Below are 55,245 nucleotides of genomic sequence, written 5' to 3'. Positions count from 1 at the left end.
GAAAGGCCAAAGCAGCGAGGAACCGCAACAAACAAAAACGCTGCGCCGAGCAGCCCTCACCCGCGATTGAGCCGCTTGGAAAGATCGGCAACGAGAATCGCCATGCGCGCTGGTTTTTCATAGCACGCCACGTTGTAGTGCCGCACGACCTGGCTGATCTCCGACTCGCTGGCCTTGCCGGTCAGCAACTCGCCGGTCAGCACGAAAATAGGCGCATCAGGGTTCTCGGACCCGCGTATGCTGCGGATCGCCTCAGCGGCGGTCTGGCTGCCGAACAGCCAGTCGATCACCACACCGTCGAACACATTGTTCTCGAGCGCTTCGTTGAATGCCGCGAGGCCATAGAGCGCGAGCGCCGCGTAACCGCTGTGCTCGAGGTAGTCGCGCAGGTTGTCGGCGGACGACTGGTCGTCGTCCACGACGGCGATGAGCGGCTTGTCGGACTCGGCGCGGCGCGGGTAGATCTCGATCTTGTGGACTTCGCGCGCGTTCTGGTAGAGCGCCCCGTCCGGACGCACGACGCGCCACTGCCCCAGCTTTTCGTAGGCGACGAAGTCGGGGCGGCTGCCCGCCTCGACCGGTGCGCCAATCCACGCGGTGCACGGCAGCTCGGCCGCGCTCACGCAGAGCGTCGCCTCCTGAGCGCTCGCGCCGACCATGCCGGGGTCGAGCAACTGCGCGCCGAACAACTGGCCCGCAGGTTCGCCGAACGCTTCAGCCACTTTCTTGATCTGCGCGAGCGTCCACGGGCTGTTCCCGCGCAGCTTGCGGTGCCCTTGCGAAAAGCTCAGGTCAAGAATCCGGCACAGCTCGGTCGTTTGCTGACGCTTGCCAATGCCGTGACGGCTCATCAGCTCGCGTACGCGCTCCGCGACCGACGCCGAGTCGGTTGTGTAGGCAACGTTCGACATACTGCTCAAAAGGGGGGACTCGTAGATTCAGTTTCTGATAGATCATGCCGTGGCGCCGTGAGGCCAGTATGACTGGACCTCGCGCAAACTGCACACGGGAGCACGCTATTCTAATCGCATCAAATACCAAAAGACGGCGCTATTTTAGCTAAATGTAAGTTGGCGCTGAATAACGGGAATGTAAGCGTTTATTCGGCTCCGTTTACGCGGTGCTTACGATATTCGCGACATTGCGGGAAGATGCACGATTTTTAACGCCGCGCGTTCGCGCATGGCCAATCAACCTTACTACATTGAGGGGTATCGTTTGAGCGAGGTGTGCAACGGCAGGACATGGCGCCATGAAGGCGTGCCGTATTACAGCCAGTGGGGCAGCGCCGACTGGGTGGCGCCCATCGTCGAGCGCGGCGCCGACCCGTGCGAGGACCCGCACTGGCGCGCGAGCGGCTTCACGCAGGCCGATGCCTATCGCTTCTGGGCGAAGCGCCTGTGCGGCCTGACCTGCCTCGAATCGGCGCTCGACTATTGGGGCGTTGCGCATGCGCCGCGCGCGCAGCTGCTCGAAGAGGCGTTGCGGCACGGCGTCTATCGCGTGCGTGAAGACGGCGGCGTGGACGGGTTGATCTACCGCCCGTTCGCCGGATGGGTGGAAGCCGCGTTCGGCGTGCGCGTGGAAGTGATGACCGATGAGGGCATCGAGGCGAGCGCCGCGCGCATCGATGCGCAAACGCTCGCCATCGTCTCCGTGAGCCCCGAGATCCGCTACCCCGAGCGGGTCAATCCTGGCCAGGGCGGCCACCTGATCCTGCTGCACGGACGCGGTGAAGGCGGCGTCTGGTTCCACAATCCATCGGGCATCGCGCCGTATCAGGCGGATGCGTGGCTGCCCTACGAGACGGTCGCGCGTTTTCACGCGCGGCGGGGCATGGCGCTCACCCGGCCGCGCTGAACGCGCGCCTGCTTCAGGCCGGGGCCGGCTGCAGGCCGCCCAATAACTGCTGTACGCGCGACAGGTCGCGGTTGATCGCACCCGCGTCCGCAAACAGCTCCGCGAGCCAGTCCACGAACACGCGCACGCGCGGCGACAACTGGCGCGACTTCACGAACGCCACCGAAACCGGTGTGGGCAGCGGCTTCCACTGCGGCAGCACCTCCAGCAGCGCGCCGCTGTCCAGGTATGGCTGCGCCGCGAGCAGCGGCGGCTGGATCAGGCCATAGCCCTGCAGGCCGCAGGTCAGGTAGGCGAACTCGTCGGAAACATGCACGAAGCCGTCCACCTTCACCTTGGTCGGGCTGCCATCCACCTCGAAGTCGAACTCGAACGGGCGGCCCGTGAGCGGCGAGAGGAAGTTCACGACCGGGTGCTGCGCGAGATCGTCGAGCGTTTGCGGCGCGCCGTGCCGCTCGAGGTACGCAGGGCTCGCGCAGGTCACGTGCTCGAGCACGCCGAGGCGCCGCGCCGCGAGCCCCGAGTCGGGCAGCTCGCCCAACTGGATGCTGCAGTCCACGCCTTCGCCGACGAGGTCGACGTTACGCAGGCTCACGCCGATCACGAGGTCGATCTGCGGGTGGCGCGCGTGGAAGTCGTCGAGCGCGGGCAGCACGATCGCGTTGGCGATGAGGCCCGGCATCTCCACGCGCAAGCGGCCGCCGATCGCGCCAGGCGTCTGGCGCACGCTCGCTTCGGCATCGTCGATGTCGGCGAGAATCTGCGCGGCGCGCTCGTAATACGCAGCGCCTTCGGGCGTGAGCGAAAGACGCCGCGTGGTGCGCACGAGCAACTGCGTGCCGAGCAGCGATTCGAGGTTTTGCATCAGCGTGGTGGCGCTGGCGCGCGGCATATCCAGCGACTGCGCGGCTTTGGTGAAGCTATTGGTGTCGACGATGCGCACGAACGTGCGCATCGCCTGGATGCGGTCGATCACGGGCGAGCTCCTAACGATGGGCTTGAGGCTTGAACGAAATCCGCGCTGCTGCAGAAAATGGGTGAGCCGCGTAGCGATGAATGCGCTTCGCGGTGCCGGCGTCTCGCGGAAAGCGACGCTCAGCGGTTAAACAGCGATGACGATTGGATGGCGGCGCACGCGGGCGCCGGCTCGACTACGGGAGGCCGAAAAAGAAGGCCTCGAAGGGGAAGGGCTGGCGGGCCATCCGGAATGGATGGCCCGGCGGGGCAGGGTGTTACGTCCGAATGCGCAGTGCGAGCGGTGCGTGTGGCCCGCGCGATGCTTGCGCGCCAGTTGCGAGTTACTTGCGCAGCGAATCGAGGTCGATCACGAAGCGGTACTTCACATCGCTCTTGAGCATGCGCTCGTAGGCGTTGTTGATGTCCTGCATCTTGATCATTTCGATATCCGACGTAATGCCATGCTTGCCGCAGAAGTCCAGCATTTCCTGGGTCTCTGCAATACCGCCGATCAGCGAGCCAGCCAGACGGCGACGCTTCATGATCAGGTTGAACACTTGCGGCGACGGGTGATCGTGCTCGGGCGCACCCACCAGCGTCATCGTGCCGTCACGGCGCAGCAGCTCGATGAACGGGTTGAGGTCGTGCTGCGCGGCCACCGTGTTCACGATCAGGTCGAAGCTGTTGGCGTGCTTCGCCATTTGCTCCGGGTCTTTCGAAATCACGACTTCGTCGGCGCCCAGGCGCTTGCCGTCTTCGATCTTCGAGGGCGACGTGGTGAACAGCACCACATGCGCGCCCATGGCATGCGCGAGCTTCACGCCCATGTGGCCGAGGCCGCCGAGACCCACGATGCCGACCTTCTTGCCGGGACCCGCGCCCCACGTGCGCAGCGGCGAGTACGTCGTGATACCTGCGCACAAAAGCGGCGCGACGGCGGCCAGTTCGAGGTTTTCGGGCACGCGCAGCACGAACGCTTCGTCCACCACGAGCTGCGTGGAGTAGCCGCCGTAGGTTACGTCGCCGCTCACGCGGTCGGTGCCGTTATAGGTGCCGACAAAGCCGTTCTCGCAATACTGTTCGAGGCCTTCGGCGCAGCTCGGGCAGGTGCGGCACGAGTCGACGAGACAGCCCACGCCAACGAGTTCGCCCACCTTGTACTTCGTGACGCCGTTGCCAACCTCGGCCACGCGGCCGACGATCTCGTGGCCCGGCACGACCGGGTAGATCGTGTTGCGCCATTCGTCGCGCGCCTGGTGCAGGTCGGAGTGGCACACGCCGCAGAACAGCACGTCGATACGAACGTCGAGTTCGCGCAGGTCGCGACGCTGGAATTCGAACGGGGCGAGCGGCGACGCGGCGTCGCGGGCGGCATATCCGTAAGTTGGGTACATGGGTTTGCTCTCCTCTGGTGCGTGGGTGTTGCGGCAGGGTTCCCATCGTAAGGATCGGGGCCCACCCAGGGAATACCTGAAGCTATCGAAGACTTGCCTGATTCTCCTGGCGCGCAGCACATCCACCGGTTCGGTGATAGATTGGCAAGCCTGTTTCTCTGCCTGATTTCATCTTTTGGGGCACAACCGATATGGGCTACGTCAAAACCCTCGCGGCGGCGGCTATCGCGCCGGCGGCCGCCACGCAGGCGCGCACGGTCGACCTGCTCATGCAACTCACGCAGCGCGACGGCGTGCACGACACGCCGGTCGAAGGCGTGCGGCTCTACCGCGGCAGCGAAAGCCACCCGCGCCGGCCGGTCATGTACGAACCGAGCATCTTCATCGTCTGCCAGGGCCGCAAGCGCGGCTTTCTCGGCGACCAGGTCTTCGTCTACGACGCCCAGCAATATCTGGTCCTCTCGGTGCCGATGCCGTTCGAGTGCGAGACCGAGGCGAGCCTCGAGAAGCCGATTCTCGCCATTTCGATCCGCGTCGATCTGACGACCGTCGCCGAACTGCTCATGGCGCTCGACGACCCGCGCCGCGCCGTGTCCGAACCCTCGGGCATCTACGCCACGCCGCTCGACGCCACGCTCTCGAACGCCGTGCTGCGCTTGCTCGAAGCGCTCGCGCAGTCCCACGAGGCGCGCATTCTCGGGCCTTCGATCGTGCGCGAGATCTGCTACCGCGTGCTCATGGGCGAGCAGGGCGACGCGATTCGCGCGGCGCTCACGCACCAGCACCACTTCGGGCGTATTGCGAAGGCGCTGCGGCGCATTCACACGGACTACCGCGGCGACCTCGACGTCGAAACGCTGGCCTCCGAGGCGGGCATGAGCCTTGCCGTCTTTCATGCGCACTTCAAGGCGGTCACCTCGACTTCGCCCATGCAGTACGTGAAGACCACGCGCCTGCATCATGCGCGCCTCCTCATTACGCACGACGGCTTGACCGTGAGCGCGGCGGCCACGCGCGTGGGCTATGAAAGCGCGTCGCAGTTCAGCCGCGAATTCAAGCGCCTGTTCGGCATGAGCCCCGCCGACCAGATGCGCCGCGCGCGCGACGCCGCAGCCGCCGCGGCCGCGCCGCGCGTGGAGGTCTTGCCGCCGCGCTATGTGACGGCCGTGTGATGCCAGCGCTGCGGCATTCGATTCGCATATCGAAACAATAACGAGAAGGGTGACACAACGATGAAGCCACGCCTGCTGGTCCTGATTGTGCTGACCGATGAGGACCTCGCCGCCTTCGGCGAAACATTCGATGTGATCTACGCGCCCGACGCCGATGTGCGCGCCAAAGCGGTCGCGCAGCACGGCAAGGACGTGCGCGTGGTGCTCACGAACGGCACGACGGGCCTCACCGCCGACGAAATCGACCGCATGCCCGCGCTCGAACTCGCGGGCGCGCTTGGCGCGGGCCACGAGAACATCGCGCTCGACCACGCGCGCGAGCGCGGCATCGCGCTGTGCAACGGCGCGGGCGTCAATGCCGACTGCGTGGCCGACCACGCGCTCGCGCTGCTGCTCGCGGCCGTGCGCGCCGTGCCGCAGTTCGACGCTGCTTGCCGCGCCGGTGTCTGGCGCGACGCGCTGCCCATGCGCCCCACGGTCACGGGACGGCGGCTTGGCATTGTCGGCTACGGGCACATCGGCGAGAAGGTCGCGCGGCGCGCGGCGGGCTTTGACATGGAACTCGGCTATCACAACCGCAAGCCGCGTGAGGGCGCTCAGGCGCGTTACTTCGCGAGCGTGATGGCGCTTGCGCAATGGAGCGACTTTCTCGTGATCGCGACGCCGGGCGGCGAGCAAACGAAGCATCTGATCGATCGCACCGTGATCGATGCGCTGGGACCGCAAGGTTTTCTCGTCAACGTTTCGCGCGGCAGCGTGGTCGATACGGCCGCGCTCGCACTCGCGCTGAAAGCGGGCACGCTCGGCGGCGCGGGGCTCGACGTCTATGAGGGCGAGCCGCATCCACCCGCTGCGCTCATCGAATTGGACAACATTGTGCTCACGCCGCATGTGGCCGGCACGTCGCCCGACGTGCGCAACGCCACCGTGCGCCACTTCGCCGAGAACGCGGCGCGGCACTTCGCGGGCGAGGCGCTGCTCACGCCGCTTTGAAGTTTGCGTTGAGCGCTGTTGGCGCACGCATGTGCCTTCTGTATGCCGCCGCGCGCAAGCGCTCGCGGCGCATGACGTATCATTCCTTCTGTGCGAGCCAGAATCGCTGTTCGAGCGGCTGCTAGTGACCACAACGGCCATGAATCTGGCGTGACACCCTGCGCATTTTGCACATCTGGGCCGTGACGCCAGAGCGGTGATATCGAAGGCTCAAAGATGAAAACGCTGATCGGCGCGCTGCAAGAGCACGCGGCCCACGTGGTGAACCGCTTCTACGAGGAACTGGGCCGCCTGCCCAAATCCCGCCGTATTCTCGAAATGCTGTCGGGTGCGGAACTCGCGCACCTGAAGGCACGCCAGGTCCAGAATCTCCTTGCCCTTGCCAACCTCGGCCTCACCGCGCGCGAACACGAAGACATGGCGCAGCGCATTGGCCGTATTCACGCCATTGTCGGGCTCGACAAGGAAGAGCTCGTGCGCAGCCGCGGCATTCTGCAGGAGCTGATTTATGCGGACGTTGGCCGCACGGTGAGCACGCAGCAGCTCTCGCTCTATGCGCGCCGCCTGACTTCCGACCTCGCGTGGCAACTGAAGGCGTATCAGGCCGTGCAGGATTCGCAGCAGGAGGCGCTGATGCGCATCACGCGTCTCGTGTGGGAAGCCGGCAGCTATACGAACTTCATCGATCAGGTGATCGCCGCACTGGCGGCGCACGACGAAGTGACAGCCTGCGCCATCGGCCGTCCCGACGAAGCGGGCATTTTTCACTTCGAGGCCGGCGCGGGCGGCAAGACCGAAGGCGGCATGCTCAATGTGCTCGCCGCGCACGATCAGGAAATCAGCGTGCGCGCCGATCATCCGCAAGGGCAGGGCGCCATTGGGCGCGCGTGGCGCAGCGGCAAGCCCGAGCGCGTGGTCAACTACCAGACCGATCCGCTCGTTGCGCCGTGGCGCGATCTCGCGGCGCGCGAAGGCGTGCGCTCTTCGGTGGCGATTCCGCTGGCCGCGCCCGGGCAGCCGCCGCTCGCCGTGCTGTGTTTGTATAGCGCGTTTCCGGGCGGCTTCGTCGGGCCCGATCAGGTGGCGTTCGTCGATTTGCTGCAAACGTTGCTCGGCGGCGCGGCGATGCGCATACCCGGCAGCGATGGCCTGAGCGCCGCGGTGCCGGTGAGCGTGCGTCAGCAGTGGGCGGCGCTCGTGCGCACCGGCGCGCTGGAAATGCACTACCAGCCGCTGCTCAGCCTTGCAACGGGCAAGGCGACCAAGGTCGAAGCGCTGGCGCGCCTGCGCGACGGCGAGCGTCTGCTCGTGCCGGACGTGTTTCTCTCGGCGCTCTCTTCCGACGATCTGCTCGCGCTTTTCGCGCGCGGCATCGATCAGGCGCTCGCCGACCGTGAACGCTGGTACGCCGAAGGCCGCGACCTCGATGTCTCGATCAACCTGCCGCCTGCGGCGCTCAACGACATCCGCTATTTCGAAGCGACCCGCACGGCGCTCGCCGCACACCGTTGCCCGGCTGCACGCCTCACGCTGGAAGTTCTGGAAAACGAATCACTCTCGTTGAGTCAGGGGCAGCGCGCCATTCTCGCGAAGTTCCGTGAGCTAGGCGTGCTGCTCGCGCAGGACGATCTCGGCGCCGGGCATAGCGGCCTCACGCGCCTGCGCGAATTGCCGTTCGACTGGATCAAGCTCGACCGGGAAATGGTGCAGGTGAAGGGCGACGACGCGCTCGATACGCTGCGCGTGATCTACCAGTTGACGCGTCTCGGGCACTCGCTGGGCAGGCTTGTGCTCGCAGAAGGCATCGACACGCTCGACCTGCTGCATGCGCTCGCGATTCTCGGCGTCGATGGCGCGCAGGGCTATGTCATCGGCAAGCCGATGGAGGGCGCGCGCCTCCTCGAATGGCTCGACACGACGCCGGTCTTTACCGCGGCCTCCGAGGGCGGAGCGGGAACGGAAAGCCTGCTTGCGCGGCTGGCGCGCTTCGTGATCTGGGAAGAGCGCATGCTCATGATTGCGGCCGTGCCCGAAGCGGCGCAAGACCTGCTGCGCGCGTTGACGCGCGCAGCAGGCGAGGACGTCAACGTTCCGCTCGCGCAGTCGCTCGCGGGCTTCGGCGCTATTCTGCCCGCGGGCGAGCAACGCGACGCGTTGCATCGGGAGGTGGTCGGCGCGCTGCTGACTGAAGGCCCGCACAGCGAAGCGTGGCGCGTTGCGCTGAACGGGCTGATCGAGGCCATCATATCGGCCGCGTAGCAGAGATCGTTAATCCTGCAACGCGAGGCCCACATCGCTTTGCGTGGCCGACGACTGCTTACGCTGCAGCACCGCGATACACACGAGCGAAATGGCAGCCAGCGCGCTGTAAAACAGCGCCAGCGGCCACCACTGCCCGGGATAGTCATGCGCGAGCAGCGTGCCGACGAGCGGCGTGAGACCGCCCGCGAGCGCCGCGCAACATTGGTAGGAGATCGAAATAGCCGAGTAGCGCACGCGCACCGGGAACGCGTTCGTCATGAAACCCGCCATCACCGCGTACGAGCTGCTCATGCACATCACCGCAATCGCAATGCCAACCACGATCGCGACCGGCCGACCGGTGGAGACGAGCACGAACATCGGGTAAGGCGAAATCATGGCCAGCGCCGCGGCCAGCACGAGGAAGCGCCCGGCGCCCACGCGCTGCGCAAACCAGCCGGAAAAGAGCTGCGTAAACAGCTGGATGAACGCGACGACGAAGAGGCAGTCGAGAATCAGCGCGCGGTCGAGCCCGAGCGTTTGCGTGGTGTAGTTCAGCATGAAGGTGTTGACGAACCACGCACCCGCCACGCCGATCACGTTCGCGCCGAGGCACAGCAGCACCACGCGCCACGAGTCGCGCAGCACTTCGACGATCGGCATCGCGGCGGTGCGGCGCTGCGTCTTGATCGCCTCGAATTCCGGCGATTCGCCCACGCCCGATCGAATCAGCAGACCCACCACGAGCAGCACCGCGCTCGCGATGAACGGCAAACGCCAGCCCCAGGTAAAGAGCGCGTCACGGTCGAGATGCGCGACGAAGCGAAACGCCAGCAGCGCCAGAATCAGGCCTGCGGGGCTGCCGAGTTGCGCAAACGAGGCGAGAAACGTGCGCTTTTCCCTGGGTGCATGCTCGCCGGCCATGAGCACCGCGCCGCCCCATTCGCCGCCAATCGCAATGCCCTGCGCTACGCGCAGCAGCACGAGCAGCGCCGGGGCGAGTGCGCCGGCGCTCGCATAGGTCGGCAAAAAGCCGATGCCGACGGTGCCGACGCCCATGATCGACAGCGTGGCGACGAGCGCCTTCTTGCGGCCGATGCGGTCGCCCAGATGCCCGAACACGAGCCCGCCGAAGGGGCGCGCGAAAAAGCCAACGGCGAAGGTGCCGAACGAGGCGAGCGTGCTGTAGAACGGCTCGTGGGAAGGGAAGAACAGCTTGCCGAAGATGAGCGCCGAAGCAGTGGCGTAGATATAAAAGTCGTACCACTCGATGGTGGTGCCGACGAAGGCGGCGAGCGAGGCGCGGGCGGGCTGGCGCGCAGAATTTCCGTTGGGGCGGGTCATGCATGTCTCCTTGATCGGGGTGAGCCGGCTTGGGCCGGTCTGTATTCCGTTGGGGTTCGATGAAACGCTAGGCGCTTACGGTTGTTTCGGGCTCCTTGACAATGCCGGCTTCGAAGAGCCGTTGCTGCGTGTCGGCGTCGATGCCTAGCGCGTCCATCACGGCGCGCGTGTCGGCGCCGAGCGCGGGCGGACGCGTGCGATAGGTCGGCGGCGTGCGCGAGAGCTTCACGGGCGCGCCCGTGCCGCGATAGCCTTCCATTTCGACGATCATGCGGCGATGCTGCGTGTGCGGATGCGCGGCCACGACATCGACGGTCTGCACGGGGCCGCACGGCACGCCGGCCTGGATCAGGTCGCGCGCGAGCGGCTCGCAGTCGTGCGCGGCGAGCCGCGCTTCGAGCGCGGCCTTGAGTTCGGGCCGATGCGCGCAGCGGCTGCGGTTGTCGGCGAAGCGCGGGTCGTTTGCGAGTTCGGGCACGCCCAGGTGCGCGCAGAGCTTCGCGAACTGGCGGTCGTTGCCCACCGCGAGGAAGATGGGCGCGTTGCCCGTGGCATAGCTGTCGTAGGGCGCGATGTTCGGGTGCGCGTTGCCGCTGCGCTGCGGCGTGCGGCCATTGCCGAAATAGTTCGGCAAATGCGGATGCAGGAGCGACACGCCGCAGTCGTAAAGCGCGATATCCACCGATTGCCCGAGGCCGCTCTTTTCACGCTCGGCCAGCGCGAGCAGTATGCCCGCGAGCGCGTTCAGGCCGGTGACCATGTCCACGATCGGCAGGCCGATGCGCAGTGCGGGGCCGTCGTGCTCGCCGTTCACGCTCATGAGGCCCGCCATCGCCTGAATCACGGCGTCGTAGCCGGGCAGGCCACCGAGCGGGCCGTCCGGGCCGAAGCCCGAAATCGCGCAATGAATCAGGCGCGGAAAGCGCGGGTGCAGATCGCGCTCGTAGTCCATGCCCCAGCGTGCGAGCGTGCCCGGCTTGAAGTTTTCGACCAGCACGTCTGCGCCTTCGAGCAACTGCCAGAGAATCGCGCGACCTTCTTCGCGCGAAAGATCGACGGCGATGCCCTGCTTGTTGCGGTTCACGCCCACGTAGTACGACGCCGTATCGCCGACGAAGGGCGGGCCCCAGCCGCGCGTTTCGTCGCCGTCGGGCGGTTCGAGCTTGATGACTTCGGCGCCGTGGTCGGCGAGCGCCTGGGTGCAGTACGGACCGCCCAGTACGCGGCTCAGATCGATCACGCGCAGGCCGTGCAGCGCACCGTTCACCGTAGTTGCTTCGGATTCCTTTGTGGTGTTCATCGTGCATCGCCTCAGTGTGCCGGGAGCAGTTGCATGGCCTGTTCGAGCGTCAGCGCCCGTTCGTCCACGAGCGCGCGCAGCGTTTCGGCGCTTGCGTCGCGTTCGTCGAGCGCGAGCGGGTCGCGCGGCAGCAGCTTGTGGCGCACGAGTAGATGGGCGAGCGCGAGGCGCCGGTAATCAGGCGTGTTTTGCGAAACCTGCGCAGCTTCACAGGTCATGAGGGCCGCCGTCGTGGCGTGATAGAGCGCACTCGCGGCCTGGCGCACCGATTCGTCGCGGCCGCATTCGGCCACGCTCACGAGCGCCGCACCGGCACGGTCGAACACGTCGCGCAGGAGCGCTGCGCTGGCTTCAGGCACGCCACTTTCGGCAAGCTCCGCATGCAAGTACTGCGTCAGCGCTTCGAGCGCGCCCTCGCGCTTCGCCGCGCGCGCCACGTCGAGCGCGACGATATTGCTCGTGCCTTCCCAGATCGAGCCGAGATGCGCATCGCGCACGAGACGCGGGTCGCTCCATTCCTCGATATAGCCCACGCCTCCGCGCACTTCCATGGCGTCGCCGGTCACGCGGCGCGCGTCGCGGCAGGCGCGGAACTTGATCAGCGGCGTGAGAATGCGCACGCATTTCGCCGCGAGTTCGTCGCCTTTGTCGGCGCGCGTGAGCAGCGTGGCGATGCGCATGAACATCGAGCGCGCCTGTTCGGCGGGCAGCATCATCTTGAGCAGTTGACGCTGCATTAGCGGCATTTCGATGAGCTTGCGGCCGAACGCCTCGCGGTTGCGCGCCACGTGCAGCGCCTCGGTCACGGCGCGGCGCATGAGGCCCGCGGCGCGCACGCCGTTCGACAGCCGCGACATGTTGATCATGTCCGCCATCTGATGAAAGCCGCGGCCCACCTCGCCGATCAGGTACGCCTGCGCGCCTTCCAGCACGATCTCGCCGCTCGCCATCGAGCGGCTGCCGAGCTTGTCCTTCAGGCGCACGATGCGATAGGCGTTGCGCGTGCCGTCGGGGAGCGTTTTCGGCAGGAGGAACAAGGCGAGGCCCTTGATGCCGGGCGGCGCATCGTCGGGGCGCGCGAGCACCATCGCGAGATCGGCGTCGGCGTTCGAGCAGAACCACTTGTCGCCGTAAAGACGCCATACGTCATCGCCATTTGCACCGCGCTCGTGCGTGGCTCGCGTGGCGATGCGCGCCACGTCCGAGCCTGCTGCCTGCTCGGTCATGAACATCGCGCCCTGGTAGAGCGTGTCGAAGTCCTGCGAGGCGAGCATCGGCAAATAGCGCGCAATGAGTTCGGGCGTGCCGAAACGGCGCAGCGTGCGCGTGAGCGAGTCGGTCATGCTCACGGGACAGCACAGGCCGAACTCGGCCTGCACGAACAAATAGGTGAGCGCGTATTTGACGAGCGGCGCGGGCGCGCTCTCGCGATGGCTCATGGCCGCGAGGCCAAGCTCCGCGTAGGCGACGCGTTCGAGCGCCACGTAGTCGGGATGCTTGTCGATGCGCTGGATCGCTTCACCGCTGCGCGTGCGTTGTTCGAGCGTGGGCGGGTGCTTGTCGGCGACCAGCGCGAGCGCGTCTAGTTCGTCGGAGGCACGCTGGCCGAGCGCGACGAGCTGTGCTTCGATCGCGCTGAATGCTGTGATGCCGAGATAGCCGCGCAAAAGGGGCGCGAAGCCGGGGTCGCTCGTGTAGAAGTTGATGCCACGGCTATCGGGAATGTTGGCCGAGCCGCTGGCCAGGGTGGCCGGGGTGGCGAAAGCGGGGCGATCGCTCATCGTGTGCTGTCTCCGTGCTGTTTTGCTATGTGATTCGGCGTAGCTTAGGCGCGGCTTCGATAACGGTCCAATACAACCGATGTCATGTACGATAAGCGCCATCTATCGATGAAACGCCGAAGGAGCCCGCCATGGAACTCAAGCAACTGCGCTATTTCGTGGCTGTTGCGGAAGAGCTGCACTTCGGGCGCGCGGCGCGCCGGCTCTTCATCTCGCAGCCGGCGCTGAGCTTCGATATCCGCAAGTTCGAGGAACAGCTAGGCGTGCAGTTGCTCGAACGCACCAACAAGGCCGTCGCGCTGACCAACGCGGGCAACGTGCTGCTCGAAGAGGCGCGCCGGCTGCTGGAGCAGGCCGACGAAGTGCGGCGCATCGCGGCGCGCTCCGCGCACGGGCTGGCGGGGCGGCTGCGCGTCGGTTTCGTCAATTCGATGCTGTATCGCGGGTTGCCGGAGGCGGTGCGGCGTTTCGAGGCCGATCATCCTGCCGTGGAAGTGGTGCTGCGCGAGATGAACACGGCCGAGCAGGTGCAGGCGCTGCAGCGCTTGCAGATCGATCTGGGTTTCGCGCATTGGGGGCGCTTTCCTGCCGAGGTGCAGTCGGAGGTGCTGTTTTCCGAGCCGTTTCTTTGCTGCCTGCCGGAAGGGCACGCGCTTGCGCGCAGGCGGCGTATCGAACTCGGCACGCTCGCGCGCGAACCGTTCATTCTGTTTCCGCGCTCGGTGTCGCCGCATTATCACGATCAGATCATCGCGACCTGCGTAGAGGCTGGATTCAGTCCGCAGATTCGCCACGAAGCGCGGCTCTGGCAAACCGTCGTCACGATGGTGGAGTTCGGCATGGGCGTCGCGCTCGTCCCCGCTGCGCTTGGGGCGACGGGCGGCGGGCGTGTGGTGTTCCGGCCGTTGGAAAGCAATCCTTATGAATCGCAGGTGCTACGACTCGTGCGCAGCGGGGAGGCCAATGCGCTGGCGCAGGGGTTTGCGGGGTATCTTGAGGGGAGGAAAGCACACAGGGCGGCCGCCGCGCCGCCCCGGGCTTGAGCGCGAGACCTCAACCGCAAGTCCCAATCTCTCCGCACGCCGTACAGAAGTCGCAGCCATCCTTGCGGATCACCGCATTCGCCCCGCACGAGCCGCACTTGCGGCCGAGCATTGCATGGGCGAACGCGTGCTGCGCATCGGCCGGCAGCGCATTGTCGCCATCGAGCACCTGGTCGCCGGGCTGCTCAGCACCAGCCCGCGCGTTGCCGGTGAATTGCGCGGCCAGCGCGCCGTCGCGCCGCTGCGCGAGCAGCCGTGACGGCACTTGCCGGCCTTCGGCATCGAGAAAGCCGCGCCGGTGCAGGATCTGCTGGATTGCGTAGGCAATGGCCGCGACCTCGGAGTCGTGCCACAGCGGAATGCGCCGCCCGTCGAGGCGCTGCGTTTCGCCATAGCGCACCTGGCCGCGGTCCCACGAGACCTTGCGCAAGTCCTGCAGGTTGCGCGCGACAAAGCCGCCGCGCGCCGCGAGCGAGAGCGAACGCATGGTTGCGGTAATCCATTGCTGCTGCTCGTCGCGCTGGCCCACGGGGATGAAGAATTCGATAGGCCGCTCGATTGTCACCGCTTCGCCGCCCACGTGGCCTGTCACTTCGAGGAACGACACCGCGACGTAGAGCGACACCTTGCCCGTCTGCGTGATGTACTCGATTTTCTCGATCACGGCGGGCAGCTCGCCCTTGGGCCGATGGTCGATCGCAACGCGCAGCGGGTCGAGCAGGGCGTCGCCGAGCGCGTCGTCGGCGGTTGCCGCCGCTTCGGGCGGCAGTGTTTGCAGCACCGCGCCAAGCGTCTCGTTGGGCCGGTAGGTCGCGAGACCCTTGAGGCCGCGCCGCCATGCGTCGAGATAGAGGTTCTCGAAGTCCTCGAACGGATAATCCGCCGGCACGTTGACGGTCTTGGAGATCGACGTGTCGACGTACGGCTGCACGGCCGCCATCATCGCGATGTGTTCCTGCGCGCTCATTTCCAGCGCGCTCACGAAATACGCGGGCAGGGCGTTCACGTCGCCGCCCAGTTCGCGGTACAGGCGCCACGCGTGGTCTTCGACGTTGAACGTTTCGCGGCTGCCGTCGGCCATGCGGCGCGTGCGCTGATAGGTCCACGAGAACGCGGGCTCGATGCCGTTCGAGACATTGTCGGCGAACGCGAGGCTCACCGTGCCCGTGGGCGCGATGGAAAGCAGATGGCTGTTGCGGATGCCGTGCACACGGATCTCGGCCTTGAGGTCGTCGGGCAGGCGCGAGGCGAAAGTGCCTTCGTCGAGGTACGTTTTCGCGTCGAAAAGCGGGAAAGCGCCGCGCTCTTGCGCGAGTTCGACCGACGCGCGATAGGCGGCGTCGCGCATCGTGCGTCCCACGCGCGCACCGAATGCGCAGCCTTCGGGCGAGTTGTAGCGGATGCCGAGCATCACGAGCGTGTCGCCGAGTCCTGTGAAGCCCACGCCAATGCGCCGCTTGGCCGCCGCTTCGGCCTGCTGCTCGTGCAGCGGCCAGAGCGTGGCGTCGAGCACGTCGTCGAGAAAGCGCGCCTGGATGCGCGTGCGTTCGGCGAGCTGATCCCAGTCGAAATCCGCCTTGCCGCCGCGCATTTGCGCGAACGGTTCGGTCACGAAGCGCGTGAGGTCGAGCGGCCCGAGGTTGCAGCAGCCATAGGCGGGCAGCGGCTGCTCGCCGCACGGGTTGGTCGCGCGGATGCTTTCGAGCGCGCGCAGATTGTTGTCCTCGTTCATGCGCGAAATGAACACCACGCCAGGCTCGGCCACGTCGTAGGTCGAGCGCATGATCGCGTCCCACAGCGCGCGGGCGCGCGTTTCGGCGTAGACCCACAGGCCGTCGTCGCGGCGCCGCAGGTCGCCCGAAGCGCGCAGTGCGGGCGAGGGCTCGGCGCGATGCACGAGTTGCCAGGGCGCGTCGTTTTCCACGGCGCGCATGAATTCGTCGGTCACCGCGACCGAGACGTTGAAGTTGTTCCAGCGCCCCTTCGAGTGCTTGGCCTCGATGAATTCGGGCAGGTCGGGGTGATCGCAGTCGAGCACGGCCATCTGCGCGCCGCGCCGCGAGCCCGCGCTTTCCACGGTGCGGCACGAGGCGTCGAACACGTCGATATAGCTGCACGGGCCCGATGCGCTCGACCCCGTCGACTTCACGTGTGCGCCGCGCGGCCGGATCGCCGAAAAGTTGTAGCCCACGCCGCCGCCGCGCCGCATGGTTTCGGCGGCCTGCAGCAGCGCGACATAGATGCCGGGGCGGCCTTCGTCGTCCACGCCCTGGATGCTGTCGCCCACCGGTTGCACGAAGCAGTTGATCAACGTGGCTTCGATGCCGGCGCCCGCCGCGCTCATGATGCGCCCCGCGCCGAGCGCGCCGTGGCGCAGGTTGTCGACGAAACGCGCCTCGATCTCGGCGCGCAGCGTAGGCGGCTCGACCGCCGCGATGCCGCGTGCGACGCGGCGGTAGATATCGTCGGCGGTTTGCTCGTCGCCTTTGGCGTACTTCTCGAGCATCACGTCGAGCGAGAACTGCTGCGGGGGAAACGGAAGCGGGGGCGTGTTTTCTGCCATGGCCTTGGCCTCGCGAAGCGCCGCGCGGGCGGCGCCGGTTGAAGGGCGTTGGGTTTGCGTTCGGATTGCGGCGGCTGTGCCGCGACCGTTCAACCTTACCGCAGCGGCGCGAGGCGTGCACGGCGACGCGAGCGCGCATGCGGCAGCGCCGGAGCATGCCGGCGTCGCGGCGGCGAGCGCGGTCTGCGGTTACACTGCTCCCGCCTGCACGCGGGCACCGCATGTGTAGATGGGAGAGGAGACTGGATGACGAATGAAACGGCGCTCGTGGTCTACCGCGACACGGTGCGCGCGGAGTGGGTCGATTACAACGGCCACCTGCGCGACGCGTTCTACATGCTGATCTACAGCTACGCGACCGACGCGCTGCTCGACGCCATCGGGCTCGATGCGGCTGTGCGGGATGCGCGCGGCCGGTCGATGTACACGCTGGAAGCGCACCTGAACTATTTCCGCGAGATCAAGGAGGGCACACCGGTGCGCGTCGACGTGCGCGTGATCGAGCACGACGCGAAACGCGTGCGGCTGTATCTGGAGATGTTCGCGGGGGAAATCGACGATGCGCAGGCCTCGCCCGTTTCGGCGAGCGAGCAGTTGCTCTTGCACGTGGACCGCTCGGGCCCGCGCGCGGCGGCTTTCGACGCCGATGTGCTCGCGCGGGTGGCGGCATTGTGCGCTGCATCGGCGGGCTTTGCGCCGCGCCACGCCGCTCGGGCGATTTCGCTCGCGCCTCGCGCACCACGTTGAAGGCGCTCAGGCAGCGTCGCCGCGCTTACTTCGGCAGTTCCGCGCCGATGAGGTCGCCGAACACTTCGGCAGCGATCATGACGGAGGCATTGAGCGGGGCGGGGCGTTCGGCCGGCTTGAACACGGCGTCGCCGCGGCGGATCTTGCGGCGCGACACGGCGCAGGTGCCCGAAGAATGCGCCGAGCGGCGGCGCCAGCGCTGTTCGCCATAATGGCAGCGCCCGGGTTCGACCCAGCGGATTACCAACGCCGTATCCGTCTGCTCGAGTATCTCGATACGCTCACCGTTGGCTCCGTCAAGCGAGAGGCACGCTTTTTTCTTCATTGTCGGCTCCGTAAGTGTGGTGCCGCGAATGTATTCCTGCGCGCCGACAAGTGCCATTCTGTCGCCGTTGAAACACCATTCCATTATTAGCAACAATCGGCCTGCGACACGTTGCGATTAACGAAGGAATGGGGGTTTGCGGCGGATTAGGGTCGACATCTCGAATTTGTGCAACGCACTGTTGTACGTAACGCGACATCGAGCGGCCCGAAAACGGGCGCCTGGAGGGCGTTCCAGGTTGGGGACGGAACGGCTGGGGCGGAGATGAATCTGAGGGAAGACCGGCCCGGTTCGATTGACTTGCTGCACCGCGTTGACTTGCAATACCGCGGTTGCGCCGCCATAAAACCCGAGCATCTGTTTTTGAATTTTCACGAGGTTACATGATTCATCGTCCGCCTGCTCCGAACTCCGCAAACGAGCAGAAAATCCAGCGCGCCGCCTCGGCGGTGCTGTACGCCACGCTCGTGCTGCTGGCGCTGTGGATCGTGCGCGAGTTCGTGCCCGCCGTGGCCTGGGCGAGCGTCTTTGCCATCGTTCTGTGGCCCGCCTATCAGGCGATCGAGCGCCGCGCCTGGTTCAAGGGCCGCAAGACGCTGATCGCCACGCTGCTCACGGCCGCGATCGGCCTGCTCGTGGTCCTGCCAATCGCCGTCACGGCCATTCAGGCAGGCGGCGAGGCCCACGAGCTGTACCTCTGGCTGCACGACGCCCAGGAGAACGGCGTGCCGGTGCCCGATTTCGTTGCGCATCTGCCGGTGGGCAGCCGCCAGGTGAGCGACTGGTGGCAGGCCAATCTCACCCAGCCGCTCAAGGCTTCTCCGGCCATGAAGAGCCTGCACGGCGAGACGATTGCCTCGTTCGGCCGTCACTTCGGCGCGCGCGCCGCTCACGCGACGATGACGTTCGGCTTCATGCTCGTCACGCTGTTCGTGATGTTCCGGGCGGGCCCGCGTCTTTCAGCCACGGTGATGCGCGGTGCGCGGCGCGCCTTCGGCAGCGACGGCGCGCAGCTGCTGCAGCGCATGGCCGCCGCCGTGCGTGCCACGGTCACGGGGCTCGTGGTCGTGGGCCTCGGCGAGGGCGTGCTGCTGGCCGCCGCCTATATCGCGACCGGCGTGCCCCATGCGGCGCTGCTCGGCACCGTGACGGCCATCGCGGCCATGCTGCCGTTTTGCGCGCCCATCGTGTTCTGCGGCGCGGCGCTGTGGCTCGTTATTCAGGGTTCGTTGATCGCCGCAGCCGCGCTCGCGGTCTGGGGATTCGTGGTGGTGTTCGTCGCCGAGCATTTCGTGCGGCCCGTGCTGATCGGCAATTCCACGCGCCTGCCGTTTCTGCTCGTGCTGTTCGGCATTCTGGGTGGGGCGACGACCTTTGGCCTGATCGGCATCTTCATCGGCCCGGCGCTCATGACCGTGCTGATGGTGCTTTGGGTGAACTGGGCGGAGTGATCCATGCTCCGTCTACGAGGCGCCCCGCGCGCCTCGCTCAGCGGAAACAGGCGAGCGTGTACTTGAGCGCGGCCGGCAGCAGTTCGCGCCACACCGGCCACACATGGCCGCCGTCGACGATGCGCAGCGCCGCCGTATTGCCCGCCTCGCGCAGCCGCGTGTAGAGCAGCGACGACTCGGCCTGGATCACGAGGTCGTCGTCGCCGGCGGCGATGAAGAACGGCACGCGCCAGGGCCGCGCGAAATACGCCCTCCAGAGCGCCGGATAGTTGAGCGTGCGCCAGATCTGCACGTCGAACTGATGCTCGCCGAACACGCCCACATGACGCGCCGCCGAACTGGGCGGCGGGTCGCTCGCATAGACCGCCGGCGAAAGCAGCAGCGCGCCGCAGAACATGTCGGGGTGCTCGAGCGTGTAGCGCAGTGCGCCGAACCCGCCCATCGACACCCCGCCGATCGCACGCCCCTCGCGCGTATCGTCCACGGCGAAGTGCGACTCGATCTCGGGCATCAGGTCCTGGAAGAACGCCGTCTCCATCTTTTCCTTGCGGTCGACGTACCAGTCGGTGCCGCCCTGCGGCATCACGATCACCACGGGCGGGATCTCGTGACGGGCGATCAGCGTGTCGGCGGTGGTCTGCAGCTGGCCTTGCGTAACCCAGTCCATGGGCTCGCCGTTGTTGCCATGCAGGAGATAGAGGACCGGGTAGCGGCGCTGGTCGGCGCGATAGCCGTTCGGCAGATACACCACGTAGGGCCAGTCGCGCTCGAGCGCCGCCGAGTGGAACGTGCGGACCGCGATCGTGCTCGCCGCGGCGGGCGCCGCCGGCGTGACGAATGCCGCGCATGAGAGTGCGAGGGGGAGCAGCGCGGTGCGAAGGAGTCTGCGCATGGCAGGGACGTCGAGGGCGGTGGCGCGCCGGCGGCGCGGGGTCATCATGCTAGCAGCCGCCCGCGCGCGCCGGAAGCCGTGATCGGCGAGCCGGCGCGCCGCTCGCTGGCGGCGAGCCGTATCGTTTCAGGCGGAAGCTTTGGCGCGCGAAGGCAGCAGACGCTTGAGCGGGTCGGACGCACGCGCGACGAGCAGCAGCGCGGTGATCGCGATTGCGTCGGCGCACAGGCCGAGCGGCACGTTCAGATAGCCGTCGGTGTACCAGTAGAGCACCGAGTCGACCGTGAGCGAGATCACGGCGCCGGCCACGAACGAGAGCATCCCCTTTTGGCCGACGAGTCCCACCCACGGCAGCGCATGCGCCACGCGCTTCGCCCAGCCGAGCCGGATGACATGCGCCGTGAGCCACGCGATGCCGAGGAAGTTGAGCGCGCGGAACCACGCGAGGTTGCGCTTGAAGTCGGCGTCGAGCGCGACGTTGCCAAGCTGCAGGCGATAGATTGCGGCGCCCGCCACGACGGCAAGCGCGGCGAGCGTGACGACCACGCCGAAACGGTGTGCGCTCACCCGCTGGAACACGGGTTGCGCCTGCGCGATCACGCCGAGCACGAACATCAGCTGCCAGGCGAACGGGTTGAAGTCCCATTGCACGTCTTCGACGTGCGGCAACCACGGCGCGAGATGGGGTGCTGCGCCCCAGAGCACGAGGCTCACGGCCAGCAGCAGCCACGGCCGCGTGCGCGCGAGCGGCAGCGCGAGCGGCGCAGCGAGGGCGAAGCACGCGTACATCGGCAGCACCCCGGCCAGATAGGGCTGGCGGCGCAGCAGCACGATGTCGCGCAACGCGGCGGCAGGCGCGAGCGTGAGATCGTCGAGGTCCGTGGTGGCGAGGTTGGGCGCATCCACGTTGCAGGCAACGAGAATCGCGGTGACGAGCAGCATCAAGAGCGCCGTCACGACGAACGCACGGTAGATCTCGAATGCGCGCTTGATGAAGCGCTGCCGTGCCGCGGCTTCGGTGCGCCGCGCGCAGAGTGTGGCCCACGCCGTGGCGGTGGCGAAGCCGCCGAGGAAGACGAACACCTCGGCCGCGTCGCATAGCGCGTAGGCGTGCAGCGTGACGCGCGAGACGATGCTGCCGCCGATGTGATCGACGACGATGATGAGCAGGACGAGGCCGCGGAAGAAATCGAGTTCGACTAGACGATTGGATGACTTTGACATGTTGGGGCAGCAGGCCGGGCCGGCGTGGGGCGCACACGGCAGACGATGAGGCAGCCGGTGATGCAGACGGGCCGGGCGGGCAGATGCTGGAAGTACCTACCTGGAAAAATCAGGAATTCAGGAATTCGGGCGAGGTTCGCGGGGCGTCAGGCGCAGGGAACCGTGAAGCATCCACCAGGGTGGTTGCACGACAAGCGCAGGAAAAGACCAGAAGAATGCGCAAGGGTTCCCCTAAGACCAGGGTTTACGTTGACGCCGCCGATACTACCGTAATTTCAAATGCCTTTCAGCAGACGTGACCCATGCGCCGTTCAAGTTTCCAGGGCATGTGCCGATAAGGCAGGGGAAGGGGCACGACCGTGCTGACGCGGCAAACGCCGCACGGACGCCGGTGTGAGCGCTCCCTTTTGGCCCTTTGACCGTGGTTCGCGGGGCGAGAATTCGCGTATTTAAGAGTTGTTTCAAAGTGTTCTCCCTGGGCTGATTCAGGGGAGTTGCGCTTTACAATGCCGGATCGATTTTGAGATGGCACGCCCGTTCGTTAATGCGGCGATGGCGTGCGTTGAATGTTTATCGCTCGGGATGCAGTCGATTTAGACGCAGATCGAAGCGGACCGGCGCAGACGAGCTGGAACGCCAGGAATACGGGAGCGCGGCACACGCAGCAGACCGTCCCAGGCGCCACTCGCTGCATCGCACGGCGGCAGGTGCCGCAGGAGAGAACAATGTTCGAAGACGATCGTATCGGTCAACGCAGTCTCAAGGGGTTCTGGGCCGCGTTGGGACTGGCGGCCCTGCTGGGCGGCTGTGCCGACATGAACCAGCAGCAACCGCAACAGCCGCAGCCCGACACGGCGGCAGCGGCGAGCCCGGCTTCGGATGCAACGGCCGCCGGCGCCAACTCGCAACAGGCGGCAAGTGCGCCCGTGACGCGCGTCGTCACGAAAACGACGTACGTACGCGTGCGCCGCGGCGACACGCTTGCGCGCATCGCACAAAAGCACAGCGTTTCAGTGAAGGATCTGACCGCCTGGAACCACCTGAAGCCGAACAGCCACTTGCGCGCGGGTCAGTCGATCAAGCTGGTGTCGAAGCAGACGATCACCGTTCAGGTGGCCGCGCCGCAGGCTGGCGGCGCAGCGGCGAATTCCACCGCGAACTCGGCCGGAAACCGCCAGGTTGCCGCGGAGGTGGCGCGCCACGCGAGCAGCGTCGCGCTCGTGTGGCCGGCGCATGGCCGCGTGGTCGAGCCGTTCGCGGCGGGCACGACGCGCGGCATCGAGATTGCGGGCAAGGCCGGCGACCCGGTGATCGCCGCCGCCGACGGCAAGGTCATGTACGCGGGCACGGGCCTGAACGAGTACGGCAGCCTGATCATCGTCCAGCACAACAAGGACTTCCTCACGGCGTATTCGCATAACCGACGTTTGCTCGTGAAGACCGGCGATACGGTCCACCAGGGCCAGCAGATTGCCGAGATGGGCAGCGAGAACAACGACCGCGTGGCGGTGCTGTTCGAAGTGCGCCGTGACGGGAAGCCCGTGGATCCGATGCCGTATTTGCCGTCGTCGCCGCAGGGCTGAATGCAGGGCTGAACGCGGCGTGGGGCGCCCGGGTTTCTACTGCCCGACCATCAAACGACGCGGATTTTGATGTGTCCAACGCCAGTCCTGTCGTTAAGTTGGAAAACACTGCGCTAAAACAAAACCGCCCTGACACCTCGCAGCGTCAGGGCGGTTTTTTCATCACCGCAAACAGCGCGTTTCTTAATACCGCCTCTTAAAACGCGTCTCCCGGCACCCGCACCCAGCCTTCCATCAGCACGCGCGCGCTGCGGCTCATGATGGCCTTCGTGACCGTCCATTCGCCGCTCTCCTGGCGCGCTTGCGCGCCCACGCGCAGCGTGCCCGACGGGTGCCCGAAGCGCACCGCGCTGCGCTCGCCGCCGCCCGCCGCGAGATTCACCAGCGTGCCCGGAACGGCCGCAGCCGTGCCGATCGCCACGGCTGCCGTGCCCATCATGGCGTGGTGCAGCTTGCCCATCGACATGGCGCGCACCAGCAGATCGACGTCGCCAGCTTCCACTCGCTTGCCGCTCGACGCCGTGTAGCCCGTGGGCTTCGCCACGAAGGCGATTTTCGGCGTGTGCTGGCGCGTGGCGATCTCGTCGAGGTGCTTGATGAGGCCCATGCGCAGCGCGCCGTGCGCGCGGATCGTCTCGAACTTCTTGAGCGCCTCTGCGTCGCTGTTGATCGCGTCCTGCAATTCCGTGCCCGTGTAGCCGATCGCTTCGGCGTTCACGAAGATCGTCGGAATGCCTGCGTTGATCATCGTGGCCTTGAGCGTGCCCACGCCCGGCACTTCGAGGTCGTCTACGAGGTTGCCGGTGGGGAACATCGAGCCGCCCGCGCCTTCTTCTTCGGCGGCCGGGTCGAGGAATTCGAGTTGCACTTCGGCGGCGGGGAAGGTCACGCCGTCCAGTTCGAAGTCGCCCGTTTCCTGCACGTGGCCGTTCGTCATCGGCACGTGCGCGATGATCGTCTTGCCGATGTTGGCCTGCCAGATGCGCACGGTCGCCACGCCGTTATCGGGCACGCGGCTCGGGTCGACGAGGCCGCCGCTGATCGCGAACGGACCCACGGCGGCGGAGAGATTGCCGCAGTTGCCGCTCCAGTCCACGAAGGCCTTGTCGATCGCGACCTGGCCGAACAGGTAGTCCACGTCGTGGTCGGGTTTGCTGCTCTTCGCCAGGATCACGGTCTTGCTCGTGCTGGAGGTGGCGCCCCCCATGCCGTCGATCTGCTTGCCGTACGGGTCGGGGCTGCCGATCACGCGCATGAGCAGCTTGTCGCGCGCAATGCCTGGCTGCTGCGCCGAAGCAGGCAGATCCTGAAGGCGGAAGAACACGCCTTTGCTGGTGCCGCCGCGGATATAGGTGGCGGGGATTTTGATCTGGGGTACGTGTGCCATGTGTTGTCCTGAAACGAAGGGCGGCGCGGGGGTGCCACTGCGGTTACCACCGCGCCGCCCGTTTCCCGTTTATGCCGCTGCCTGCGACGACTCGAGGAAGTCCTGTGCGAAACGCTGCAGCACGCCGCCTGCGTCGTAGATCGACACTTCTTCGGCCGTATCGAGCCGGCAGGTGACCGGCACTTCCACGCGCTCGCCGCTCTTGCGGTGAATCACGAGTGTAAGGTCGGCTCGCGGCGTGCGCGCGCCGATCACGTCATAGGTTTCCGTGCCGTCGATGCCGAGCGTCGTGCGGTTCGTGCCCGCCTTGAACTCCAGCGGCAGCACGCCCATGCCGATCAGGTTCGTGCGGTGAATACGCTCGAAGCCTTCCGCGACGATCACTTCCACGCCCGCGAGACGTACGCCCTTGGCCGCCCAGTCGCGCGACGAACCCTGGCCGTAGTCGGCGCCCGCGATGATGATGAGCGGCTGCTTGCGTTCCATGTAGGTTTCAATCGCTTCCCACATGCGCGTGACCTTGCCTTCCGGCTCGATGCGCGCGAGCGATCCCTTTTTGACCGCGCCGTCCACCACGGCCATCTCGTTGATGAGCGTGGGGTTCGCGAAGGTCGCGCGCTGTGCCGTGAGGTGGTCGCCGCGGTGCGTGGCGTACGAGTTGAAGTCCTCTTCGGGCAGGCCCATTTTCGCGAGGTATTCGCCCGCTGCGCTGTTCGCCAGGATGGCGTTCGAAGGCGAGAGGTGGTCCGTCGTGATGTTGTCGCCAAGCACGGCGAGCGGGCGCAGGCCCTTCAACGTGCGCTCGCCGGCCAGCGCGCCTTCCCAGTACGGCGGACGGCGAATATACGTGCTTTGCGCGCGCCAGTCGTAGAGCGGGTCGGTCGTTTCACCGCTGGCCGCCGTCACCGCGAACATCGGTTCGTACACCTTGCGGAACTGTTCGGGCTTCACGCTCTTCGCGACGATGGCGTCGATCTCTTCGTCGGTCGGCCAGAGGTCCTTGAGGTACACCGGCTTGCCGTCGTTGTCGGTGCCGAGCGAATCGCGTTCGATGTCGAAGCGGATCGTGCCCGCAATCGCATACGCGACGACGAGCGGCGGCGAGGCGAGGAACGCCTGCTTCGCGTACGGGTGAATGCGCCCGTCGAAGTTGCGGTTGCCCGAGAGCACGGCGGTCGCATACAGGTCGCGGTCGATGATCTCCTGCTGGATCTTCGGGTCGAGCGCACCCGACATGCCGTTACACGTGGTGCACGCAAACGCGACGATGCCAAAGCCCAGCTTTTCCAGATCCGGCAGCAGGTCGGCTTCTTCGAGGTAAAGCTCGACCGCCTTCGAGCCCGGCGCGAGCGAGCTCTTCACCCACGGCTTGCGCGTGAGACCGCGCGCGTTCGCGTTGCGCGCGAGCAGGGCGGCTGCGATCACGTTGCGCGGATTGCTCGTGTTCGTGCAACTCGTAATGGCGGCGATGATCACGGCGCCGTCGGGCATCTGGCCCGGCGTTTCTTCCCACTTGCCCGCAATGCCGCGCTCGGCGAGCGCGGACGTGGGCAGGCGCTTGTGCGGATTCGACGGGCCGGCCATGTTGCGCTCCACGCTCGACAGATCGAACGTGAGCGTGCGCTCGTATTGCGAGTGAGCGAGCGTGTCGGCCCACAGGCCTGCCGTCTTCGCGTAGGTTTCGACGAGCTTGACCTGCTCTTCTTCGCGGCCCGTGAGGCGCAGATAGTCGAGCGTCTGGTTGTCGATGAAGAACATCGCCGCCGTGGCGCCGTATTCGGGCGCCATGTTGGAGATCGTGGCGCGGTCGCCAAGCGTGAGGCTCGACGCGCCCTCTCCACGGAACTCGAGGTACGCGCCCACGACCTTTTCCTTGCGCAGGAACTCGGTGAGGGCGAGCACGATGTCGGTTGCGGTGATGCCGGGCTGGCGCTTGCCCGTGAGTTCCACGCCGACGATATCGGGCAGGCGCATCCACGAGGCGCGGCCAAGCATGACGTTTTCGGCTTCGAGGCCGCCCACGCCGATGGCGATCACACCGAGCGCGTCCACATGCGGCGTGTGGCTGTCGGTGCCCACGCAGGTGTCGGGGAAGGCCACGCCGTCGCGCGCCTGGATCACGGGCGACATCTTTTCCAGATTGATCTGGTGCATGATGCCGTTGCCCGGCGGAATCACGTCGACGTTCTTGAAGGCCTTCTTCGTCCAGTTGATGAAGTCGAAGCGGTCGACGTTGCGACGGTCTTCGATCGCGCGGTTCTTGTTGAACGCGTCCGGATCGAAGCCGCCGCATTCCACGGCGAGCGAGTGGTCGACGATCAGCTGCACCGGCACGACCGGATTCACCTTGGCAGGGTCGCCGCCCTGGTCGGCAATGGCGTCGCGCAGGCCCGCGAGATCGACGAGCGCGGTTTGCCCGAGGATGTCGTGGCAGACCACGCGCGCCGGGAACCACGGAAAGTCGAGGTCGCGCTTGCGCTCGATGAGCTGCTTGAGCGAAGCGGCGAGCGTGGCCGGGTCGCAGCGCCGCACGAGGTTTTCGGAGAGCACGCGCGAGGTGTACGGCAGCGTGTCGTAGGCGCCGGGCTGGATGGCCTCGACGGCTTCGCGCGCGTCGAAGTAATCGAGCCGGGTGCCGGGGAGGGACTTGCGGTAGGCGGTATTCACGGCTTGGGGACCAAAGATGTAGTGGGTTGGCGGCGGCTCTCGCGCGCCTCGAGCGAATGTCTTCACTCTATACGCGCGCGCCGCCGTCTCCCAGTCGTGCGGACGTCATAGTCCGTCCGGGCGACTGGTGTGCCTCATTCAGCGCTTGCTGATCGGCGTGAACTTCAGATTCTCCGGACCCGTGTAATTCGCGCTCGGGCGGATGATCTTGTTGTCGATGCGCTGCTCGATGATGTGCGCGCTCCAGCCAGCCGTGCGCGCGATCACGAAGATCGGCGTGAACATGGCGGTCGGCACGCCCATCATGTGATACGACACGGCGCTGAACCAGTCGAGGTTCGGGAACATCTTCTTGACTTCCCACATCGTCGATTCGAGGCGCTCGGCGATGTCGAACAGCTTCAGGTTCGACTGCTCCTTCGAGAGCTTCTTGGCGATTTCCTTGATGACCTTGTTGCGCGGGTCCGAGATCGTGTACACCGGGTGGCCGAAGCCGATCACGACTTCCTTCTTTTCCACGCGCGCGCGGATGTCGGCTTCTGCTTCGTCGGCGTTCTCGTAGCGCGACTGGATCTCGAACGCGACTTCATTCGCGCCGCCGTGCTTCGGACCGCGCAGTGCGCCGATCGCGCCCGTGATGGCCGAATAGATGTCCGAGCCCGTGCCCGCGATCACGCGGCCAGTGAACGTCGAGGCGTTGAACTCGTGCTCGGCGTACAGATTGAGCGACACGTGCATCGCGTCGACCCACGACTTCGACGGCGCGCGGCCATGCAGCAGGTGCAGGAAGTGGCCGCCGATCGAGTCGTCGTCGGTTTCGACTTCGATGCGCTTGCCGTTGTGCGAAAAGTGATACCAGTACAGCAGCATCGAGCCGAGCGACGCCATCAGGCGGTCGGCGATATCGCGCGCGCCCGGCAGGTTGTGATCGTCCTTCTCGGGCAGCACGGTGCCGAGAATCGAGACGCCGGTGCGCATCACGTCCATCGGGTGTGCCGAGGCGGGCACGGCTTCCAGTGCCGTCTTCACATTGGCCGGCAGGCCACGCATCGCTTTGAGCTTCGCCTTGTACGCGGCGAGTTCCGCGGTGTTCGGCAACTTGCCGTGCACGAGCAGGTACGCGACTTCTTCGAATTCGCATGCGGTCGCGAGATCGAGAATGTCATAGCCGCGGTAGTGGAGGTCGTTGCCGGTGCGGCCCACGGTGCACAGCGCCGTGTTGCCCGCCGCCACGCCCGAAAGCGCAACGGACTTCTTCGGCTTGAATCCGCCGGCGGCTTGCGTGGTGTTTTCTGCTTCGCTCATGGTGTCTTCCTCTCTATGTGTCTATTGGCTGTATGGCCAGCGTTACTTCTTCGCGGCAAAGAGCGCGTCGAGCTTGTCTTCGTATGCGTGATAGCCGAGGTACTTGTAGAGGTCATCGCGCGACTGCATCGTCGAGACGGCGGCCTTTTGCGTGCCGTCGCGCTTGACGGTCTCGTAGAAGTTCAGCGCGGCGGCGTTCATCGCACGATACGCGCCGCAGCAGTAGAGCGCGATATCGACGTTCGCGCTCTTGAGTTCTTCGGTCGTGAAGAACGGCGTCGAGCCGAATTCCGTGAGGTTGGCGAGAATCGGCACCTTCACGGCGGCGCGGAAGCGGCGGTAGTCGTCGAGCGTCTTCATCGCTTCGGGGAAGATCATGTCCGCGCCCGCTTCCACGTAGGCCACCGCGCGCTCGATCGCGGCGTCGATGCCTTCCACGGCGGCGGCGTCGGTGCGGGCCATGATGACGAACTGGTCGTCGGTGCGCGCGTCCACGGCGGCCTTCACGCGGTCCACCATCTCACCAGTCGCCACGACTTCCTTGTTCGGGCGATGGCCGCAGCGCTTCTGGCCCACCTGGTCTTCCAGGTGCACGGCCGCCACGCCCGCCTTGATGAACGACTTGATCGTGCGCGCGATGTTGAAGGCGCCGCCCCAGCCGGTGTCGATGTCGACCATCAGCGGAATGTCCACGGCGTCGGTAATGCGGCGGGCGTCGATCAGCACGTCGTCCATGGTGCTGATGCCGAGGTCCGGCACGCCGAGCGAGTTGGCGGCCACGCCGCCGCCCGAGAGATAGACGGCCTTGAAGCCGGTCGCCTGCGCGAGCTTTGCCGCATAAGCGGTGATGGCGCCGACGACCTGCAGCGGTTGTTCGGTGGCCACGGCTGCGCGGAATCGCGCGCCGGCGCTTGCGGGGGAAGTGTTGTTCATGCGTGATGTCTCCAATTGAATCGCCGACCCATACTGCAGGTAGCGTGCCAGCTCCGCGCAAGGAGGCTAACGCATTGATTTTGTGTAGGTTTCGCCAAGCCGCGTTGCAGGCCCTGATTTCTTCGGTGAAATCGAGATTTCAAAAATGAAATCCGCGCGCGATAATGTGAAATCAGGCTGACGGCCGGCTTGCGGTCACATCGGCCCCATCGGCCCCATCGGCCACACCGGCCACACCGGCCACACCGGCCACACCGGCCACACCGGCCAGGACCGCGCCGTTGGACACATCGTTGGACATCATGAACCGCTTTCCTGCTCCCGCTTCTTCCGCGATCCGCCCGCGTGTGTGGGCCATGGGCATCAGCCGCCTGCGCGATCTCTTTCGCGACATCGCCCGCGAATACGACGAACTCGCAGACCTGCGCGTGGTGCCGCGCGGTTTCGAGGAAGCCGTGGCCGAAATCGCCGCAGCGGGGCCCAGCCAGCGGCCCGATGTGGTGGTGGCGGCGGGCTCGAACGGCACCTACCTGAAGGCGCGCATCGACGTGCCCGTGGTGCTCGTGCAGCCCACCGGCTTCGACGTCATGCAGGCGCTCGCCCGCGCGCGGCGCGAAGCCGATCTCGTCGCGCTCGTGACCTATGGCGAGACGCCCGTGGAGGTGCGCCGCTTTGCCAGCGCTTACGGCATCGACGTCGTGTTCGGCCAATACCGCACGGTCCAGGACGCCGAAGCCTGCGTACTCGACCTGCGCGACCGCGGCGTGGGCGCGGTCGTGGGGCCGGGCCTCGTCAACGATCTCGCGGCCCGGCTCGGGCTCGTGCCGTTTTTCGTCTACTCGCGGCCGTCGGTGCGCGCGGCCTTCGACACCGCGCTGGATCTCGTGCAGGCCACCTGGCGCGAGACGCAGCGTCGCCAGCGGCTCGACAGCGTGCTGCAGCATCTGCGCGATGGCGTGGTCGCGCTCGACGCGCGCGGCCGCGTGGAGGCGATCAACCAGCGCCTCGCCGCCGTGCTCGACATCGATCCGGCGGCGGCGGCGGGGCAGTCGCTCGCGGCGCTCGCGCCCGACATCGCCTTCTCACTGCCCGAAACCGATGGCGAATCGCTCGAGACCGTGCGTGGCGTGAGCTATGTCGTGCATCGCGGACCGCTCGTCGACAACGGCGTGACGACGGGCGCCGTACTCACGTTCCAGGAGTCGCGTGCGGTGGAGCGGCTCGACCGCACGCTGCGCTCGCGTCAGCGCACGCAGCAGTTCGTCGCGCGCTATCGCCTGGACGACCTGAGCGGCGCAACGCCTGGCATCGAGCGCGTGCGCCAGCTTGCGCGGCGCTATGCGAAGTCGGACGCCACCGTGCTCATACGCGGCGAGAGCGGCACCGGCAAGGAGATGATCGCGCAGGGCATTCATCGCGAGAGTCCACGGCGCGATTTTCCGTTCGTCGCGATGAATTGCGGCGCGTTTCCCGAGGCGCTGCTGGAGAGCGAGCTGTTCGGCTACGAGGAGGGCGCGTTCACGGGCGCGCGGCGCGGCGGCAAGGTGGGGCTCATCGAGGCGGCGCACCGCGGCACGCTCTTTCTCGATGAAATCGGCGAGATGCCGTTGCCGCTGCAAAGCCGTCTATTGCGCGTGCTGCAGGAGCGCGAGGTGGTGCGCCTTGGCGCAACGGAACCCACGCGCGTGGACGTGCGCGTGGTCGCCGCCACGCACCGCGCGCTCACCGAGCAGATCGAGGCGGGCGAGTTTCGCGCGGACCTTTTCTATCGGCTGAACATTCTCAATCTCGCCATTCCGCCGCTGCGCGAGCGCAGCGCCGACATCGCGCTGCTGGCGAGCGAACTGCTGTTTCAGGCCTCGCGCCGCGAGCCGCGCGTGGCCGTACGCATTCGCACGCCCGAAGACGCGGCGCGCACGCTCGCACTGGTGAGCGACGCGCTCGCGCAGCACACGTGGCCTGGCAACGTGCGCGAGCTGCAGAACGTGGTCGAACGGATGGTGGTGGAGCTGGCCGATTCGGAAGAGGACGTGCTGACGCCGGACGTGCTGCGCTCGATTGCGCCGGAGGTGTTCGAGTCGCGCCGCGCGGCGAGCGGCGCCGCAGCGGTGGCGGCGATTGCGGCAGAGGGCGCGCTCACATTGCGCGAGCGCAGCCTCAACACCGAAGCCGACGAAATCCGCGCTGCGCTCGACGCCTGTAACGGCGACCGCGACCGCGCGTGCGAGATGCTCGGCATCAGCAAGACGACGCTCTGGCGGCGTCTCTCAGCCGCGAAGGGCAAGCGCGGCAGCGCAGTGGCCGAGGCAACCGAGGCAACGGCACCTCGCAAGGCGCCGCGCGGTTGAATGGAACTCAGTTCTTCAGCGCATTGAGCAGCGGTGCAACAGTCCCATGCAAATGCAGGATCTCGGGACTCGCCTGCAACAGCGCCTGATAGCGCTCGTAGAACTCCGCCGATTCCTCGCCGGAAAAGAGCGCGGCCACACCTTCCGCCGCGCCGATACGGTCCTCGGGGCTCGCGTCCTTGGCGTCGAGCGTTTCGTCGACGTTGGCGATCACCGTCGAGAGCGGCATGAGCCAGCGAAAGCCCGAACCGTTGATGAGCACCTGCAGGAAGGCCGCCGGCGTCACCGGGCCGAACTCGCGTTCGTACTCCTTGCGCTCGTGGTCGAGAATCGCCTTGTGCAGCGTGAGCAGCGGCTTGCGCACGGTCGAGAGAAATTGAATTGCGCTTTGTTCGTTCATCTTGCGGCTCCTTCTGTGGCGCCCGCCCGGTCGTGACGAATCGTCGAACGACGCGCGCCGGGTCATGAGGTCGCGCGAACCGTTCGCGCAGAGATGCGGACGATGGTAGCGCAACGGCCAGCCGCGCGTGAGCAAGCGGTAGGCGGCGGGGCGCTACACTCTGCCGGTTCGCGAAATCGCCATGCCCGTGCCGACCGACCTGAGAACGCTTCGATGACGACGACGATCCTGCCGCTGCGCCGCGACGACCTGCCGCTCGATACCGCCGAACTGGCGCGCTTCATGGTCGGCAAATATCTCGTGCGCGAGCTGGCGCGCGGGCGCATGGCCGGGCGGTTCGTCGAAGTCGAAGCGTATCCCGTGGGCGACTCCACGAGCTACGCCTATATCGGACGGCGGCCCTATAACGCCGCGATGTTTCTCGAGCGCGGTCATGCGCATGTCCGGCTCACCTACGGCAGCGCATGGATGTTCAACATGTCGAGCGAAGCTGTGGACGTGGGCGCGGGCATCCTGTTTCGCGCGCTGGAGCCGCTCGAAGGCATCGGCGCGATGGAGGCGCTGCGACCCGGCGTCCCGCTGCGCGATCTCGCGCGCGGGCCGGGACGGCTCTCGCAGGCGTTCGGCATTGCGGCGGCCTTCGACGGCGTCGACCTGTGCCGCGGCCACGGACTCTGGATCGGCCGGGTGGAAGAACCCGAGCGGCCCGTGGGGGTGACGACGCGCATCGGGCTCTCGCGGGAGATGGACCGGCCGCTGCGCTTCTATGAACTGGGCAGCCGGTTCGTGAGCGGGCCGCGCAAGCTGCTGGATGGCAGTGCCGCCCCGTTGTGACTTGCGCAAGCGCCACTGGAAGCGCCGCGCCGCAGGGCGCTCGCGGGACGACTCATGCGCGCGGCATTGTTGCTTTGGTTGAAAGTGTATTTTCTCAAATTAAGGGTTTCCCCTGGTCACTCGTCTCAATAAACTGAAATCACTGGTTTGGCGGTGCATCCAGACACCGCTGCCGGCATAAAACAAGTGATGGAGGTCATGACCATGAAGTCCCGTACCCTGATTCAAGCCGCATTCGTCGCCGCTCTCCTGGCTGCTCCGGCCCTTTCGTTTGCCCAGGTGCAAAACAACGGTCCGGTCACGCGCGCCGAAGTGAAGTCCGAATTGATCCAGCTCGAGAAGGCCGGCTATAACCCGGCTACCGCCAACGATGCGACGTATCCGGCCGACATCCAGGCCGCAGAAGCCCGCGTGAACCAGCAGGAAGGCGTGGCGCAGGCGCCGGTAGCCGAAACGAGCGGCTACGGCCCGTCGACCTCGGGTTCAGCGCAATCGGGCCAGCCGGCCACGATGCGCCCGTCGCAATCGGTGTATTTCGGCAACTAAGTGGGCAACCACGCGGGTAGTTGAGCGCATAACCGGGCAGGGCGCGCCGTCAGAGCGCGCCAAAGCCCAGGTAGAGCGCGAGCTGCAAACGGCCGTCGCTCAGACACCGGCGCGAGGCGACATCGAGCGGCCACAGGATGGCCGCTCCCGTGCAGGCGGGCGCCCGGGCGCTTCGAGCAGGCTCAGACGCCCGCGCAAGATGACCCGGCAGCGGCCCCACCCAGCAAGGCTCCCAACCGATATCGGCGAAGCAGGACACCGTTGCGCCTGCGCCGCCCGCCGCCGCGCACGCCATTCGCGCGATTTTTCATACGTGGAACCTCCGCCGCCGAAAGGTGGCTTCGCCCAACCCCGTCGGGATTGGGCGTTTTTTCACATCTGGCGGTTTGGAGACGGCCGGACTTCGAAGTCAGGCGCCCGGCCCGCCGGTGATGTAGTGCTCGAGCTGCTCGATCGTGAACTTCTGCTCGGCGATGATTTCCTTCACCAGGTCGCCGATCGACACCATTCCCACAAGCTTGCCGCCGTCCATGACGGGCAGGTGGCGCATGCGCCGCTCGGTCATGAGCGCCATGCAGTCGTAGGTGGTCTGGTTCGGCTCGACGAAGCGCACGTGCGCGCTCATGATGTCGCGCACGGCGGTCGTTTTCGACGATCGGTCCATCAGCACGATTTTGCGCGCGTAGTCACGCTCCGTGACGATGCCGGCGATCGTTGGACCGTCGGTCACGAGCAGCGCGCCGATCTGCTTGTCGGCCATCAGGCGGATTGCGTTATAGACGGAATCGGAGGCTTCGATCGTGTACACCACCTGTTCCGGCTTCGATTTGAGTACCTGTGCAACGCTTGTCATAGGGCGACCCCTCTTCGTCCTTCTGGTTGTCCAGTCATTGCGCGGCGCGGCAGGCCGGGCGTTTTGCCCGTCAAGCCATTGGAAAGCCACTCCAGTATAGGCCGCTGGCGTGCCGGGCGTCGTCGGGGTATGCGCGGGGTCGCACCATTTATGCCGGGGGCATGCGGCGCGCTCGAACCGCTTTCCGGGTAGTCCCCGGAGCCGCCACCCAAGCACGGCGCGGCGGGGTGGAGCAAATGGCGGTAAACTCCGGTTCCGAACTTCAACCCGGCCCCGTGCCGGTTTTTGCCAGTTTCTTGCTCCAGATCATGCCTACGCTTCCTGAGTCGTCCTGTGCGGACGGCGATAACGCCAACGAATGCGTCGTGCTAGACGCGACTGCCACGCTGCCGACCCGCTACGGCACGTTCGAGTCCTATGTCTACCGGGTGAAGGACGGCGGGGCCGAGCATCTCGCGCTCGTCATGGGCGACGTGGGCAGCGGTGAGCCCACGCTCACGCGGCTCCACTCCGAATGCCTGACCGGCGACGTGTTCGGCTCCTACCGCTGCGACTGCGGCGAGCAGCTCGACCTCGCGCTGCGCTATATCGCGGCCGAAGGCCGCGGCGTGCTGCTCTACCTGCGTGGTCACGAAGGCCGGGGCATCGGTCTGTCGAACAAGATCCGCGCGTATCAGTTGCAGCAGCAGGGCCGCGACACCGTCGAGGCGAATCTCGATCTCGGCCTGCCCGACGACGCGCGCGAATACGATTCGGCGGCGGCGATCCTGCGTATGCTGAAAGTGTCGTCGGTGCGGCTCATGAGCAACAATCCGAAGAAGTTCGACACGCTCAGACAGCATGGTCTCCCCGTGATCGAGCGCGTGGCGCTCGCGATCCCGATGCGCGAGGAAAACGAACGGTATATCCGCACCAAGCAGGTCAAGTTCGGGCATTACTTCGAAGAGAATGAATAACCCGCTGCAAGCAGCGGGCACGAGAATTGCGCAGTAACAAATCAAATGAGCTGGAACAGGGAGAAATGATGTTCAAGCGCCTCAAGACGACGCGCGTGCGCGCGCTCGCGTCTGCGCTCGCCAGTGCGTGCCTCGTAACCGGTCTCGTGCTTGCGTCGTCCGACGCCAGCGCGCAAACCGCGGCCTACACAAGCGAACCCGTGGATCTGTATGCGGGGCCTTCCGGCGACTATCCGGTCGTTGCCGAACTGGCGCCCGGCCAGCCGGTCACCGTGATGGGCTGTGTGGGCGATTATTCGTGGTGTGACGTTACGGTGCCCGGTCTGCGCGGCTGGGTCTACGGTGGTTATCTCAGTTATCCGTACCAAGGCAGCTACGTGCCGCTCACCAATTACGGCGCGGCGATCGGCCTGCCGATCGTGACGTTCTCGCTTGGCGCCTACTGGGGCAGCTTCTATCGCGACCGGCCGTGGTATGGCGAACAGCAGCGATGGGAGCACGTGCCGCCCCCCGAACGCGGCCGCCCGCCGGTGGCACAGGCGTGGCATGGCGCACCGGGCCGTCCGCCCGTCAATCAGGAAGCACCGCGCGCGCCGGGCAACATGCCGCCGCCGGGCGCGGGCCGCCCACCCGGCAACATGGAACAGCCCACGATGCGTCCGCACGAGGCGGGGCATCCGCCCGAGCAGCAGCAGTTCGGCGGCCGCCCGCCGGCTGGGGCGCCCGCGCAGCAGGGCTACGCTCGTCCGCAGCCGCCCCAGCCGCAAGGCGGCATGCGTGCGCCAGCACCCGCGCCTCAACAGGGACGGCCGCCTGCGCCGCCTCAGGGTGGCCAGGGCGGCCATGCTCCCAGCCAGGGTGGCGAACGGGGCAACGAACGGCAACCCGAGCACTAATCCATAGCGATTGTCTTCGCTGCAACGGCGGGATCTTCATGGCGGGATCTCGCCGCTGCTGTTTTCCGGCGATGAATTAGGAATGCCAGGCAGTCGACGTGTACGAACACCAGATGGCGCTGCTCAGAAACGGTGGGGCAATGCCCCTAAGTATGCCAACCGCCTTTCTTACACCGCCTTATCGTCGTCCTGAAGGATTTAACAATCCCTGACAGTAAATTCGTAGCACCCAGGCGAGAATACGTCGTCGCGGCAAACACAAGCACAGCCGCACAACACCAGCGTCACGCGCGCTTCGCGCATGCGCCGCTGGCAACGAATATCTGCTACGGGGGCTGGCACGCTCGGGACTTGGCGACGCTGTCAGTAAGAGGAAGTCAGAGCGAACCCGAGTTCGCCGGATAACGCTGGGAAAACCAGTGCTTTGAGGTGGACGTGGCGATGGCGGCACGTGCCTCGTCGTGCAGGGAGGCGGCTGCGGTCCGCTGTAGAGCGTCGGGCGGTGACGCTCGCAGCGGGGCTCGCGCTGCGCATGACGATGACTGCGCTGGCGGTCCGACTCCGGGGGCGGATTCCGGAGACCACGCAGTGTTTAGCACGCGGCCGTCGCCACATTTTTTCCGCACTTCTGAACGACACGAATTCTTTTGCCGCTTCGCGCATTGCGAGCGGCTCGACGTTGTTGCGTCCGCGAAAAAAACGCCTGGCCGCTTCACTTCTGTTGCTCTGCCTGCTTCTCGTCACGGGGGCTCCATGTTTTTCCGATCCGGCCGTATGCGTTTTCCACCGGGCTCGCGCGTAGACCGCCCCGACGGTGGCCGCGAGTTCGACCGCGTCGAGCTCGACCTCGCGCGCGATCGCCACGCGCGCGCCGCGATGGAGGCCTACGCGGATTCCTGCGCGGCTGAACTCCCGTGGCTTAGCGAAGCGTTGCGTCTTTCGCGTTTCGTCGCGGCCGAGCGCCTGACGCAGTGTTCGGCCACGGTGCTGCGCGTGTTTGTCATGGCGCAGTCACGCGCGGCCGTGCAACCCGACTATGCGCACGCGGCATGGGAGCACGTACGCTCCCATCTGACGGCGCTGCTTGCGGGATCGCCGTCAACCGCAGGCGGGGCGGGCAAACCCGGCTCGAACGATGGCAAATTCGACTACCATGAGTGATTAACATGAGAGCGATCTGTTCACCGAAGACGAGCGTGGCCTCGCGCTCCCATTTTTTTCGAGACGCGGCGAAAGTAGTGCGCTTTGGCGCACGGCGGGTTGCGCGTGCTGCCAGCGCCAGAGTGGGCGCGTTGCGACCTGGCGCCGGTGCGCGCAGCCGTCGTCGCGAGACGCGGGTCGCGGCTGCAGCGCGCTGCGGCAGGCAGGCAGTCCATCCTGAGACGATGAAAAACAAACCTGGTTGCGGGGTGCTATGAGAATTGCAGTACTGGATGACGATGCAGCGCAGACAGAATTCGTCTGCCAGGCCTTGAGCGCGGCGGGCCACGCCTGCCACGCGTTTGCCAAGGGCAGCGAGCTCGTCAGGCAGCTTCGGCGGCAGACGTTCGATCTGCTCGTGCTCGACTGGAACGTACCCGACATGGCGGGCGACGAAGTACTGCACTGGGTGCGGCAGAGCCTCTCCACGCGCCTGCCAGTGCTTTTCATGACGAGCCGCAGCCGCGAGGTCGACATCGCGCAAATGCTCAACGCAGGCGCCGACGACTACGTCGTCAAGCCCGTCTCGGCGCCGGTGCTGATCGCCCGGGTCAATTCGCTGTTGCGCCGCGCCTATCAGCTGCACGCGCCCGCGCTCAAGGAAAGCTTCGGCGAGTACGAGTTCGACCTCAAGTCGCGCCAGGCGTCGGTGAGCGGGCGCAACGTCGCGCTCACGCAGAAGGAGTTCGATCTCGCGCTGCTGCTGTTTCAGCATCTGAGCCGCCCGCTGTCGCGCGCGCATATTCTCGACGTGATCTGGAAGCAGTCCGACGACATTCCTTCGCGCACGATGGACACGCACGTTTCCATGCTGCGCTCGAAGCTCGGCCTGCGTCCCGAAAACGGCTATCGTCTTACGCCGATCTACGGCTACGGGTACCGGCTCGAGCGCATCGAGGGGGACGACGCGTGAGGGGCGCGCGTGCGGTGCGCGCCTCCGCGGCTCCGTTCTTTGCCTTCGCGCTTGCGCTGATTCCCATTCCCCGCGGCGCCGAGGCGCGCGAGAGCGCCCCGCGCGCGCCCGCGCAGTCGCCCGAGACGACCACCTACGTCACGCGCCCCGGCGACTCGCTCTATGACATCGCCAGGCGTTATCTGCGCAATCCCGCCGACTGGAAAAAGCTCGCGAGCCTCAATCACGTGAGCGCGCCGCGCCGCCTGCAGCCCGGCACGACGCTGCGCGTGCCGGTCGCGCTGCTGCGCCAGGACGGCCTCAGCGCAAAGGTGATCGCCGCGAACGGTCCCGTGCAGCATGCGTTCCGCGCCGGCCCGCTCCTGCCGCTCACGGTCGGCGCGAACCTCGTTGAAGGCGATCGGGTGCAGACCGGCCACAACGGCTTCGCCACGCTTGAACTGGCCGACGGCTCGCATATCGCGCTGCCGCCCGATACCTCGCTCGACTTGGCCACGCTGCGTCAAACTGTGCTCACCGGCGCGACCGACCGCATCGTCGATCTTCATCGCGGCGAAGTGAGCAGCGAAGTCACGCATGCCACGAAGAAGGACGATCGCTTTCAGATCCGCTCGCCTTCCGTGGTGGCCGGCGTGCGCGGTACGCAGTTTCGCGTGAGCTATGACGGCGACAACGGCGCGACGGCGGTCGAAGTGCTGAACGGTGCAGTGGGCGTGGACGCCGGCTCGCCGGGCCACAACCGACGCGGCGCCAACGTACAGCCGCCGGCACCGGGTACGCCGCTGGCAGCCTCCGAGCAGCTCGTCGCCGCGCACTACGGCAGCCTCACGCTGGCGGGCCAGCCAGCGGGCGCGCCCGTCACGCTGCTCGACGCGCCTGAACTGCTGCATCCTTCCAAAGTGCAGGACGACGACGAAGTCGCCTTCGATATCGCGCCCGCAGCGGGTGCGAGCGCCTACCGCGTGCAGATCGGCCGCGACGCGGGCCTGCTCGACATGATCCGCGACAAGCGCAGCGCCGACCCGCACGTGTCATTCGCCGACCTCTCAGACGGCACGTACTTCGTGCGCATCTCCGCAGTCGACGCGCGCGGTCTCGAAGGCATGCCGGCGTCGTATGCGTTCGAGCGCCGCCGCGTGGCGCTCGGCGCGAGCGCCGGCCCGATTGAAGGCTCGCGCGACTTTGCGTTCCGCTGGTTCATCGACCGCAACGCACAGAACACGCGCTTTCGCTTCGTGCTCGGCACGACGTCCGATCTGCGTGTGCCGCTCATCGACCGCACCGACATCACGGCGGGCGAGGCCATCGTGCGCGACCTGCCGAAGGGCGTGTACTACTGGACGGTGATCGCCGAGCAGTTCGACAACGGCCATTACTACCAGAAGGCGAGTCCGGTCCAGTCGTTCAGGCTCGACTGGTGACGCAGGCGCGCATGAGCGTGAGGCCGCCCGCGCGCCTTGGCCGCTCAGTCGGGCGCCGCTTCCTGTTCGAATGGGCCGGCGTGGGCTGCGCTGGCGTGGCCGTGGTCGTGTTCTGCGTGATCTGGCGGCTCACGAGCGGCGCCGACCACCTGGTTTATGACCGCTTGCTCTCCGCGCGCTCGCTGCCGGTGTCGCCCGACATCGTGCTCGTGGAGATCGACAACGCGAGCGTCACCGCGCTCGGGCGTTGGCCGTGGCCGCGCGAGGCGCATGCGCGGCTCGTCGATCAGCTCGCGAAGGCGGGCGCGGCGGCCGTCGTCTACGACGTGTTGTTCACCGAACCATCGCACGACGACGCGCAGTTTGCGCAGGCGCTGCGCGCGCGTCCGGCGTTCCTTCCCATTCTTCTTACGCCCGCCGACGACACCGGTCACCGCGACGCCGTGCTGCCGGTTAAGCCGCTCGCGCAGGCGGCCGCCGGCATGGGCCATATCAACCTCGAAGTCGATAGCGACGGCATCGTGCGCAGCGTCGCGCTCTTCGAAGGCGACGCCCAGCAGCGCTGGCCGCAACTGATGGTGCCGGTGTGGCGCGCGGTGCGCAGCGGCGCCGTGAAGCTCGCGCATGGCACGCCGGCCGCCGCGCAGCGCGATGACGTGCTGCACGCGGCGGCGCCCGGCACCGAGTCGCGTTTCCTGATTCCGTTCAGCGCGAATTCGCAGACCTACCACAAGGTCTCGTTCGCCGACGTGCTCGAAGGCCGCGTGCCGCCCGAGCAGTTGCGCGGGCACGTGGCGATCGTCGGCGTGACGGCCTCGGGGCTCTACGACCGCTTCGCCACGCCGCTCTCCGGTACGCTCGGCCCGTTGCCCGGCGTGTACGTCCACGCCATCGTGCTCGACACGCTGCTCAACGGCACGGCCATCCAGCCCGCGCCGCCCATCATGGTCGTGCTCGCCTCGCTCGCGCCGCTCGCGCTGCTGCTGGCGGGTTTCCTCGTGCTCTCGCCGCTGCGCGCGCTGCTGCTGCTTGCGCTCCTGATCGCCGTGTCGCTCGGCGCGAGCGCGGGTATGTTGCACGGCGCGCGCCTGTGGCTGCCGCCCGTGCCCGCGATCGTCGCGCTGCTTGTCGTCTATCCGGTGTGGAGCTGGCGCCGCCTCGAAATGACGATGGCCTACCTGCGCAAGGAACTGCGCCAGCTTGCCGACGAACCCTACCTGCTGCCCGAAGCGCCCACGCAGCGCCGCGAGTTCGCCGGCGATGCGCTCGCCCAGCAGATGGCGCTCATGGCGCAGGCCGCGCAGCGGCTGCAGGACATGCGCCGCTTCGTGTGGGACAGCCTCGATTCCGTGCCGGAGCCGATTCTCGTCGCCGATCTGCGCGGCGTCGTGCTGATTGCGAATCACGCTTCGCGTGCGTATCTCGCCCGCCTGAAGGTGAGCGCCGCGGAAGGGCGCTGGATGCAGGATGTGTTCGGCGACCTCTCGCTCGTCAAGCCGATCGACCCGGCGCCCGATGCGATGGCGTTCGCGCACGCGCACTGGCCCGCGCCGCTCGACCCGGCGCGCGGCGAGTTCGCGGAGTTGATGGAGCGCGGCGTGGAAGTGCGCGCGCGCGACGGCAGCGACTACCTGCTGCGCTACGCGCGCTGCACGAACGCGCAAGGGCAGGCGGTGGGCTGGATCGCGGGTCTCGTCGACGTGACAGCGCTGCACGACGCCGAACGCCAGCGCGAGGACGCGCTGCGCCTGCTGTCGCACGACATGCGCTCGCCGCAGGCCTCGATCGTCGCGCTCGTCGAGACGGAGCGCGAACGCGGCACGCTCGCCTCGGAGCCCGTGCGCGGCGTGATGGAGCGCATCGAGCGCTACGCGCGCCGCTCGCTCAAGCTCGCCGACGACTTCGTGCAGCTCGCGCGCGCCGAGTCCCAGGTCTACGCGCTCGAGCCCACGAGCCTCGCGGAGCTGGTGATCGACGCGAGCGATGAAGTGTGGCCGCAGGCGCGCGCGAAACGCATCCAGATCGACACGGCGTTCGAAGGCGACCAGATGGGCTGGATCAACGCCGACCGCTCGCTCATGACGCGCGCGCTCGTGAACGTGCTGAACAACGCGGTGAAGTACAGTCCAGTGGATACGCGTATCGTCTGCACGGTCGGGCTCGACGACCACATTCCGCCGCGGGTGGTCTGCTCGATTCGCGATCAGGGCTACGGCATTGCGCACGAAGACCAGGCGAGGCTCTTTCAGCCGTTCCAGCGCTTTCACGCGGAGCAGCGGCCCGAGGTGAGCGGCGCGGGGCTCGGCATGGCGTTCGTGAAGACAGTCGTGACGCGCCACGGCGGCGATATCCAGCTGGAGAGCGAGCCGGGCGAGGGCACCGTTCTGACGATGTCACTGCCCGCGTTCGACGCGCCGGGTTGAGCCGGGCGGGAAGTGCCGCACCGGAAGCGCATGAATAACCCAATGGAGTGTTGTGTGAAGACCTTGCTGTCGATTTGTCTCTTGTCGGTGCTCGTCGCCCTCGCCGGATGTGCGGGCGTGACGACCGACGTCGCGGCCACGGGCGCGTTGCCCGCCACCGCGAACCAGGGCGCGAACTACCGTTTCGCGCCCACGCCCGCCCAGGTCGACGCGGGCGAGATGCTTCCGTACCAGGCCTTGCTAAGCGATGGCCTCGCGCAGCGCGGTTTTAGCGCGGGGTCGCCCGATGCGGCGCGCTTTCTCGTCTCGGTGGCCTGGGCCACACGTCCCGCCGACGTGAAAGTCGTCGACGGCGACTGCGGTGCCGGCTGCGTGCCAGCCGAGGGACCGTCGTTGCCGTGGTTCGGTCGGCCCTACGTGCATACGCTGACGCTGCGTTTCTTCGCGTTGCCCGATGGCGGCGAGGTCTACAAGGTCAGCGCTGTCAAGCATGATCGCAACGCCGACGCACGCGAAGCCGTGCCGTACCTCGTGGCGGGCGCGCTGGCGCGGCTGCCGTACGCGGGCGCGCCGCAATGGCGCGTCAAGCTGAAGAGTCCGCCCAACGCCGGCACGACGGATCAGGCGCCGGGCATGCCGGAAGTGCTCTCCGTTTCGCCAGTCGACAAATAGTTCAGGGCAACTTTCCCCAGGCCGGGGCGGCGACGAAGGCGCTATGCTGGCTCCCGAATCTGGCGCAACGGTTGCGCACAGACATCACGGGAGTCACTCATGTTCGATCACATTGGATTGCGCGTGCAGGATCTCGCACGCAGCGTGCGTTTTTATGAGGCGCTGCTCGCGCCGTTAGGCGTCGTGGTGTGCATGCGCGACGACACCTATGCGGGACTCGGCCAGCCAGGCGAGCCGAAGCTCTGGTTGCACGCCGTCTCTGGCGACGCGGCGCTTGCGCCACGCGGCGTGCATGTGGCGTTCGCGGCGGCGAGCCGCGCGGCGGTCGTTGGCTTCTACGAAGCGGGCCTGCGCGCAGGCGCGAAAGACAATGGCGAACCCGGCGTGCGCGCAGACTACAGCCCCGACTATTACGCAGCATTCCTGATCGATCCAGACGGCAACAATGTCGAGGCCGTCTGCTACGCGCGCGAAGCGTGAGCGGGTGTCAGGTGCCGGGTGTGGCGTCCGGCGCTGCTTTGGGTAGCGCTTCGGGCGCGCCGGTGGCCTCGTCGTGCGGCCAGTGGTTTTCAAACACGCATTCGCCAAGCGGCTTGCGTTCGGCCCACTTTTCCATTTCGAGCATCGGCTGCGGGTAGAACGCGTCGACCTGACCCACGCAGAGTATGGCCACCGGCTTGGCGCCGGGCGGCATGGCGAGCAGGGCGCGCACCTCGTCGACATCGAAGATCGACACCCAGCCCATACCGAGCCCTTCGGCGCGCGCCGCGAGCCACATGTTCTGGATCGCGCAGGCCACGGAGGCGAGGTCCATCTCCGGTAGCGTGCGCCGGCCGAAGACATGAGCTTCGCGGCGGTCCATCAGCGCGACCACGAGCACCTCGGCGCAGTCGCGCATGCCTTCGACCTTGAGCTTCATGAACTCGTCGCGGCGCTTGCCCAGCGCGTCGGCGGTCGCAATGCGTTCGCGCTCGACCGCCTCGTGAAGTTGCTCGCGCAACGTGTTGTCTGTAATGCGCACGATGCGCCACGGCTGCATGAAGCCCACGCTCGGCGCGTGATGCGCGGCGTCGAGCAGGCGTGCCAATGTCGCGGGATCGACGGGGCCCGGCGCGAAGTGCCGCATGTCGCGGCGCTCGTAAATCGCACGGTAGACCGCCGCGCGCTCGGCTTCGTCAAAGGGCTGTGCCATGGAAGAGTGCGGCCGCGAAAGCCGGGTTGGAGGGCCAGTAAGCGTGCATATAGGTGGCCGCGATCGAACCATGCCGATAAAGCGCCTCGCCGGGCCCGCCAGTTTGTGCGTGGCGTGCCGTGAGCGTGGGCGCAAGCGGCGTGGCGATGCGCGAATAGTGAAACGTGTGGCCGCGCAGCGCGCCATGTGCGCCATCGATCTGCTGCATGCCGAGCGCCGCGAAGCGTTTTTGCATGACCGCCTCGCCGGGCAGCAGGCCGAGCATCGGCGTGCGCGTGCCTTCTACGTCGGTGAGTGCATCGAGCAGATAAAGCATGCCGCCACATTCGGCGACGAGCGGCTTTCCCGCAGATACATGCGCACGCAGCGAATTCGCGCTTAGCGTATTGCGCGCGAGCGCCGATGTATGCAGCTCGGGATAGCCGCCGGGCAGAAAAATCGCATCGGCGTTGGCGGGCGCGGGCTCGTTCGCGAGCGGCGAAAAGTAGCTCACGCTTGCGCCGAGCGTTTCGAGCAACGCAATGTTCGCGGGATAGAGAAACGAGAACGCGGCGTCGCGCGCAATGGCGATATGGCGGTCTTCGAGCAGGCGAGGAATTACTTCGTCATGCGAAGAATATGAAAATTCCACCGGAGGCGGCAATTCCGCGAGCGCGGTTTGCGCGAGCGCGTCGGCGGCGCGCTCGATGCGCGCGTCGAGGTCGTCGATCTCCGCAGCCTGATGCAGGCCGAGATGGCGATCTGGCAGCGTCATCATGGCTTCGCTCGTTACGTGCCCCAGCCAGCGCACGTCAGCGGGCAAGGCCTGCTGCAGCATCTGTGCGTGGCGCGGCGAGCCCACGCGATTCGCCAGCACGCCATGAAACGGCACCTCGGGCCGAAAACGCGCGAGACCGAACGCGATCGCGCCGAAGGTCTGCGCCATCGACTTCGCGCTCACGACAGCAGCCACCGGCACGCCGAACGTGGTGGCGAGGTCGGCGCTGCTCGGCGTGCCGTCGAACAGGCCCATGACGCCTTCGATGAGGATCAGGTCGGCTTCGCGCGCGGCCTGCGCGAGCAGGCCGCGGCACGCCTGTTCGCCCACCATCCACAGGTCGAGCGAGAGCACGGGGGCGCCGCTCGCGCGCGCGAGAATCGTGGGGTCGAGAAAATCCGGCCCGGTCTTGAACACGCGTACGCGCCGGCCCGCACGGCGGTGCAGGCGCGCGAGGCCCGCCGTGAGCGTGGTTTTGCCCTGGCCCGAAGCGGGCGCGCTGATAAAAAGCGCGGGGCAGGCAAGCGTCGCGCTCATGGGCTCAAAACTCCACGCCCTTTTGCGCCTTCACGCCTTGCTCGCGATACGGATGCTTCACGAGGCGCATTTCCGTGACGAGGTCGGCGGCTTCGATGAGCGCGTCGGGCGCATGGCGGCCCGTCACGACCACGTGAACGTGCGGCGCGCGCGACGCGATCACGCCGAGCACTTCGTCGAGCGGCAGGTACTCGTATTTGAGCACCGTGTTGAGTTCGTCGAGGATCACCATCGCGTACTCGCCGCTTTCGATCATGCGCTTCGCTTCGTCCCAGCCCTTGCGTGCGGTGGCGATGTCGCCGTCGCGATTCTGCGTGTTCCAGGTGTAGCCGTCGCCCATGGTCACGAAATCGCAGTGGGCGACGCTGCCGAGAAAGTCGCGTTCAGCCGTATGCAGCGCGCCCTTGATGAACTGCACGACACCGAGCTTCATGCCGTGGCCGAGCATGCGCACGGCCATGCCGAATGCGGCCGTGCTCTTGCCCTTGCCGTTGCCGGTGTTGACGATCAGGAGGCCCTTCTCGTGCGTTGCGGCGGCCTGCTTTTTCTCATGGCCCTCGCGGCGGCGCTGCGTCATGCGTTGGTGCGATTCGGGATCGGTTTTCATCGTCGTGAGTGGGATTATTGCGGGGCTTTCGCTTGCGTGTTTGCCGGGTTTTGCAGCGTGCTGGCGATCGCGACCGTTACGCCGTCGAGCGCCAGCTTGCCGCGCACGAGCGGACCGCCGCCCGCCGCGAGACGCGCGCAGGGCTCGCACACGCCGTCCACGCCGAATTGCGCTTGGGCAGCAGCGGAGGGCGGCGCGATCGTGGGCGTCGCGGCGATTTGCTCCCGCGTGAACGTGTACAGCGGCAGCGCATGCGCCCCGCAAAACGCCTGTAGCGCGGGGTCGCCGGCTTTGACGTCGAGCGTGGCCACGGAGGTCACGCTTTCGAGCGGGCACGCACCGAGCGCGGCGCGCACGGCGGCGTCGACCTGCGCAAGCGTCACGCCGCGCCGGCAGCCAATGCCGAGCGCGAGCGACGGCGCGCGCTGTGCGGGCTCCAGCGTGGTTTCGAATGAAGCTGCGCGCGTGGCGCGATTTTCGACAGAATTCACGGCGGGAGCGGAGCAAGCAAAACAGTCGTATTCCGGCCGTTGCCGGATGCGCGCTACGATAGCACACGCTTTTGCGGCTTCCCACGCCTTCCTTGACGCGCAAGCCCCCCGCGCCTACACTCGCACGCACTCTGGTGCTCGCGCGCGCGATTCATGATGCGCGCGCAGTTAAACGGGAATCAGGGAGCCATCCCGCCTCGGGCGTGGCCAACCTGAACTGCACCCGCAACGGTACAACGAGCGCGGCGTTCGAACGAATGCCGCAAACCGCTTCCATGCTTTACGCAGTCCACGCCACTGCCCGAGCCGGCCGCAAGGCCACTCGCGCGGGAAGGCGAAGCGGTGTTTCGTCAGTCCGGATACCGGCCAGATACGTGGGATTCGCGCTGCGGGGATGCGGTGCCGGATCCATGATATTCACGCGTCGGCCGGGCGAGGCCCCGGTGCGTTTCTGGTCGTTCGTCCCCCTGCAGGTTTTTTTTGAATCGTTACGCGTGAGTGCGTCTCCACGGATACGCGCGTGCTCGTGTGACGACACACAGATACTCGCACGAACGGCCAACGCGACGCACCCCGCTATCCGGCTTGGCGCCGAAGGAGCACTTCATGCAAATGCGCAAGATTCCGGTCACGATCGTGACGGGCTTTCTCGGCAGCGGCAAAACCACGCTGCTGCGTCACATTCTCCAGCACGCGGGTGGTCTGCGCGTCGCGGTCATCGTCAACGAGTTCGGCGAACTCGGTATCGACGGCGAAATTCTGCGCGGCTGCGGCATTGGCTGCGACGAGAACGGCAACGAAACGGAAGGCCAGCTCTACGAACTCGCGAACGGTTGCCTGTGCTGCACCGTGCAGGAAGAGTTCTTCCCGGTGATGGAGAAACTGCTCGAACGCCGCGGCGACATCGATCATGTGCTGATCGAAACCTCCGGCCTCGCGCTGCCCAAGCCGCTCGTTCAGGCGTTCAACTGGCCGTCGATTCGCAACGCGTTCACCGTCGATGCGGTCGTGACCGTGGTGGACGGCCCCGCCGCCGCGAGCGGCCAGTTCGCCGAAAACCCGCAGGCCGTGGACGCACAACGCCGCGCCGACCCGAATCTCGATCACGAATCGCCACTGCACGAGCTGTTCGAAGACCAGCTTTCGGCCGCCGATCTCGTCATTCTCAACAAGACCGATCTGCTCGACGAAGCGGGCCAGGACGCGCTCATTGCCGAGCTGCGCGAAGAACTGCCGCCGCAGGTGAAGATCGTGCGCGCGCAGCACGGCAAGCTCGATCTGCATACGCTGCTCGGGCTCGAAGCGGCTTCCGAAGAGAGCATTCATCTGCGGCACGACCATCACGGTTCCGGCGACGATCCCGATCATCATCATGACGAGTTCGATTCGGTCGTGGTGTCGGGCGCGGCCGCTTCGCGCGAGAGCGTGATCGAAGCGCTGCAGCAGCTCGTCGATGCGCACACGATCTATCGCGTGAAGGGCTTCGCCGCGCTGCCGGGTGCACCGATGCGTCTCGTGATTCAAGGTGTCGGCCGCCGCTTCGACAGCTATTTCGACCGCCGCTGGAACGCGCAGGAAAGCGCGGCGCAGCCGCTTGCGAGCCGCTTCGTGCTGATTGGCGAAGACCTCGATGGCACGACGCTGCAAGTGGCATTCGACACGGCGCTCACGAACGTGCAGATCGCGGGCGCGAAGTGACCGCACTGCGCTAGACGAGGCCGTACCATGCACTTGCTGCGCACCACGCCAGGTGGTTTTGTCGACGACACGCAGGGCGTCATCCGTATTGACCAGCAGCCCGCAGAAATCGTCGTGCTCAGTTCGGCGGATACGACGCTCGCGCTGCTGGCGAGCGTCGTGCCGCGCCTGCCCAAAGGTTTCCCGGGCGTGCGGCTCGCGAACGTTACGTACCTGCGCCAGAACGCATCGGTGGACTTCTACGTCGAAGACGTGTTGCAGCATGCGCGGGTGGTAGTGGTCGATCATCTGGGCGGCGAAACGTACTGGCCTTACGGCATCGAGCAGGTCGTCTCGCTTGCGCAGCAGCGCGGGCAATTGCTCGCGATGTTTTCGGGCGACTTGCAGGAAGACCCCAATCTCATCGCGAAGAGCCGCGCCGAGCCCGAGTTTTGCCGCCTGCTCTGGCGTTATCTGCGCGAAGGCGGCGCGGCGAATGCCGAATCATTTCTGCGCGCGCTCGCGTGGCGCGCCTTCGACTGGGGCAGCGAGCCTGCGCCGCCCGTCGCGCTGCCGGCCGCCGCGCTCTATTGTCCGCAGCGCGACGTCGCGACCATCGACGAATGGCGCGCGCGCTGGCAACCCGGCGCCCCGGTCGTCGCGCTGCTGTTTTACAAGGCGCATTTGCAGGCCGCGAACACGGCCGCTTTCGACGCGCTCATTACCGCGCTGCTGGCGCGCGGCATGAACCCGCTGCCGCTTGCGATCACCTCGCTCAAGGACACCTTGAGCCGCGACGTGCTCGATCAACTGGCGGCCGAGCACGATGTCTCGCTCGTGCTGAACACCACGGCGTTTGCGGCTTCGTCGCTGGACGACCCCGAACCGCTCGCGCTCGCCGGCGACGCACCCGTGCTCCAGGTGATCCTGAGCGGCGGCAACCGCGACGACTGGGTCAAGGATAATCACGGCCTGAACTCACGCGACATCGCCATGCATATCGCGCTGCCCGAAGTGGACGGCCGCGTGATCACGCGCGCGATCAGTTTCAAGGGCCTCGCGTACCACTGCAAAGAGACGCAAGTCGATGTGGTGCGCTATCAGCCGGACCTGGAACGCGTGGCTTTCGTGGCCGAACTCGCGCGCCGCTGGTGCCGTTTGCGCGGCCTGCCGAACGCGGAGAAAAAGCTCGCGCTCGTGCTCGCGAACTATCCGATGAGCGAAGGTCGCATTGGCAACGGCGTGGGGCTCGACACGCCGGCTTCGGTGGTCGGCATCCTGCGCATGCTGCGCGACGAAGGCTACCGCGTAGCCGATCTGCCCGAAGACGGCGACGCGCTCATGCGCATCCTCACACAGGGCGTGACGAACGATCCCGACACGCGCGCGCTGCGCCCCGCATGGCAGAGCCTTTCGCTCGACGACTATCGCGCGCGCTTCTCGCAGTTGCCCGCCGAGGCGCAAAACGCGCTGATCGCGCGTTGGGGCGCGCCGGAAGCGGACCCCACGGTGCGGCGCGGCCGCTTCATGATCGCGGGCTGGCGCTGCGGCCAGGTGTTCGTGGGCATCCAGCCTTCGCGCTCGCGCGGCGACGACACTTACGCGAACTACCACGACGCCGAACTCGTGCCGCCGCACGCGTACCTCGCGTTTTACTTCTGGCTGCGCGAGACGTTCGGCATCGACGCCATCGCGCACGTGGGCAAGCACGGCAATCTGGAGTGGCTGCCGGGCAAGAGCGTGGCGCTTGGCGACACCTGTTGGCCCGACATGGCGCTCGGGCCGCTGCCGCATCTGTATCCGTTCATCGTCAACGATCCGGGCGAGGGGAGCCAGGCCAAGCGCCGCGCCCAGGCCGTGATCGTCGATCATCTGATGCCGCCGCTCACGCGTGCCGAAAACTACGGGCCGCTGCAGGACCTCGAACGTCAGGTCGATGAGTATTACGAAGCATTGATGGTGGACCCGCGCCGCGCGAAGCTGCTGCGAAAGACCATACTTGCGACCATCATCGAGCATCGGCTGCACGAAGAATTGAGCGTCGCCGCGCCCGCGGATCAGGCTGGCGAAGACGAACTCCTCACGCGCGCCGACGCCTACCTGTGCGAACTGAAGGAAGCGCAGATTCGCGACGGGCTGCACACGTTCGGCGAATCGCCGCAAGGCCAGCAGCGTTGCGACACGCTGCTCGCGCTAGGGCGTTACGCGTGCGGGGACGGTCAGGGTGCGAACGCGGGCTTCATCGAGGCGATCGCGCGCGACCTGCGCATCGATCATCTGGTCGATCCGGCCACGGTGGATTGGGCCGCGCCGTGGCAAGGCCCGCGTCCATCGCTGCTCGCAAGTGTTAGCGACACGCCATGGCGCCACGCGGGCGATACGCGCGAACGCCTGGAAATGCTCGCGGCCACGCTGATCAAAGGCATTTGCTCAGGCGAACGAAACGATGCGGCAACTCAATCGTTGCCGCTCGCGGCGCAGGTACTCGCGCGCCTGCACGACGATGTGCTGCCGCGCCTCGATGCCTGCGGCCCGGAGGAAATGCGCCAGCTGCGCCGCGGTTTCGAAGGCCGATTCGTGCCGCCGGGCCCGAGCGGCTCGCCTTCGCGCGGCCGTCCCGACGTGCTGCCCACGGGGCGCAACTTCTACTCCGTCGATACGCGCGCGATCCCCACGCAGGCCGCGTGGGCGCTCGGCATGAAATCGGCGCAGCAGCTCATCGAGCGCCATTTGCAGGAGCACGGCGATTATCCGCGCGCCGTGGGGCTTTCGGTCTGGGGCACGGCCACGATGCGCACCGGCGGCGACGATATCGCCCAGGCGTTCGCGCTGATCGGCGTGCGCCCGAAGTGGGCTGCGGGCAGCCAGCGCGTGACCGACTTCGAGATCATGCCGGTCGAGGTGCTGGACCGGCCGCGTATCGACGTGACGCTGCGCGTATCGGGCTTCTTCCGCGACGCGTTTCCGAACGTGATGCATCTGTTCGACGCAGCGGTGCAGGCCGTGGCCGATCTCGACGAGCCGGAGCACCAGAACCCGTTGCGCGCACGTGTGCTGCGCGAACGCGACGCGCTGGTCGCAGGCGGCATGGCCGCCGACGAGGCGCGCCGCCGCGCGGGCTGGCGCGTGTTCAGCGCGCGTCCCGGCGCCTATGGCGCGGGCTTGCAGTCGATGATCGACCATCGCCAGTGGCAAACCGACGCCGATCTCGCGAACGCCTACCAGGCATGGGGCGGCTACGCCTACGCGCAAAAGAGCGCGGGCGACGAGGCGAGCGACGCGTTCCGCGCGCGTCTCGCAACGCTCGACGTCGTGCTGCAGAACCAGGACAACCGCGAACACGACCTGCTCGACTCGAACGACTACTACCAGTTCCAGGGCGGCATGGCCGCGGCGGCGCGACATTTTTCGCAGGCGCAGCCCGCCCTCTATCACGCGGACCACAGCAACCCCTCGGCCCCGCGCATTCGTCCGCTGCACGAGGAGATCGCGCGCGTGGTCCGCTCGCGCGTGGTGAACCCGAAGTGGATCGACGGCGTGAAGCGTCACGGCTACAAAGGTGCGGCGGAAATGGCGGCGACGGTCGACTATCTGTTCGGTTATGACGCGACCGCGCGCGTGGTGGGCGATCATCAGTACGCGCTCGTCGCGAACGCCTATGTCCACGACGACGACACGCGCGCCTTCATGCAGCGACACAATCCCCACGCGCTGCACGCCGTGTGCGAGCGCCTGCTCGAAGCGATCCAGCGCGGTCTCTGGCAGGAACCGGGCGAGCATCGCGCACAACTCGAACACCGTCTGCTCGAAGCCGGGCAGCATCTGGAAGGATCTGGATCATGAGCGCTGCGGCCACGCGTCCCGCGTTTCCCTTTACCGCGCTGGTCGGGCAGGCGCCGTTGCAGCGCGCGCTGCTCATCGCGGCCATCGACCCCGCGATCGGCGGCGTGCTCGTGAGCGGGCCGCGCGGCACAGCGAAATCCACGGCAGCGCGTGCGCTTGCGGCGCTCCTGCCTCAAGGCGCGTTCGTCACGCTGCCGCTCGGCGCGAGTGAGGACAAGCTCATCGGCACGCTCGACCTCGAAGCGGCGTTGCGCGAGAGCGCGGTGCGCTTCGCGCCTGGCCTGCTCGCGCGCGCCCACGGCGGCGTGCTTTATGTGGACGAAGTGAACCTGCTGCCCGACGCGCTCGTCGACGTGCTGCTCGACGCGGCGGCGAGCGGCGTGAACACCGTGGAGCGCGATGGCGTCTCGCACTCGCACGACGCGCACTTCGTACTGGTGGGCACGATGAATCCCGAAGAAGGGGAGTTGCGTCCGCAGCTGCTCGACCGCTTCGGCTTGATGGTCGAACTCGGCACGCCTTATGACGTGGAGGAGCGGCAACGCATCGTCAAGGCGCGTCTTGCGTTCGACGCCGATCCACAGGCGTTTTGCGCGGCACGCGAGACCGAACAGCGCGCGCTTGGCGAACGCATCGCGGCGGCGCGCGACGCGCTCGCCAGGCTCGACTGGAGCGACGCCGTGCACGAGCGCGCGGCGCAACGCTGCATCGAGGCGGCGGTGGATGGCTTGCGCGCCGACCTGGTGATGCTGCGCGCGGCGCGCGCGCTCGCCGCGTTCGAAGGCGCGGATGCCGTGACCCCAGCACATGTCGATGCGGTCGCCGGTTGCGTGCTCGCGCATCGGCGGCACGCCATGCCGCAGCGCTCCGATGCGCCTTCTGCCGCTGGGCCGCAGCCGCCCCAGTCTGCATCCGCATCCACGCGCGAACAAATGCGTACCGAAGCAACCCGGGATGCCGATTGGGGCGAATTGCCGCCCGAGCCCGTCGCCGCGAAGGCGGTGAAAGGCGTGATCCCGCTGCCCGCAAAAAAACGCTGACCCGTCGGGCACAGGCCGCCGCCTTCGCACAGGGCGGCGCTCGACGGCGAGAAGGCCCGGGGCGCGGTCCCGCGCAAGTCGCAAAGCATGGCGCGCGCATTGCCTGGCCGCCCACGCTCGCAGTCAAACGCGCAGGATCGTTGCAAGCGCAACATTTCCGCTTTGCCAAACGCAAGACGGGTTCCGGCGCGCTCCATTGTTTCGTGCTGGACTGCTCGGCCTCCATGCTCGCGCGCGGTCAACTTGCGCTTGCCAAGGGTTTGTTGATCGCACTGTTCGACCGCGCTCGCGCCGAGCGGGTGGAAGTGGCGTTGATCGCTTTCGGCGGCGCGGCCGCCGAACTGCGTTTCGGGCCCGCAGTACCGCGCTGGTGGAACGAGCGCTGGATCGAGCCGATTGGCGGGGGCGGCGGCACGCCGCTGGAAGCGGGCATTGGCCGCGCGGCGCGCGTGCTGGAGACGGCGGCACTGCGTGACCCGGCGCGCGCGCGCCATCTCTGGCTCTTCAGCGACGGCCGCACGACGCAGTGGCCCGCGCGGCCGCGTCATGCCGATCACGTCACGGTAATCGATTGCGAACTGGGCGCGCTGCGCGTGGGGCGCTGCGAGGCGCTCGCGCAGGCATGGGCCGGCGAGTGCCTGGACGCTCAGGCGCTGCTCGCGTGAGCGAGCGTTAGCGCACGCTGCCGGTCCAGTACAGCACGTCGTCCTGACGATCGAATACGTAGACTTTCATCGCCATCTGCTCGGCGGGCGTGAGGCGGTCGAGTTCGAGACCGAGCGTCGTGTGCGCGGGGTCGCCCGTTTCCGCCTGCACGTTGCGGATGACCGCGGTGGTTTCGATCGCTGTATCGTTCTCGCCGGAGCGTAGGTGAAATGCGATGCGCAAGCGCTCGCCAACTTTGCCGAGCGCCCACGCCGCGCTCACCGAAAGCCCGAGCGCGCTGATGCCGCGTGCGAGCGCCACCCCGTCATAAGCCGCGCCTTCTTCGCCGATACCGTAGCGCACGGGAAATTGCGCGCGCACGCGAATCGAGCGGCGCTCGCGCAGGCGGCGGATGTTGGCGGGCTTCGAAAGCACGAGGTAGTCGAGCGGCGACTGGCTGAGCGCATGCACGGTGCATACGAAGCGAAAGACGGCCTGGCTCGCAATCGCGACGATCTCCACGTTTTCGCCGGGCGTGATGGCGATGGGTCGGCCATCGACATAGGGTGTGGTCACAAAGAGCGCCTCATTCGGCGCGAAGCCGATCAGGCGGCACGGGTGCATGGGTGCGCCGCTCGCGCCCATCTGCGGGCGCAAGCCCGTCAGCGCGCCGATGGTCAAATGCATGTCGCGCGTGGTGGCGGCCGGCTCGCCGGCATTGGCCGTGCCCGCCGCGCTTTGCGGTGCAACCTCGAGCCTTTCCATGTCGCCGCGATGCGGCGCGAAGTGCTGGAACAGAAAGGTGCGCTCCGCTTCGCCCACCAGCACCGCGCCGGCCTCGAGCAGCAGGGCGCCGTCGTGATCGACGACAGGCCAGGCGAGCGGCTCGCCTACCGGCATGGCGTCCGGCGTGAGCGCGGCGGCTTCGATTGCGGTGGCGGCGTCGCTGGCTTCGGCTTGAGCTTCAGGGGTCGGGTGGGTCATCGGCGCAGGGTGGTCGGTGAGCGGTTCGCGTCGCGAATTGACATCGCGGGTTCAACTGGTTTACGGCGCTGCGGCAGGGAAATTGAGTGCGTGCCGCGATTCGAAGGCAGTTTCGCGAGGCGCAGTATGATGAATCCCGAATGCAATCTGTAATCGGCCGGCAAACGTGGCAACTCTCACGAGCGGAGCAAGAGGAAGCGCCTCATGGAGTTCTGGAAACGATGTTTGCGAATCCCCAGTCGATGGAATCGGGCGCTCATGCAGTGGGTCGGGAGCCATCCGTTCATCGTCGGCACGATGGGCTCGCTCGTCGGCGCGGCTATCGTGGCGATCGTGCTGGTGGGGTTGATGCAGCAGCGCACGCAGGCCATCGTCAGCACGCAACACAATTCGGCCGCGCTCGTTTCGCTGATGTCGAACGACCTCGAGGCGAATTCCAGCATTTACGACCTGTTGCTGCTCGACGCCGCAGATAGCGCGCGGGACCCGCGCACGCAAAGTCTCCCGCCCGACATTCGCCGTAAGCTGCTGTTCGGCCGCGTGGCGACCGGCGCTTATCTCGACGACGCGTTCTACGTCGACGAGTACGGCCATATCGTCGAATCGCAGGACGGCCGCGCGTATCCAGGCGTCAATCTCGCCGACCGGGACTATTTCACGGCGCAGCGCGAGCGCTCGGTCGGCATGTTTCTTTCGGACCCGATTCGCTCGCGGGTGCGCGACGGCCACTATTCGATTGCGCTCTCGCGCCGCGTGACTGAGCACGATGGTTCGTTTGGCGGCATCGTGATGCTCACGCTGCGGCTCGCGTACTTTCAGCAATTGTTCGACCGGATCGACGTCGACTC

47 protein-coding genes and 1 riboswitch (1 of these 48 running past the window's edge) are annotated in these 55,245 nt (G+C 66.7%); of the genes, 24 read left to right on the top strand and 23 right to left on the bottom strand.

Going from position 1 to position 55,245, the window contains the following annotated elements; all coding sequences use genetic code 11:
• Positions 1-56 precede the first annotated feature (56 nt).
• A complete protein-coding gene (locus tag U5A65_RS15160) occupies positions 57-911 on the bottom strand; it encodes a helix-turn-helix domain-containing protein (RefSeq protein WP_321910432.1) in 855 nt (284 codons plus the stop codon).
• A 271-nt stretch (positions 912-1,182) separates the two neighbouring features.
• Here U5A65_RS15160 and U5A65_RS15155 point away from each other — a divergent pair, with 271 nt between their 5' ends.
• Positions 1,183-1,860 carry a C39 family peptidase gene (locus tag U5A65_RS15155; protein ID WP_321910434.1) on the top strand — a complete coding sequence of 226 codons (678 nt, stop codon included), beginning with the start codon at positions 1,183-1,185 and terminating at the stop codon, positions 1,858-1,860.
• Between the two features lie 13 nt (positions 1,861-1,873).
• On the opposite strand, the gene U5A65_RS15150 is transcribed toward U5A65_RS15155, so the two are convergent.
• A complete protein-coding gene (locus U5A65_RS15150) occupies positions 1,874-2,836 on the bottom strand; it encodes a LysR family transcriptional regulator (protein WP_321910436.1) in 963 nt (320 codons plus the stop codon).
• Positions 2,837-3,158: 322 nt separating this feature from the next.
• Positions 3,159-4,211, bottom strand: coding sequence for an NAD(P)-dependent alcohol dehydrogenase (locus tag U5A65_RS15145; protein WP_321910438.1), 1,053 nt, complete (start codon positions 4,209-4,211; stop codon positions 3,159-3,161).
• 191 nt (positions 4,212-4,402) lie between these two features.
• On the opposite strand from U5A65_RS15145, the gene U5A65_RS15140 reads away from it, so the two are divergent.
• The 3 genes from U5A65_RS15140 (at position 4,403) to U5A65_RS15130 (ending at position 8,635) form a co-directional block, all read left to right on the top strand.
• Complete coding sequence (locus tag U5A65_RS15140) at positions 4,403-5,383, top strand: AraC family transcriptional regulator (RefSeq protein ID WP_321946730.1); 981 nt, start codon at positions 4,403-4,405, stop codon at positions 5,381-5,383.
• Between the two features lie 60 nt (positions 5,384-5,443).
• Positions 5,444-6,376, top strand: a complete 933-nt coding sequence (locus U5A65_RS15135) for a 2-hydroxyacid dehydrogenase (protein WP_321946729.1) — start codon at positions 5,444-5,446, stop codon at positions 6,374-6,376.
• 216 nt (positions 6,377-6,592) lie between these two features.
• Positions 6,593-8,635 carry an EAL domain-containing protein gene (locus U5A65_RS15130; protein WP_321946728.1) on the top strand — a complete coding sequence of 681 codons (2,043 nt, stop codon included), beginning with the start codon at positions 6,593-6,595 and terminating at the stop codon, positions 8,633-8,635.
• Between the two features lie 9 nt (positions 8,636-8,644).
• Here U5A65_RS15130 and U5A65_RS15125 read toward each other — a convergent pair whose 3' ends face one another.
• From U5A65_RS15125 to U5A65_RS15115, 3 genes are all read right to left on the bottom strand, one after another.
• Positions 8,645-9,961, bottom strand: a complete 1,317-nt coding sequence (locus tag U5A65_RS15125) for an MFS transporter (protein WP_321910443.1) — start codon at positions 9,959-9,961, stop codon at positions 8,645-8,647.
• A 67-nt stretch (positions 9,962-10,028) separates the two neighbouring features.
• On the bottom strand, positions 10,029-11,261 hold the full coding sequence (locus tag U5A65_RS15120; RefSeq protein WP_321946727.1) for a CaiB/BaiF CoA-transferase family protein: 1,233 nt from the start codon (positions 11,259-11,261) through the stop codon (positions 10,029-10,031).
• Between the two features lie 11 nt (positions 11,262-11,272).
• On the bottom strand, positions 11,273-13,042 hold the full coding sequence (locus tag U5A65_RS15115) for an acyl-CoA dehydrogenase family protein (protein ID WP_321946726.1): 1,770 nt from the start codon (positions 13,040-13,042) through the stop codon (positions 11,273-11,275).
• Between the two features lie 131 nt (positions 13,043-13,173).
• Here U5A65_RS15115 and U5A65_RS15110 point away from each other — a divergent pair, with 131 nt between their 5' ends.
• Positions 13,174-14,085 carry a LysR family transcriptional regulator gene (locus U5A65_RS15110; protein WP_321910448.1) on the top strand — a complete coding sequence of 304 codons (912 nt, stop codon included), beginning with the start codon at positions 13,174-13,176 and terminating at the stop codon, positions 14,083-14,085.
• Between the two features lie 10 nt (positions 14,086-14,095).
• Here the strand turns inward: U5A65_RS15110 and U5A65_RS15105 are convergent, their stop codons facing one another.
• Positions 14,096-16,648 (bottom strand): adenosylcobalamin-dependent ribonucleoside-diphosphate reductase, encoded by a 2,553-nt coding sequence (locus U5A65_RS15105; protein ID WP_321946725.1) that lies wholly within the window; start codon positions 16,646-16,648, stop codon positions 14,096-14,098.
• 246 nt (positions 16,649-16,894) lie between these two features.
• Between U5A65_RS15105 and U5A65_RS15100 the strand changes: the two genes are divergently transcribed.
• On the top strand, positions 16,895-17,395 hold the full coding sequence (locus tag U5A65_RS15100; protein ID WP_321935776.1) for a thioesterase family protein: 501 nt from the start codon (positions 16,895-16,897) through the stop codon (positions 17,393-17,395).
• 25 nt (positions 17,396-17,420) lie between these two features.
• Here U5A65_RS15100 and U5A65_RS15095 read toward each other — a convergent pair whose 3' ends face one another.
• Entirely contained in the window at positions 17,421-17,720 is a 300-nt protein-coding gene (locus U5A65_RS15095) for a DUF3331 domain-containing protein (RefSeq protein WP_158759490.1), read from the bottom strand.
• 383 nt (positions 17,721-18,103) lie between these two features.
• Here U5A65_RS15095 and U5A65_RS15090 point away from each other — a divergent pair, with 383 nt between their 5' ends.
• A complete protein-coding gene (locus tag U5A65_RS15090; protein WP_321910455.1) occupies positions 18,104-19,171 on the top strand; it encodes an AI-2E family transporter in 1,068 nt (355 codons plus the stop codon).
• A gap of 37 nt (positions 19,172-19,208) precedes the next feature.
• Here the strand turns inward: U5A65_RS15090 and U5A65_RS15085 are convergent, their stop codons facing one another.
• Positions 19,209-20,063, bottom strand: coding sequence for an alpha/beta hydrolase (locus U5A65_RS15085; RefSeq protein WP_321946724.1), 855 nt, complete (start codon positions 20,061-20,063; stop codon positions 19,209-19,211).
• A 126-nt stretch (positions 20,064-20,189) separates the two neighbouring features.
• Complete coding sequence (locus U5A65_RS15080; protein ID WP_321910459.1) at positions 20,190-21,287, bottom strand: OpgC domain-containing protein; 1,098 nt, start codon at positions 21,285-21,287, stop codon at positions 20,190-20,192.
• A 725-nt stretch (positions 21,288-22,012) separates the two neighbouring features.
• On the opposite strand from U5A65_RS15080, the gene U5A65_RS15075 reads away from it, so the two are divergent.
• Positions 22,013-22,870, top strand: a complete 858-nt coding sequence (locus tag U5A65_RS15075; protein ID WP_321910461.1) for a peptidoglycan DD-metalloendopeptidase family protein — start codon at positions 22,013-22,015, stop codon at positions 22,868-22,870.
• Positions 22,871-23,066: 196 nt separating this feature from the next.
• On the opposite strand, the gene prpF is transcribed toward U5A65_RS15075, so the two are convergent.
• From prpF to U5A65_RS15050, 5 genes are all read right to left on the bottom strand, one after another.
• Positions 23,067-24,257 carry a 2-methylaconitate cis-trans isomerase PrpF gene (gene prpF, locus U5A65_RS15070; protein WP_321946723.1) on the bottom strand — a complete coding sequence of 397 codons (1,191 nt, stop codon included), beginning with the start codon at positions 24,255-24,257 and terminating at the stop codon, positions 23,067-23,069.
• 69 nt (positions 24,258-24,326) lie between these two features.
• Positions 24,327-26,924, bottom strand: a complete 2,598-nt coding sequence (gene acnD, locus U5A65_RS15065) for a Fe/S-dependent 2-methylisocitrate dehydratase AcnD (protein ID WP_321946722.1) — start codon at positions 26,922-26,924, stop codon at positions 24,327-24,329.
• Positions 26,925-27,062: 138 nt separating this feature from the next.
• A complete protein-coding gene (prpC, locus tag U5A65_RS15060; RefSeq protein WP_321910466.1) occupies positions 27,063-28,229 on the bottom strand; it encodes a 2-methylcitrate synthase in 1,167 nt (388 codons plus the stop codon).
• 42 nt (positions 28,230-28,271) lie between these two features.
• A complete protein-coding gene (prpB, locus tag U5A65_RS15055; RefSeq protein WP_321910468.1) occupies positions 28,272-29,162 on the bottom strand; it encodes a methylisocitrate lyase in 891 nt (296 codons plus the stop codon).
• A gap of 172 nt (positions 29,163-29,334) precedes the next feature.
• A complete protein-coding gene (locus tag U5A65_RS15050) occupies positions 29,335-29,466 on the bottom strand; it encodes a hypothetical protein (RefSeq protein ID WP_321946721.1) in 132 nt (43 codons plus the stop codon).
• Between U5A65_RS15050 and prpR the strand changes: the two genes are divergently transcribed.
• The gene (gene prpR, locus U5A65_RS15045) at positions 29,465-31,510 is read left to right on the top strand and encodes a propionate catabolism operon regulatory protein PrpR (protein WP_321946720.1); all 2,046 of its coding nucleotides are present in this window, start codon (positions 29,465-29,467) and stop codon (positions 31,508-31,510) included. The genes U5A65_RS15050 and prpR overlap by 2 nt on opposite strands.
• A 7-nt stretch (positions 31,511-31,517) precedes the next feature.
• Here the strand turns inward: prpR and U5A65_RS15040 are convergent, their stop codons facing one another.
• Positions 31,518-31,910, bottom strand: a complete 393-nt coding sequence (locus U5A65_RS15040; protein ID WP_321910470.1) for a hypothetical protein — start codon at positions 31,908-31,910, stop codon at positions 31,518-31,520.
• A 213-nt stretch (positions 31,911-32,123) separates the two neighbouring features.
• On the opposite strand from U5A65_RS15040, the gene U5A65_RS15035 reads away from it, so the two are divergent.
• Both U5A65_RS15035 and U5A65_RS15030 read left to right on the top strand, forming a co-directional pair.
• Positions 32,124-32,744: a DNA-3-methyladenine glycosylase gene (locus U5A65_RS15035; RefSeq protein WP_321946719.1), complete on the top strand. Its 621-nt coding sequence runs from the start codon at positions 32,124-32,126 to the stop codon at positions 32,742-32,744.
• 204 nt (positions 32,745-32,948) lie between these two features.
• On the top strand, positions 32,949-33,290 hold the full coding sequence (locus tag U5A65_RS15030) for a DUF4148 domain-containing protein (protein ID WP_321946718.1): 342 nt from the start codon (positions 32,949-32,951) through the stop codon (positions 33,288-33,290).
• A gap of 49 nt (positions 33,291-33,339) precedes the next feature.
• On the opposite strand, the gene U5A65_RS15025 is transcribed toward U5A65_RS15030, so the two are convergent.
• Positions 33,340-33,549: a hypothetical protein gene (locus tag U5A65_RS15025; RefSeq protein ID WP_321946717.1), complete on the bottom strand. Its 210-nt coding sequence runs from the start codon at positions 33,547-33,549 to the stop codon at positions 33,340-33,342.
• 150 nt (positions 33,550-33,699) lie between these two features.
• Positions 33,700-34,143 (bottom strand): CBS domain-containing protein, encoded by a 444-nt coding sequence (locus U5A65_RS15020; protein ID WP_321910474.1) that lies wholly within the window; start codon positions 34,141-34,143, stop codon positions 33,700-33,702.
• A gap of 308 nt (positions 34,144-34,451) precedes the next feature.
• Between U5A65_RS15020 and ribA the strand changes: the two genes are divergently transcribed.
• The 8 genes from ribA (at position 34,452) to U5A65_RS14980 (ending at position 43,104) form a co-directional block, all read left to right on the top strand.
• Positions 34,452-35,099 (top strand): GTP cyclohydrolase II, encoded by a 648-nt coding sequence (gene ribA, locus U5A65_RS15015; RefSeq protein ID WP_321910476.1) that lies wholly within the window; start codon positions 34,452-34,454, stop codon positions 35,097-35,099.
• Between the two features lie 65 nt (positions 35,100-35,164).
• On the top strand, positions 35,165-35,995 hold the full coding sequence (locus U5A65_RS15010) for an SH3 domain-containing protein (RefSeq protein ID WP_321935770.1): 831 nt from the start codon (positions 35,165-35,167) through the stop codon (positions 35,993-35,995).
• Positions 35,996-36,748: 753 nt separating this feature from the next.
• Positions 36,749-37,156, top strand: coding sequence for a hypothetical protein (locus U5A65_RS15005; protein WP_321946716.1), 408 nt, complete (start codon positions 36,749-36,751; stop codon positions 37,154-37,156).
• Between the two features lie 253 nt (positions 37,157-37,409).
• Entirely contained in the window at positions 37,410-38,108 is a 699-nt protein-coding gene (locus tag U5A65_RS15000; protein ID WP_321910482.1) for a response regulator transcription factor, read from the top strand.
• On the top strand, positions 38,105-39,529 hold the full coding sequence (locus U5A65_RS14995; protein ID WP_321946715.1) for a FecR domain-containing protein: 1,425 nt from the start codon (positions 38,105-38,107) through the stop codon (positions 39,527-39,529). The genes U5A65_RS15000 and U5A65_RS14995 overlap by 4 nt, the downstream gene beginning before the upstream one ends.
• Positions 39,530-39,540: 11 nt before the next feature.
• On the top strand, positions 39,541-41,952 hold the full coding sequence (locus U5A65_RS14990) for a CHASE2 domain-containing protein (protein WP_321946714.1): 2,412 nt from the start codon (positions 39,541-39,543) through the stop codon (positions 41,950-41,952).
• A gap of 54 nt (positions 41,953-42,006) precedes the next feature.
• Positions 42,007-42,624 carry a DUF4136 domain-containing protein gene (locus U5A65_RS14985; protein WP_321946713.1) on the top strand — a complete coding sequence of 206 codons (618 nt, stop codon included), beginning with the start codon at positions 42,007-42,009 and terminating at the stop codon, positions 42,622-42,624.
• Positions 42,625-42,723: 99 nt separating this feature from the next.
• Positions 42,724-43,104: a VOC family protein gene (locus tag U5A65_RS14980; RefSeq protein ID WP_321935766.1), complete on the top strand. Its 381-nt coding sequence runs from the start codon at positions 42,724-42,726 to the stop codon at positions 43,102-43,104.
• Positions 43,105-43,111: 7 nt separating this feature from the next.
• On the opposite strand, the gene bluB is transcribed toward U5A65_RS14980, so the two are convergent.
• From bluB to U5A65_RS14960, 4 genes are read right to left on the bottom strand one after another with little or no spacing between them, the layout of a single operon-like run.
• Positions 43,112-43,816 (bottom strand): 5,6-dimethylbenzimidazole synthase, encoded by a 705-nt coding sequence (gene bluB / locus U5A65_RS14975; RefSeq protein WP_321910489.1) that lies wholly within the window; start codon positions 43,814-43,816, stop codon positions 43,112-43,114.
• Positions 43,800-45,110, bottom strand: a complete 1,311-nt coding sequence (locus U5A65_RS14970) for a cobyrinate a,c-diamide synthase (RefSeq protein WP_321946712.1) — start codon at positions 45,108-45,110, stop codon at positions 43,800-43,802. Before U5A65_RS14970 ends, bluB begins: the two co-directional genes overlap by 17 nt.
• A gap of 4 nt (positions 45,111-45,114) precedes the next feature.
• Entirely contained in the window at positions 45,115-45,717 is a 603-nt protein-coding gene (cobO, locus tag U5A65_RS14965; RefSeq protein WP_028205563.1) for a cob(I)yrinic acid a,c-diamide adenosyltransferase, read from the bottom strand.
• A 14-nt stretch (positions 45,718-45,731) separates the two neighbouring features.
• Positions 45,732-46,157 carry a cobalamin biosynthesis protein gene (locus tag U5A65_RS14960; protein WP_415764923.1) on the bottom strand — a complete coding sequence of 142 codons (426 nt, stop codon included), beginning with the start codon at positions 46,155-46,157 and terminating at the stop codon, positions 45,732-45,734.
• Between the two features lie 166 nt (positions 46,158-46,323).
• Positions 46,324-46,594: riboswitch (cobalamin riboswitch) on the top strand.
• A 220-nt stretch (positions 46,595-46,814) separates the two neighbouring features.
• Between U5A65_RS14960 and cobW the strand changes: the two genes are divergently transcribed.
• From cobW to U5A65_RS14940, 4 genes are all read left to right on the top strand, one after another.
• A complete protein-coding gene (cobW, locus tag U5A65_RS14955; RefSeq protein WP_321946710.1) occupies positions 46,815-47,906 on the top strand; it encodes a cobalamin biosynthesis protein CobW in 1,092 nt (363 codons plus the stop codon).
• A gap of 27 nt (positions 47,907-47,933) precedes the next feature.
• Complete coding sequence (gene cobN, locus U5A65_RS14950; RefSeq protein ID WP_321946709.1) at positions 47,934-51,728, top strand: cobaltochelatase subunit CobN; 3,795 nt, start codon at positions 47,934-47,936, stop codon at positions 51,726-51,728.
• Positions 51,725-52,768 carry an ATP-binding protein gene (locus tag U5A65_RS14945; RefSeq protein ID WP_321946708.1) on the top strand — a complete coding sequence of 348 codons (1,044 nt, stop codon included), beginning with the start codon at positions 51,725-51,727 and terminating at the stop codon, positions 52,766-52,768. The genes cobN and U5A65_RS14945 overlap by 4 nt, the downstream gene beginning before the upstream one ends.
• Before the next feature lie 140 nt (positions 52,769-52,908).
• A complete protein-coding gene (locus U5A65_RS14940) occupies positions 52,909-53,433 on the top strand; it encodes a vWA domain-containing protein (protein ID WP_321946707.1) in 525 nt (174 codons plus the stop codon).
• A gap of 7 nt (positions 53,434-53,440) precedes the next feature.
• On the opposite strand, the gene U5A65_RS14935 is transcribed toward U5A65_RS14940, so the two are convergent.
• Complete coding sequence (locus tag U5A65_RS14935) at positions 53,441-54,397, bottom strand: flagellar brake protein (RefSeq protein ID WP_321946706.1); 957 nt, start codon at positions 54,395-54,397, stop codon at positions 53,441-53,443.
• 258 nt (positions 54,398-54,655) lie between these two features.
• On the opposite strand from U5A65_RS14935, the gene U5A65_RS14930 reads away from it, so the two are divergent.
• Positions 54,656-55,245, top strand: the beginning of a protein-coding gene (locus tag U5A65_RS14930) for a sensor domain-containing diguanylate cyclase (protein WP_321946705.1). 928 nt of this gene lie beyond the right edge of the window; 590 of the gene's 1,518 nt are visible here — the first part of the coding sequence; it begins with the start codon at positions 54,656-54,658; its stop codon lies beyond the right edge, outside the window.

The sequence above is a fragment of the Paraburkholderia sp. J10-1 genome (assembly GCF_905220165.1).
GTDB lineage: Bacteria > Pseudomonadota > Gammaproteobacteria > Burkholderiales > Burkholderiaceae > Paraburkholderia.
The sequence above is the reverse complement of the archived record's forward strand: the minus strand, read 5'-3'. Positions and strand labels throughout refer to the sequence as shown.

What these genes read in the sequence shown, in the direction of transcription:
- U5A65_RS15160 (WP_321910432.1), bottom strand. Translation starts at nt 911, where the DNA reads ATGTCGAACGTTGCCTACACAACCGACTCGGCGTCGGTCGCGGAGCGC.
- U5A65_RS15155 (WP_321910434.1), top strand. Translation starts at nt 1,183, where the DNA reads ATGGCCAATCAACCTTACTACATTGAGGGGTATCGTTTGAGCGAGGTG.
- U5A65_RS15145 (WP_321910438.1), bottom strand. Translation starts at nt 4,211, where the DNA reads ATGTACCCAACTTACGGATATGCCGCCCGCGACGCCGCGTCGCCGCTC.
- U5A65_RS15140 (WP_321946730.1), top strand. Translation starts at nt 4,403, where the DNA reads ATGGGCTACGTCAAAACCCTCGCGGCGGCGGCTATCGCGCCGGCGGCC.
- U5A65_RS15135 (WP_321946729.1), top strand. Translation starts at nt 5,444, where the DNA reads ATGAAGCCACGCCTGCTGGTCCTGATTGTGCTGACCGATGAGGACCTC.
- U5A65_RS15130 (WP_321946728.1), top strand. Translation starts at nt 6,593, where the DNA reads ATGAAAACGCTGATCGGCGCGCTGCAAGAGCACGCGGCCCACGTGGTG.
- U5A65_RS15125 (WP_321910443.1), bottom strand. Translation starts at nt 9,961, where the DNA reads ATGACCCGCCCCAACGGAAATTCTGCGCGCCAGCCCGCCCGCGCCTCG.
- U5A65_RS15120 (WP_321946727.1), bottom strand. Translation starts at nt 11,261, where the DNA reads ATGAACACCACAAAGGAATCCGAAGCAACTACGGTGAACGGTGCGCTG.
- U5A65_RS15115 (WP_321946726.1), bottom strand. Translation starts at nt 13,042, where the DNA reads ATGAGCGATCGCCCCGCTTTCGCCACCCCGGCCACCCTGGCCAGCGGC.
- U5A65_RS15110 (WP_321910448.1), top strand. Translation starts at nt 13,174, where the DNA reads ATGGAACTCAAGCAACTGCGCTATTTCGTGGCTGTTGCGGAAGAGCTG.
- U5A65_RS15105 (WP_321946725.1), bottom strand. Translation starts at nt 16,648, where the DNA reads ATGGCAGAAAACACGCCCCCGCTTCCGTTTCCCCCGCAGCAGTTCTCG.
- U5A65_RS15100 (WP_321935776.1), top strand. Translation starts at nt 16,895, where the DNA reads ATGACGAATGAAACGGCGCTCGTGGTCTACCGCGACACGGTGCGCGCG.
- U5A65_RS15095 (WP_158759490.1), bottom strand. Translation starts at nt 17,720, where the DNA reads ATGAAGAAAAAAGCGTGCCTCTCGCTTGACGGAGCCAACGGTGAGCGT.
- U5A65_RS15090 (WP_321910455.1), top strand. Translation starts at nt 18,104, where the DNA reads ATGATTCATCGTCCGCCTGCTCCGAACTCCGCAAACGAGCAGAAAATC.
- U5A65_RS15085 (WP_321946724.1), bottom strand. Translation starts at nt 20,063, where the DNA reads ATGCGCAGACTCCTTCGCACCGCGCTGCTCCCCCTCGCACTCTCATGC.
- U5A65_RS15080 (WP_321910459.1), bottom strand. Translation starts at nt 21,287, where the DNA reads ATGTCAAAGTCATCCAATCGTCTAGTCGAACTCGATTTCTTCCGCGGC.
- U5A65_RS15075 (WP_321910461.1), top strand. Translation starts at nt 22,013, where the DNA reads ATGTTCGAAGACGATCGTATCGGTCAACGCAGTCTCAAGGGGTTCTGG.
- prpF (WP_321946723.1), bottom strand. Translation starts at nt 24,257, where the DNA reads ATGGCACACGTACCCCAGATCAAAATCCCCGCCACCTATATCCGCGGC.
- prpC (WP_321910466.1), bottom strand. Translation starts at nt 28,229, where the DNA reads ATGAGCGAAGCAGAAAACACCACGCAAGCCGCCGGCGGATTCAAGCCG.
- prpB (WP_321910468.1), bottom strand. Translation starts at nt 29,162, where the DNA reads ATGAACAACACTTCCCCCGCAAGCGCCGGCGCGCGATTCCGCGCAGCC.
- prpR (WP_321946720.1), top strand. Translation starts at nt 29,465, where the DNA reads ATGAACCGCTTTCCTGCTCCCGCTTCTTCCGCGATCCGCCCGCGTGTG.
- U5A65_RS15050 (WP_321946721.1), bottom strand. Translation starts at nt 29,466, where the DNA reads ATGATGTCCAACGATGTGTCCAACGGCGCGGTCCTGGCCGGTGTGGCC.
- U5A65_RS15040 (WP_321910470.1), bottom strand. Translation starts at nt 31,910, where the DNA reads ATGAACGAACAAAGCGCAATTCAATTTCTCTCGACCGTGCGCAAGCCG.
- U5A65_RS15035 (WP_321946719.1), top strand. Translation starts at nt 32,124, where the DNA reads ATGACGACGACGATCCTGCCGCTGCGCCGCGACGACCTGCCGCTCGAT.
- U5A65_RS15030 (WP_321946718.1), top strand. Translation starts at nt 32,949, where the DNA reads ATGAAGTCCCGTACCCTGATTCAAGCCGCATTCGTCGCCGCTCTCCTG.
- U5A65_RS15020 (WP_321910474.1), bottom strand. Translation starts at nt 34,143, where the DNA reads ATGACAAGCGTTGCACAGGTACTCAAATCGAAGCCGGAACAGGTGGTG.
- ribA (WP_321910476.1), top strand. Translation starts at nt 34,452, where the DNA reads ATGCCTACGCTTCCTGAGTCGTCCTGTGCGGACGGCGATAACGCCAAC.
- U5A65_RS15010 (WP_321935770.1), top strand. Translation starts at nt 35,165, where the DNA reads ATGATGTTCAAGCGCCTCAAGACGACGCGCGTGCGCGCGCTCGCGTCT.
- U5A65_RS15005 (WP_321946716.1), top strand. Translation starts at nt 36,749, where the DNA reads ATGTTTTTCCGATCCGGCCGTATGCGTTTTCCACCGGGCTCGCGCGTA.
- U5A65_RS15000 (WP_321910482.1), top strand. Translation starts at nt 37,410, where the DNA reads ATGAGAATTGCAGTACTGGATGACGATGCAGCGCAGACAGAATTCGTC.
- U5A65_RS14990 (WP_321946714.1), top strand. Translation starts at nt 39,541, where the DNA reads ATGAGCGTGAGGCCGCCCGCGCGCCTTGGCCGCTCAGTCGGGCGCCGC.
- U5A65_RS14980 (WP_321935766.1), top strand. Translation starts at nt 42,724, where the DNA reads ATGTTCGATCACATTGGATTGCGCGTGCAGGATCTCGCACGCAGCGTG.
- bluB (WP_321910489.1), bottom strand. Translation starts at nt 43,816, where the DNA reads ATGGCACAGCCCTTTGACGAAGCCGAGCGCGCGGCGGTCTACCGTGCG.
- U5A65_RS14970 (WP_321946712.1), bottom strand. Translation starts at nt 45,110, where the DNA reads ATGAGCGCGACGCTTGCCTGCCCCGCGCTTTTTATCAGCGCGCCCGCT.
- cobO (WP_028205563.1), bottom strand. Translation starts at nt 45,717, where the DNA reads ATGAAAACCGATCCCGAATCGCACCAACGCATGACGCAGCGCCGCCGC.
- cobW (WP_321946710.1), top strand. Translation starts at nt 46,815, where the DNA reads ATGCAAATGCGCAAGATTCCGGTCACGATCGTGACGGGCTTTCTCGGC.
- cobN (WP_321946709.1), top strand. Translation starts at nt 47,934, where the DNA reads ATGCACTTGCTGCGCACCACGCCAGGTGGTTTTGTCGACGACACGCAG.
- U5A65_RS14945 (WP_321946708.1), top strand. Translation starts at nt 51,725, where the DNA reads ATGAGCGCTGCGGCCACGCGTCCCGCGTTTCCCTTTACCGCGCTGGTC.
- U5A65_RS14935 (WP_321946706.1), bottom strand. Translation starts at nt 54,397, where the DNA reads ATGACCCACCCGACCCCTGAAGCTCAAGCCGAAGCCAGCGACGCCGCC.